The organism is Sulfitobacter aestuariivivens (assembly GCF_014763045.1).
Taxonomy (GTDB): domain Bacteria; phylum Pseudomonadota; class Alphaproteobacteria; order Rhodobacterales; family Rhodobacteraceae; genus Sulfitobacter; species Sulfitobacter aestuariivivens.
Genome location: NZ_JACTAG010000002.1, coordinates 1,353,988 through 1,411,658 on the forward strand (window position 1 = coordinate 1,353,988; position 57,671 = coordinate 1,411,658).

General features: G+C 61.8%; 52 protein-coding genes and 1 riboswitch (2 of these 53 only partly in view). Of the genes, 34 read left to right on the forward strand and 18 right to left on the reverse strand.

Annotation, left to right across the window (positions count from 1 at the left end; all coding sequences use genetic code 11):
* Positions 1-572 carry the 5' portion of a hypothetical protein gene (locus H9Q16_RS20880; protein ID WP_343067870.1) on the reverse strand. It extends 16 nt beyond the left edge of the window, so the window shows 572 of its 588 coding nt (coding positions 1-572); its start codon is at positions 570-572; its stop codon lies beyond the left edge, outside the window.
* 4 nt (positions 573-576) lie between these two features.
* Here H9Q16_RS20880 and H9Q16_RS16440 point away from each other — a divergent pair, with 4 nt between their 5' ends.
* Both H9Q16_RS16440 and fliP read left to right on the forward strand, forming a co-directional pair.
* A complete protein-coding gene (locus H9Q16_RS16440; RefSeq protein WP_343067871.1) occupies positions 577-810 on the forward strand; it encodes a FliM/FliN family flagellar motor switch protein in 234 nt (77 codons plus the stop codon).
* A gap of 14 nt (positions 811-824) precedes the next feature.
* Positions 825-1,553: a flagellar type III secretion system pore protein FliP gene (gene fliP, locus H9Q16_RS16445; RefSeq protein WP_191076836.1), complete on the forward strand. Its 729-nt coding sequence runs from the start codon at positions 825-827 to the stop codon at positions 1,551-1,553.
* Positions 1,554-1,633: 80 nt separating this feature from the next.
* Here fliP and H9Q16_RS16450 read toward each other — a convergent pair whose 3' ends face one another.
* From H9Q16_RS16450 to H9Q16_RS16470, 5 genes are all read right to left on the reverse strand, one after another.
* Positions 1,634-2,737 (reverse strand): flagellar basal body P-ring protein FlgI, encoded by a 1,104-nt coding sequence (locus H9Q16_RS16450; protein WP_191076495.1) that lies wholly within the window; start codon positions 2,735-2,737, stop codon positions 1,634-1,636.
* A complete protein-coding gene (locus tag H9Q16_RS16455) occupies positions 2,734-3,738 on the reverse strand; it encodes a flagellin (protein WP_191076496.1) in 1,005 nt (334 codons plus the stop codon). Before H9Q16_RS16455 ends, H9Q16_RS16450 begins: the two co-directional genes overlap by 4 nt.
* A 15-nt stretch (positions 3,739-3,753) precedes the next feature.
* Positions 3,754-5,199: a flagellar hook-associated protein FlgK gene (gene flgK / locus H9Q16_RS16460; RefSeq protein WP_191076497.1), complete on the reverse strand. Its 1,446-nt coding sequence runs from the start codon at positions 5,197-5,199 to the stop codon at positions 3,754-3,756.
* A 45-nt stretch (positions 5,200-5,244) separates the two neighbouring features.
* Entirely contained in the window at positions 5,245-6,555 is a 1,311-nt protein-coding gene (locus H9Q16_RS16465) for a flagellar hook protein FlgE (protein WP_191076498.1), read from the reverse strand.
* 114 nt (positions 6,556-6,669) lie between these two features.
* The gene (locus H9Q16_RS16470; RefSeq protein ID WP_191076499.1) at positions 6,670-7,521 is read right to left on the reverse strand and encodes an OmpA/MotB family protein; all 852 of its coding nucleotides are present in this window, start codon (positions 7,519-7,521) and stop codon (positions 6,670-6,672) included.
* 139 nt (positions 7,522-7,660) lie between these two features.
* On the opposite strand from H9Q16_RS16470, the gene H9Q16_RS16475 reads away from it, so the two are divergent.
* On the forward strand, positions 7,661-8,881 hold the full coding sequence (locus H9Q16_RS16475; RefSeq protein WP_191076500.1) for an MFS transporter: 1,221 nt from the start codon (positions 7,661-7,663) through the stop codon (positions 8,879-8,881).
* A 19-nt stretch (positions 8,882-8,900) separates the two neighbouring features.
* Here H9Q16_RS16475 and trhO read toward each other — a convergent pair whose 3' ends face one another.
* Positions 8,901-9,797 (reverse strand): oxygen-dependent tRNA uridine(34) hydroxylase TrhO, encoded by an 897-nt coding sequence (gene trhO / locus H9Q16_RS16480; RefSeq protein WP_191076501.1) that lies wholly within the window; start codon positions 9,795-9,797, stop codon positions 8,901-8,903.
* 136 nt (positions 9,798-9,933) lie between these two features.
* Here trhO and pncA point away from each other — a divergent pair, with 136 nt between their 5' ends.
* From pncA to H9Q16_RS16500, 4 genes are all read left to right on the forward strand, one after another.
* Positions 9,934-10,527: a bifunctional nicotinamidase/pyrazinamidase gene (gene pncA / locus H9Q16_RS16485; protein WP_191076502.1), complete on the forward strand. Its 594-nt coding sequence runs from the start codon at positions 9,934-9,936 to the stop codon at positions 10,525-10,527.
* A gap of 5 nt (positions 10,528-10,532) precedes the next feature.
* Positions 10,533-11,258, forward strand: a complete 726-nt coding sequence (locus H9Q16_RS16490; RefSeq protein WP_191076503.1) for a hypothetical protein — start codon at positions 10,533-10,535, stop codon at positions 11,256-11,258.
* A 44-nt stretch (positions 11,259-11,302) separates the two neighbouring features.
* Positions 11,303-12,592 carry a nicotinate phosphoribosyltransferase gene (gene pncB / locus H9Q16_RS16495; RefSeq protein WP_191076504.1) on the forward strand — a complete coding sequence of 430 codons (1,290 nt, stop codon included), beginning with the start codon at positions 11,303-11,305 and terminating at the stop codon, positions 12,590-12,592.
* An 85-nt stretch (positions 12,593-12,677) separates the two neighbouring features.
* Positions 12,678-13,439 carry a Stf0 family sulfotransferase gene (locus H9Q16_RS16500; protein ID WP_191076505.1) on the forward strand — a complete coding sequence of 254 codons (762 nt, stop codon included), beginning with the start codon at positions 12,678-12,680 and terminating at the stop codon, positions 13,437-13,439.
* On the opposite strand, the gene H9Q16_RS16505 is transcribed toward H9Q16_RS16500, so the two are convergent.
* Complete coding sequence (locus tag H9Q16_RS16505; RefSeq protein WP_191076506.1) at positions 13,436-14,350, reverse strand: DMT family transporter; 915 nt, start codon at positions 14,348-14,350, stop codon at positions 13,436-13,438. The genes H9Q16_RS16500 and H9Q16_RS16505 overlap by 4 nt on opposite strands.
* A gap of 154 nt (positions 14,351-14,504) precedes the next feature.
* Positions 14,505-14,717: riboswitch (cobalamin riboswitch) on the forward strand.
* A gap of 33 nt (positions 14,718-14,750) precedes the next feature.
* Here H9Q16_RS16505 and H9Q16_RS16510 point away from each other — a divergent pair.
* The 10 genes from H9Q16_RS16510 to cobJ all read left to right on the forward strand — a co-directional run bounded on the left by H9Q16_RS16510 (position 14,751) and on the right by cobJ (position 24,174).
* Positions 14,751-14,921, forward strand: coding sequence for a CbtB domain-containing protein (locus H9Q16_RS16510; RefSeq protein WP_191076507.1), 171 nt, complete (start codon positions 14,751-14,753; stop codon positions 14,919-14,921).
* A gap of 189 nt (positions 14,922-15,110) precedes the next feature.
* Entirely contained in the window at positions 15,111-15,803 is a 693-nt protein-coding gene (locus H9Q16_RS16515) for a CbtA family protein (protein WP_191076508.1), read from the forward strand.
* Positions 15,800-16,288 (forward strand): hypothetical protein, encoded by a 489-nt coding sequence (locus H9Q16_RS16520; protein ID WP_191076509.1) that lies wholly within the window; start codon positions 15,800-15,802, stop codon positions 16,286-16,288. Before H9Q16_RS16515 ends, H9Q16_RS16520 begins: the two co-directional genes overlap by 4 nt.
* Positions 16,289-16,675, forward strand: coding sequence for a DUF1636 family protein (locus H9Q16_RS16525; RefSeq protein WP_191076510.1), 387 nt, complete (start codon positions 16,289-16,291; stop codon positions 16,673-16,675).
* Positions 16,672-17,706, forward strand: a complete 1,035-nt coding sequence (gene cobW, locus H9Q16_RS16530) for a cobalamin biosynthesis protein CobW (RefSeq protein WP_191076511.1) — start codon at positions 16,672-16,674, stop codon at positions 17,704-17,706. Before H9Q16_RS16525 ends, cobW begins: the two co-directional genes overlap by 4 nt.
* 3 nt (positions 17,707-17,709) lie before the next feature.
* Positions 17,710-20,955 (forward strand): cobaltochelatase subunit CobN, encoded by a 3,246-nt coding sequence (cobN, locus tag H9Q16_RS16535; RefSeq protein WP_191076512.1) that lies wholly within the window; start codon positions 17,710-17,712, stop codon positions 20,953-20,955.
* Positions 20,952-22,079 carry a precorrin-3B synthase gene (cobG, locus tag H9Q16_RS16540; protein WP_191076513.1) on the forward strand — a complete coding sequence of 376 codons (1,128 nt, stop codon included), beginning with the start codon at positions 20,952-20,954 and terminating at the stop codon, positions 22,077-22,079. Before cobN ends, cobG begins: the two co-directional genes overlap by 4 nt.
* Positions 22,079-22,708: a precorrin-8X methylmutase gene (locus H9Q16_RS16545; RefSeq protein WP_191076514.1), complete on the forward strand. Its 630-nt coding sequence runs from the start codon at positions 22,079-22,081 to the stop codon at positions 22,706-22,708. The genes cobG and H9Q16_RS16545 overlap by 1 nt, the downstream gene beginning before the upstream one ends.
* Positions 22,709-22,711: 3 nt before the next feature.
* Positions 22,712-23,443, forward strand: coding sequence for a precorrin-2 C(20)-methyltransferase (locus H9Q16_RS16550; RefSeq protein WP_191076515.1), 732 nt, complete (start codon positions 22,712-22,714; stop codon positions 23,441-23,443).
* A complete protein-coding gene (gene cobJ, locus H9Q16_RS16555) occupies positions 23,440-24,174 on the forward strand; it encodes a precorrin-3B C(17)-methyltransferase (RefSeq protein ID WP_191076516.1) in 735 nt (244 codons plus the stop codon). The genes H9Q16_RS16550 and cobJ overlap by 4 nt, the downstream gene beginning before the upstream one ends.
* Here the strand turns inward: cobJ and H9Q16_RS16560 are convergent.
* Entirely contained in the window at positions 24,150-24,896 is a 747-nt protein-coding gene (locus H9Q16_RS16560; protein ID WP_191076517.1) for a cobalt-precorrin-6A reductase, read from the reverse strand. The genes cobJ and H9Q16_RS16560 overlap by 25 nt on opposite strands.
* A 1-nt stretch (position 24,897) precedes the next feature.
* Here H9Q16_RS16560 and cbiE point away from each other — a divergent pair, with 1 nt between their 5' ends.
* From cbiE to cobF, 7 genes are read left to right on the forward strand one after another with little or no spacing between them, the layout of a single operon-like run.
* On the forward strand, positions 24,898-26,079 hold the full coding sequence (cbiE, locus tag H9Q16_RS16565; protein ID WP_191076518.1) for a precorrin-6y C5,15-methyltransferase (decarboxylating) subunit CbiE: 1,182 nt from the start codon (positions 24,898-24,900) through the stop codon (positions 26,077-26,079).
* Positions 26,076-26,444 carry a cobalamin biosynthesis protein gene (locus tag H9Q16_RS16570; protein ID WP_191076519.1) on the forward strand — a complete coding sequence of 123 codons (369 nt, stop codon included), beginning with the start codon at positions 26,076-26,078 and terminating at the stop codon, positions 26,442-26,444. Before cbiE ends, H9Q16_RS16570 begins: the two co-directional genes overlap by 4 nt.
* A 3-nt stretch (positions 26,445-26,447) precedes the next feature.
* The gene (cobM, locus tag H9Q16_RS16575; protein WP_191076520.1) at positions 26,448-27,233 is read left to right on the forward strand and encodes a precorrin-4 C(11)-methyltransferase; all 786 of its coding nucleotides are present in this window, start codon (positions 26,448-26,450) and stop codon (positions 27,231-27,233) included.
* Positions 27,230-28,555 (forward strand): cobyrinic acid a,c-diamide synthase CobB, encoded by a 1,326-nt coding sequence (locus H9Q16_RS16580; protein ID WP_191076521.1) that lies wholly within the window; start codon positions 27,230-27,232, stop codon positions 28,553-28,555. Before cobM ends, H9Q16_RS16580 begins: the two co-directional genes overlap by 4 nt.
* Positions 28,552-29,277: a uroporphyrinogen-III C-methyltransferase gene (gene cobA, locus H9Q16_RS16585; RefSeq protein WP_191076522.1), complete on the forward strand. Its 726-nt coding sequence runs from the start codon at positions 28,552-28,554 to the stop codon at positions 29,275-29,277. Before H9Q16_RS16580 ends, cobA begins: the two co-directional genes overlap by 4 nt.
* Complete coding sequence (locus tag H9Q16_RS16590; protein WP_191076523.1) at positions 29,274-29,576, forward strand: DUF1636 domain-containing protein; 303 nt, start codon at positions 29,274-29,276, stop codon at positions 29,574-29,576. The genes cobA and H9Q16_RS16590 overlap by 4 nt, the downstream gene beginning before the upstream one ends.
* Positions 29,573-30,322, forward strand: coding sequence for a precorrin-6A synthase (deacetylating) (gene cobF / locus H9Q16_RS16595; RefSeq protein ID WP_191076837.1), 750 nt, complete (start codon positions 29,573-29,575; stop codon positions 30,320-30,322). Before H9Q16_RS16590 ends, cobF begins: the two co-directional genes overlap by 4 nt.
* Before the next feature lie 66 nt (positions 30,323-30,388).
* On the opposite strand, the gene arfB is transcribed toward cobF, so the two are convergent.
* Entirely contained in the window at positions 30,389-30,811 is a 423-nt protein-coding gene (gene arfB, locus H9Q16_RS16600) for an alternative ribosome rescue aminoacyl-tRNA hydrolase ArfB (protein WP_191076524.1), read from the reverse strand.
* A 255-nt stretch (positions 30,812-31,066) separates the two neighbouring features.
* Here arfB and H9Q16_RS16605 point away from each other — a divergent pair, with 255 nt between their 5' ends.
* Positions 31,067-33,571, forward strand: coding sequence for an Ig-like domain-containing protein (locus H9Q16_RS16605; protein WP_191076525.1), 2,505 nt, complete (start codon positions 31,067-31,069; stop codon positions 33,569-33,571).
* 513 nt (positions 33,572-34,084) lie between these two features.
* A complete protein-coding gene (locus H9Q16_RS16610) occupies positions 34,085-34,912 on the forward strand; it encodes a class I SAM-dependent methyltransferase (protein ID WP_191076526.1) in 828 nt (275 codons plus the stop codon).
* 2 nt (positions 34,913-34,914) lie between these two features.
* On the opposite strand, the gene H9Q16_RS16615 is transcribed toward H9Q16_RS16610, so the two are convergent.
* The 4 genes from H9Q16_RS16615 to H9Q16_RS16630 all read right to left on the reverse strand — a co-directional run bounded on the left by H9Q16_RS16615 (position 34,915) and on the right by H9Q16_RS16630 (position 38,806).
* On the reverse strand, positions 34,915-35,535 hold the full coding sequence (locus H9Q16_RS16615; RefSeq protein ID WP_191076527.1) for a queuosine precursor transporter: 621 nt from the start codon (positions 35,533-35,535) through the stop codon (positions 34,915-34,917).
* A 90-nt stretch (positions 35,536-35,625) separates the two neighbouring features.
* Entirely contained in the window at positions 35,626-36,519 is an 894-nt protein-coding gene (locus H9Q16_RS16620; RefSeq protein ID WP_343067874.1) for an esterase-like activity of phytase family protein, read from the reverse strand.
* Positions 36,495-37,436, reverse strand: coding sequence for a penicillin-insensitive murein endopeptidase (gene mepA, locus H9Q16_RS16625; RefSeq protein ID WP_191076529.1), 942 nt, complete (start codon positions 37,434-37,436; stop codon positions 36,495-36,497). Before mepA ends, H9Q16_RS16620 begins: the two co-directional genes overlap by 25 nt.
* A complete protein-coding gene (locus H9Q16_RS16630; protein ID WP_191076530.1) occupies positions 37,433-38,806 on the reverse strand; it encodes an MFS transporter in 1,374 nt (457 codons plus the stop codon). The genes mepA and H9Q16_RS16630 overlap by 4 nt, the downstream gene beginning before the upstream one ends.
* Positions 38,807-39,127: 321 nt before the next feature.
* On the opposite strand from H9Q16_RS16630, the gene H9Q16_RS16635 reads away from it, so the two are divergent.
* Positions 39,128-39,721: a hypothetical protein gene (locus H9Q16_RS16635; protein ID WP_191076531.1), complete on the forward strand. Its 594-nt coding sequence runs from the start codon at positions 39,128-39,130 to the stop codon at positions 39,719-39,721.
* Positions 39,722-39,845: 124 nt separating this feature from the next.
* Positions 39,846-40,367: a GNAT family N-acetyltransferase gene (locus H9Q16_RS16640; protein WP_191076532.1), complete on the forward strand. Its 522-nt coding sequence runs from the start codon at positions 39,846-39,848 to the stop codon at positions 40,365-40,367.
* Between the two features lie 130 nt (positions 40,368-40,497).
* On the opposite strand, the gene H9Q16_RS16645 is transcribed toward H9Q16_RS16640, so the two are convergent.
* On the reverse strand, positions 40,498-41,034 hold the full coding sequence (locus H9Q16_RS16645; RefSeq protein ID WP_191076533.1) for an acyl-CoA thioesterase: 537 nt from the start codon (positions 41,032-41,034) through the stop codon (positions 40,498-40,500).
* 126 nt (positions 41,035-41,160) lie between these two features.
* Here H9Q16_RS16645 and H9Q16_RS16650 point away from each other — a divergent pair, with 126 nt between their 5' ends.
* The 3 genes from H9Q16_RS16650 to yaaA all read left to right on the forward strand — a co-directional run bounded on the left by H9Q16_RS16650 (position 41,161) and on the right by yaaA (position 44,473).
* Complete coding sequence (locus tag H9Q16_RS16650; RefSeq protein ID WP_191076534.1) at positions 41,161-41,448, forward strand: YggT family protein; 288 nt, start codon at positions 41,161-41,163, stop codon at positions 41,446-41,448.
* 170 nt (positions 41,449-41,618) lie between these two features.
* Positions 41,619-43,664, forward strand: a complete 2,046-nt coding sequence (gene recQ, locus H9Q16_RS16655) for a DNA helicase RecQ (protein WP_191076535.1) — start codon at positions 41,619-41,621, stop codon at positions 43,662-43,664.
* 29 nt (positions 43,665-43,693) lie between these two features.
* Positions 43,694-44,473: a peroxide stress protein YaaA gene (yaaA, locus tag H9Q16_RS16660; RefSeq protein ID WP_191076536.1), complete on the forward strand. Its 780-nt coding sequence runs from the start codon at positions 43,694-43,696 to the stop codon at positions 44,471-44,473.
* On the opposite strand, the gene H9Q16_RS16665 is transcribed toward yaaA, so the two are convergent.
* Positions 44,458-46,620, reverse strand: coding sequence for a response regulator (locus tag H9Q16_RS16665; RefSeq protein ID WP_191076537.1), 2,163 nt, complete (start codon positions 46,618-46,620; stop codon positions 44,458-44,460). The genes yaaA and H9Q16_RS16665 overlap by 16 nt on opposite strands.
* A gap of 149 nt (positions 46,621-46,769) precedes the next feature.
* Between H9Q16_RS16665 and H9Q16_RS16670 the strand changes: the two genes are divergently transcribed.
* From H9Q16_RS16670 to H9Q16_RS16680, 3 genes are read left to right on the forward strand one after another with little or no spacing between them, the layout of a single operon-like run.
* Positions 46,770-52,205 carry an alpha-2-macroglobulin family protein gene (locus H9Q16_RS16670; protein WP_191076538.1) on the forward strand — a complete coding sequence of 1,812 codons (5,436 nt, stop codon included), beginning with the start codon at positions 46,770-46,772 and terminating at the stop codon, positions 52,203-52,205.
* Positions 52,202-54,229: a penicillin-binding protein 1C gene (pbpC, locus tag H9Q16_RS16675; protein ID WP_343067875.1), complete on the forward strand. Its 2,028-nt coding sequence runs from the start codon at positions 52,202-52,204 to the stop codon at positions 54,227-54,229. The genes H9Q16_RS16670 and pbpC overlap by 4 nt, the downstream gene beginning before the upstream one ends.
* 27 nt (positions 54,230-54,256) lie before the next feature.
* Positions 54,257-55,180 (forward strand): AEC family transporter, encoded by a 924-nt coding sequence (locus H9Q16_RS16680; RefSeq protein WP_191076539.1) that lies wholly within the window; start codon positions 54,257-54,259, stop codon positions 55,178-55,180.
* Positions 55,181-55,363: 183 nt separating this feature from the next.
* Here the strand turns inward: H9Q16_RS16680 and H9Q16_RS16685 are convergent, their stop codons facing one another.
* Positions 55,364-55,810: a GNAT family N-acetyltransferase gene (locus H9Q16_RS16685; RefSeq protein ID WP_191076540.1), complete on the reverse strand. Its 447-nt coding sequence runs from the start codon at positions 55,808-55,810 to the stop codon at positions 55,364-55,366.
* A protein-coding gene (locus H9Q16_RS16690) for a hypothetical protein (protein WP_191076541.1) crosses the window boundary here: on the reverse strand, positions 55,807-57,671 show its 3' portion. Its footprint extends 178 nt past the window's final position; 1,865 of the gene's 2,043 nt are visible here — the last part of the coding sequence; its start codon lies beyond the right edge, outside the window; its stop codon occupies positions 55,807-55,809. The genes H9Q16_RS16685 and H9Q16_RS16690 overlap by 4 nt, the downstream gene beginning before the upstream one ends.

Below are 57,671 nucleotides of genomic sequence, written 5' to 3' on the forward strand. Positions count from 1 at the left end.
CCGGCTATCGGGCCGGTTGGGAGGATGCCGTAAAGGCATTGGAGGGCGGAACCGATGCCGCCGCGAGGGGCATCGCGCAGACTCTGCAGGACATGGCCTTCACCCTTCGCGAAGCGACCGCGCATCTGCATGCCGCGATGCAGCCATTGATGCAGCAGATCGTGAACAAACTTCTTCCAAAGATTGCGCGGCCGGTGATCGGTGCGCAGATCATCGAACAAATCGGGCTCCTGACAGAGCAAACGGCTGAGTACGCGATCGAAATAACGGTTGCCGAAGACAGCCTCGAAGGCCTGCAAGACCTTCTTGGAGATCAAACCATCGGCCCCTTTACCTTGGCCGGGGATCCCAAGCTCCGGATCGGGCAAGCCTATCTTCGGGTGAACCAAACCGAGCGAGAGATCAATTTCGATGCCGTCCTCGCGGGTATCAGCGAAGCGTTTGATGCCTTTTACGATCAAATGAAGGAGCCGCACCCCAATGACTGACATATCAACCAGCACACAAGCATCCGAAAAAAATGCACCACCAGGTGCGGCGGCCGTTGCAGCGGATCCCAGCAACCCCTTCACGTCTGTGCCGATTGACGTATCGGTCTGCGTTGGCAAGGCGCAGCCATTGATCCGCGATCTCGTCATGCTTGGAGAAAATGCGGTGCTGACCCTCGACCGCAGGATCGATGACCCTGTTGACCTTTATGTGGGTGAGCGACTGATCGCGCGCGGATTACTGGAAGAGAAAGAAGGCGATGACACCGGTCGATTGGTTGTCCGATTGACGGAAATCGTTGATCTGCAGCATCAGCCGTGAGGTCGTTCCAGTCTTTGGCAACGATTGCGGTGCTGGCTTTTGCGGTGGCTTGCTGTCTGCCGCAGGGTGCTGCGGCACAGGATTTGAACATCCCATTGGGCGAAGACGGCTCGATTACTGCCCGCACGATACAGCTGTTTGCATTGATCACGATCCTGAGCCTCGCGCCGGGCATTGCAATCATGATAACTTGTTTCCCTTTCCTGGTGACGGTTTTTTCAATCCTGCGTCAAGCGATCGGTCTGCAGCAATCCCCCCCAAATATGCTGATCGTCAGCTTGGCTCTGTTTCTCACCTATTTCATCATGGAGCCGGTTTTTATTGCAGCATGGCAGAACGGGATCGTGCCCTTGACTGAACAGCGGCTCGATCTGGAAACGGCATTTGTGCGTACCCTTGAACCCTTCCGGGGATTCATGGCGGCGCGCATGGATCCAGAAACATTTCTTGCGATGGCGGAACTGCGCCCCGAAACCACGGCTGCAGAACCCACCCCGGACGCACCGCTCAGCGTGCTGGTTCCCAGCTTTATGCTGTCCGAAATTTCCCGTGCGTTTCAAATCGGATTTCTGATCTATCTGCCATTTCTCATCATTGATCTGGTTGTGGCAGCAATCCTGATGTCGATGGGCATGATGATGGTGCCACCCGCAGTGGTTTCGTTGCCCTTCAAGCTGGCGTTTTTCGTTGTCGCCGATGGATGGAGCCTGATCGCCGGTAGTCTGGTCCGCAGTTACTTCTGACACCTGTGAAGGAAAGGTATCGGTCGCGGTTGCTGACAACAGGGACTGCTCAGGGAGGTGTTTCTAAACCTGCCTGAACTTCAATGCACCACAAATTCGGCATGCAACGCACCTGCCGCTTTGATGCTCTTGAGGATGTCGATCATATCTCTGGGCGCCACCCCCAGCGCGTTGAGCCCCGCAATCACCTCTGACAGGGACGTGCCCGGCCGCACCTCGGCAAGGCTGATCCCGGGCTCCTCATCAATCGCTGCATTCGTGCGCGGTACGACCACGGTCTGCCCTTGCGAAAAGGGGTTGGGTTGGACAACCAGCGGCTGTTCCTGAATACGAAGGGTCAGGTTGCCCTGGCTCACCGCCACGCGGCTGATTCTGACGTCTTCCCCCATAACAATCGTGCCCGAGCGTTGATCGACAACGACCCGCGCCTTCCGCTCAGGCTGGACAACAATGTTCTCAATACGACTGAGGGCATGGGCAACCGAACGCATGCGGGTAGCCGGCACGTTCAGCTCTACCGTACCACTGTCCAGCATCAAGGCGACGCGACGCCCGAATGCCCGATTGACCGCGCGCTCGATTCGGTCGGCCGTTGTAAAGTCGGCATCGCGCAGCGCAAGGCGCAGAGTACCAATGCTTTCAAGTTCAAAGTCGATTTCGCGTTCAACGCGCGCGCCTGAAGGAATGGTTCCGGCCGTGGGCACCCCAGTTGTGACGCTGCCCGCGTCACCTTCAGCCTGCGCGCCACCGGCAATGATTGTGCCTTGTGAAACAGCGTAGATCTGGCCATCCGCAGCGTTCATGGGTGTCATGATCAGCGTTCCACCCATCAGGCTTTTGGCATCTCCAATTGCGGAAACGGTCACATCAATCTGACTGCCCGCCCGCGCGAAGGGTGGCAAGGTGGCCGTCACCAGCACAGCAGCGACGTTTTTGGGGCGAAACTGCTCGCCGGTAACATTCACACCCAGGCGCTCAAGGATGTTGGCCATGATGTCTTCAGTAAAGGGGGCATTTCGCAGGCCGTCACCAGTGCCATCCAATCCGACCACAAGGCCATAGCCGACCAGATCATTGCCCCGCACACCATCAAAATCAACGAGATCTTTGATGCGGACCGGGCTTGCGGTTGCAGGCAAGGCCATCACGGCGATTGCACAAAGCAGTAAGAAAAACGTCCTCATAAATAGTTCACCAGAGAAAGCTGCGACATGCGCACCGTGACGGAATAGAGGCTTTGAAGCTGAAATTGGGCTTCCTCCAGTTTTGTGGCTGCATCAAAGGGATCTGCTTCGAGCAGTGCGGTTTTGGCAAGGGTGAGACTGGTCAATTCGGCTTCGTTGCGCGTGACAACGGCGTCGATGTTGGCCTCGGAAAAACCGACGCGGGACTGCAAATCGATGATGCCTTTCTGACCGGTGAGCAGATCCTGCCCCGTCAAAGCGAAGAGGTTTCCTTGGGTGGTGACGTCAAATCCAAAAGCGGGACTATTCGCCAGCGCGGCCACCGCCGCATTTCGAAGCGCTTGTTTCAGTCCGCGTTCGTTTGCGCGCACATCGATACTCAGGTTTTCGCGGCTGGAAAGGGCGAACGCAGACAATGCGGCCCCACCACCAGTGTACATCGAGGTTTCGAAACCAGCGGGGTCGTCGAACCAGGCTGTAGCCAGTGCCATCACATCATCAGGGCTCGCGGCTCCGCTCACTGCGGCCGTCAGATCGGCAAGCAAAGTGGCACTATCACGCATCGGGCGTTGGTCCGTCGCATTCCCGGCAAAGAGATGACGCCCGGCAACGTCCGTATTCAGCACACCCAGCATGGCATCCAGCACCGCGTGCGCCTGTGCGGCAACATCTGTTGTAGAGGTCGCAGCGGCACTGCCGCCGGCAGTCAGAAGCGTGTCAGACAAATTTGAGGACAGGTCGGCAAAATGTTCCAACGCCAGTTGCATCGCTGATGTAAATTGCGTCGCTTCGGACGTGGCAATCTTGAAACCGCTGAGCAGGGTTGTCTTGCGCTCAACGTCTGTCAGGAAACTGTAGTTTCCGGCGACAGTACCGCGCAGGTCAGAAACCTGGCCTGTGGCAAGCTGATCTGTGTAGTATTGGATCGTTTGCTTCAAGCCCGCGTTTCGTGTGCGCAGGAAGTAAGCTTGAGCCAGATCGCCGGACGTCGCCGTGTTCATTTCAATTCCCTTCCTTCAAAGCTGATTGAGCCGTTGCATCAATTCGTTCAACACTTCGATCATGCGGGCATTCGCGGCATAGGTCTGTTCAACCTCAAGCAGCCGCAACAGTTCATCGTCGGTGTCCACCCCATCCGACAATTGCTGCTGGGTCAGTTCAGAAAACCGTGCGGAGGTGTAGCTGAGCTGCTGCTCTGCACCGATCCGGTCCACACCGATCGCCGAAATCATGTTCGAGACCAGGGCAGATCCGGTCTGTGCTGTGCCACTGAAAGAGCCGCTTGCCGGATTTTTGGTCGCGCTCAGCGCGGCGGCGAGGTTCTGCAAAAGGGTCGCATCACCTACGGGTCCCTGTGCCGCTGCGTTGATCCCGTCGCGCAGCCGCCATGGCGCGCCTGCTTGTGCAGGATCGACCAGCGCATTTATCGCCAGCCGCTGCGACAAGCCGACTTCATTCAGCGGATCGAATGCGGACCCGCTGTCTGTAAACAGCCCTGCGTCACCGACGGCAAGAGAGGGGTCGACAGCCGGGTTCTGGAAGCGTTCCACCAGATCGCGGGCCAGTGCATCAACGTCGATCTGCGCGGCGGGTGCCAGTTCATCACGTATCTCGAACTGCGCGCTCAGTAAGCCGCCGCGCAATGCGCCGTCGCCACTGCCGGTCCGTACCGGTTGATCGTTGATCGTAAGACCGGACAAACTGCCGGTGTCGACGGACATATAAGGCGTCACCGAGTTTGACGGTGTAAAATCGATGACAGATGCGCGTCCATCCAGCAAGGCCGCCCCGGAGGTGGAGTAAAGCGCAATCTGCCCGTTCTCTCGCTGGATCTCCCGCACGGGGACAATGGCGCCGATCCGGTCCACCAGCTGTTGGCGCTGGTCGAGCAGCGCCGATGTATCAACCCCGCGTGCCCGCGCGCCCGTTATGTCGGCGTTGAGGGTGCGGATCTGCTGCAGCGTTGTGTTGAGGTCGGACACCTGTGTCGCGATGGCGCGATCTGCCTGGCTGCGCGCTTGTTGGATGCCGTTTGATGTATCCTGCAATGTTGTTGCAAGATCATTGGCTGCCCTCACTGCTGCCACCAGTCTGTCCGGCGCATCAGGTCGGCTGGCGGCGGTGATCAATGCGGCCTGGAAACCTGCCAGCCGCGCGGACACGGAATTGGGATCGTCGGGTGTGCCGTAAAGCCCTTCGAGCCGCGCGAAGAAACCGGCTGACAAGCTGGCGCTGTTGTTCGCTGCCTCCGCCAATCTGCGATCCGAGGCCAATCCAGCGTCAACAATGCGCACCACGCCAACCGCCGTGACCCCGCCCAGCATCCCGCTGCTCAGCGCCAGATCGCGCCTGCCGTATCCTGGCGTCAGAGCGTTTGCGATGTTGGACGAGATGACCTCTGCGCCACGCCCGGCGGCGCGCAGGCCCAGAACGGCGTTAGACATTGCCGACGAGATGCTCATGTATCAGGGTCCTTTCTGGTGCAGCGCCTCAATGGCTGGCCCGGGTCAGCGTTTGATATTTGTCGTCTCCTGCAACATCTCATCAACGGTCTGGATCACCTTCGCGTTGGACGAATAGGCCCTTTGCGTGCGGATCATCGTTGTGAGTTCCCCTGCCACGTCGGTTGTGGATTCCTCAAGCGCGTAGCCCACCACATCGCCTGTCGGCCCGTCACCCGCATCCCACATAAAGAAGGTGCCGCTGCCCACTGCGGGCTGATAGGTTTGTTCGTCCAAGGCCACCATGCCATTTGGATTTGGCAAATCGACGAGGGGCACCTGGTAGATCGTGCGCGTAATGCCGGTATCGAAATTTGCGCGGACATACCCGTTTGCGTCGACCTCGACAGAGATCATGTTACCGACGGTCGATCCGTCTTTGGTGATACTGACGGGCGCGAAACTGTCTGAAAGCTGGGTCAACCCGTTGTTGTCACCGATCATGCCAATGTCGATTTCGATCGGGCCGCCTGCAACATTGATAACCAGCCCACCCGTAGCAGGATCATAAGCGCCACCAGGCGCGCCAGCCGTTTGGGTCACTGAGGCAAGCGTACCACCCGCCGTGCGGCTATCGGTGAACGTCAGGGTGTATTCGCCAATCACTGTGCCAGGATTGACCGAATCCTCAAGCGTCATTGTCCATTCGTTAGAAGATCCAGCCGCCGGGACAGTCGGGGTAAAGCTGACATTGACGCTTTCCGAGATGCCCAGATTGTCGAAGTATTCGACCGACAGGGGCTGCGTATCGCCGGCCCCCCCGGCACTGGTTTCAATCGCAGGCAGATTGACGCCAAGGCTGATGCGCGTGGTGGGTTCGCTTGAAAACTGGTTCACATTGATCTGAACGGGTCGCAGTCCATCCGCTGTATCGCGTGGAAACGTCGGAATGCTGCCGTCTGCATTCGCAGGCCAGCCCAAAAGGACCAGACCCGAGGGCGACCGCAGATAACCTTCGGAATCGGTCCGGAAGGATCCGGTTGTCGCCAGCAGCATGGTGGGGTTGTTTGGATCGACGGCGATATCGGCCCCTTGCGCGACGGGAATAAAACCGCGTCCACGCACGGCAATGTCGGTGGCGTTCGACGTGGATATGAGCGACCCGCGCTGGTCAATCAGTCGCTGCGTTGTGGCCCGCACACCGCCCGCGGAATATGTCCCGCCGTTGGACGAGATCACCAGCGAATGGAAATCCGTCACGACCCGTTTGTACCCGATCGTTGAGGAGTTCGCGATGTTATCCGAGATTGTCGCAAGACGGGTCGCGTTGGTCTGCAACCCCGCAATCCCTGCATTGAGTGAAGATGAGATGGTCATTGCGACACGCCTTTCTGCTGAACCTGCACACGTTCCCTCAGCCTTAGCCCGGCGGGGTTTAACGGGGCGCTAACAGATAAAATCAGCGACATTCTTTGGGGCCCCGGGGCGCCCTCAATTGCGCGGAACATCCCGCAGCAGAACGATTTCGATACGATTGTTGCGCTGCGCCATCGGATCCGGCAACGCAGGTCTTCGGTCGGCATGCCCGGTCACGCGGTGCACCCTGCGCGCGTCTACGCCCTTGTTTTGCAACAATTCCCGCACGACAGAGGCCTGCGCGAGCGAAAGATCCCAAACGCCTTCACGCGCGATAACGATAGGTTCGGCGCGCACATGCCCGCCGATTGCAATTGGGTTCACAACCGTCCGTGCGGTAGCCGCAATAAGCGCGGTAAGATCCCTCAGCAGTTGTGTCGGCTTGTCTGTGCGCGCATCGAAAAGGGGTATGCCATCAAGCTCGAACAGTTCGATCACCAGTCCTTCATCGGTGATCCGGGTCACGATATGGCGCAGCGCATTTTCCATCACCGCAGATTCGCCACCCCTGCCGCGCAGCATCTCTTCGAGGGATGTGAGCACTTCGTCAGTCATTTGCTCTGCCGACCCCTCGCTGTCCAGCCCGGTTTCGCCCCTTGCGTTGCGCTCAACCGGGGCATGGGCGTTGGTGGCGCCGGTACCGTTTTTCGGCAGCACCTGTTCAGAAAAGATGCTTTCGCCGCCAAACGCACCATTGCCGCCCCCTGACACCCGGTTGATCGGAATGGTGGGCGTGAAGTAATCCGCAATGCCCTTGCGTTGCTGTTCGGTCGTGGCATTCAGCAGCCACATCAACATGAAAAAGGCCATCATCGCAGTGACGAAATCGGCGTAGGCGACCTTCCAGGCACCGCCATGATGCCCGCCGCCCTTGATGATCTTCTTGCGCTTGATGATGATCGGTGCCGCATTCCCCTGCGCCTGCATGTCCAACACCCCTGTTCTACCGATCTCAGGTCTAGGCGAGGGCAACTTTCGGCGCGCTTAACAGATCGAATTATCTCTATTTTCCCGGCTCCCCCTTGCACCCGGCCGCGCAAGGGACGCAGATGGGGCAGGGGGCGTGATGCACAGTTTAGAGACCGACAGCACCTACTCATGGATCAGGCTTGGCCTGACCTTGCTGGTGGCATGCATTGCCAACGCGGGCATGTGGATGATCATCACGATCATGCCTGCGGTCGAGGCAGAGTTTGGCACCACCCGTGCCGAGGCCGCGATACCTTATACGCTGATGATGATCGGCTTTGCGCTGGGCAACTTTCTGATCGGCAAGGCGGTAGATCGCTTTGGGGTTACCCTGTCCCTGATCCTGGCCGCGCTGGGGATCATGGCGGGCATGGGCATTGCGATCCTGTCAAACTCCATTTTCATGCTGTCGGTCGGGCAACTGCTGGTAGGTCTTGGATCGGCTGTGGGATTTGGACCGCTGATCGCCGATATCTCTCATTGGTTCGTCAAACGGCGGGGCATTGCCGTGGCGCTGGTGGCCAGCGGCAATTACCTTAGCGGGGCAATCTGGCCCATGTCATTGGCCGGTGTGCTCGAAGACAGCGGCTGGCGCACCGTCTATCTGGTGATGATCCTGGCGACCGGTCTGGGCGTGATCCCCCTTGCCCTGACCCTGCGCAGACAGGTCTCTCACGCGGCCAAGGATGCCGCACAGGTGGCGTCATCGCTCAATGCGCGGTCCGTGGGTCTTAGCCCGCGCGCGCTGCAATACCTGCTGGGCCTCGCGGGGATCGGCTGTTGCGTGGCGATGTCCATGCCACAGGTTCATATCGTTGCGCTTTGTGTGGATCTTGGGTTCGGCCCGGCGGTGGGAGCCGAAATGTTGTCGCTGATGCTGATGGGCGGGGTGGCAAGCCGGATCGTGTCGGGGCTGGTTGCGGACAAGCTTGGCGGGGTGATGACACTGCTGATCGGATCGGTGCTGCAATGTATCGCGCTCTTTCTCTATCTGCCCGCAGGCGGTATCGTATCGCTCTATCTGGTGTCGCTGGTGTTCGGGCTTAGTCAGGGGGGGATTGTGCCCAGCTATGCCCTGATCGTGCGCGAATACATGCCCGCGCATGAGGCCGGTGCCCGCGTGGGGTTTGTGCTGATGGCCACAATATTTGGCATGGCACTGGGCGGATGGCTGTCGGGCGTGATCTATGACCTTAGCGGGTCGTACCAGTTGGCCTTTATCAACGGCATTGTGTGGAATGGTCTGAACATCGCCATCATGCTTTGGCTGCTTACGCGGTCGCGGCCAAGGGCCCCCCGGGGGATCGCAACCGCCTGACCGCCGTTATGGCCGGGCGCTAGGGCAGGCCACTGCCGCGTTGTTCTGCCAGCTTCATCTGCTTTTGCCGTTCCCGAAAACGTTCCTTGTCCGCCTCGGACGTCTTGTCGAAACACTGATGACAGCTGACGCCCTGCTCAAACTCCGGACGCCCGCGATCCTCAGGCAGAATCGGCTGGCGACAGCCATGACACAGCAGATGCGGCCCCTCTTTCAGCCCATGCCCCACGCTGACCCGCGCATCAAAGACGAAACAATCGCCCTGCCAGGTACTTTGATGCTGCGGCACCTCTTCGAGGTATTTCAAAATGCCGCCCTTGAGGTGGTAGACATCCTCAATCCCCTCCCCCAACAGGTAGTTGGTGGATTTCTCACAGCGAATGCCCCCCGTGCAGAACATCGCAATCTTCTTGTTGTGAAAGCGGTGCTTGTTGGCCTCCCACCAGGCCGGGAATTCTCCAAAGCTTTTGGTGCGGGGGTCAATGGCTCCATCGAACGTACCGATTGCCACTTCATAATCATTGCGGGTGTCGATAACGGCCACATCATCGCGCCCGATAAGGTCATTCCAGTCTTGCGCGGAAACATAGTGGCCTGTGCCCGAAGCCGGATCCACTTGGGGCTGGCCCATGGTCACGATCTCGCGCTTCAAGCGCACTTTCATGCGCGGAAAGGGCGGATTGGACGACGTCGATTCCTTCCACTCCAACGCACTGCACCCCGGCAGCGACCTCAGGTGAGCAAGAACCGCGTCGACGCCGGCGCGGGATCCGGCGATGGTGCCGTTCAGGCCTTCACCGGCCAACAGCAACGTTCCTTTGACACCCTGCGCCCGGCACACCGCCTCAAGCGGCGGTTTCAGCGCAGCGGGATCAGGAAAACGGGTAAAGTGATATAGGGCGGCGATCGTGTACATGGTCGGTCACATAGGCCCGGTGGGGGCGGTTGCGCAAGGGGATCGGCGCTTCGTGCATTGTGGTTGATGCGGGATTTGAGTTTATTGGAAAGATGAAGACGGGGCGTTAGGTCCCGTCGCAAGGAAAGGTCGCCCGATGCGCGCGTTGATCGTGATTGATGTCCAGAATGATTTCTGCCCCGGCGGGGCGCTGGCGGTGAGCCAAGGCGATGAGATCGTGCAGGGGATCAACGCCCTGATGGGCGATTTCGAGGCCGTGATCCTGACGCAAGACTGGCATCCCGCGGGGCATTCGTCGTTTGCCTCGGCACATGGTGGCAAAAACCCCTATGACCTGATCGACATGCCCTATGGCCCGCAGGTGTTGTGGCCCGATCATTGCATCCAGGGCAGTATGGGTGCCAAGTTTCACATGGAGCTGCAGCAGGACCGGGCCGACCTGATCATCCGCAAGGGATACAACCCCGCCATCGACAGCTATTCGGCGTTCTTTGAAAACGACCATACCACGCCGACGGGGCTGGAAGGCTATCTGCGTACCCGTGGGATCAAGGATCTGGTGATGGTCGGTCTCGCCCTTGATTTCTGCGTCAATTATTCCGCCGTGGATGCCGCGAAGCTGGGGTTCGGCGTCGAGGTGCGCACGGATCTGACCCGCGCCATTGATCTGGACGGATCGCTGGGGGCCGCCCGATCGGCCATGCAGGGTGCTGGCGTGACACTGGCCTGATCCGCGTGTTCGGCAACAGGGCCGCAGGGCCGCTCAAGGTGTATATCCACGTGCCCAAGACGGCAGGCAGTACCGTGAATGCGCATCTGTCCGGCTGGGGCGCGGGGCTGGATCACGTGGAACACTACCGGGACCGCCAGACCACCCTGCACCGCAAACTGCCGCGCCAGGCATGGGTCAGCGGCCATCTTGCGCTCAACAAAATGCAGGCGCTTTTGGGCGATGCAGGCGGGCGCGAGGTTCAGTACTTTGGCCTGATCCGCACACCGCTGGCGCAGGTCATGTCGCATTACAACTGGCTGATCGAAATCGCGACCCGGGGCGGGCGCTTCTTCCGCGCGCACCCCGAGGGCATCCGCACCTATGCACAGCGGCTCAAGGACAGCGACAACACCGACCCCCGGGTCGTTCTGAACAACATTGAGGCCCGTCGCGGCATGTTCCTGAACCTACAGTCGCGATTTCTGCTGGGCGATGACCTGATATTTTCCAAAGACACGGGCATATCGCGCCTCAGCCAGTATGCAGCGCTCAGGTCTGACCCCGACACATTGATCGCGGACATGACCGGCCAGCGCCCCACCAGATCGAAAACCACAAACGCCAGCACCTATCATTTTGACAAGGCGGTGTTCGAGGCACCGCTGCTGCAGGACTTTCTGCGCAAGCACAATGCGCATGACCTGAACCTTCATGCGCGGATCACTGCGCGCGGGGTGCTGGACTCTTAATCCGTCCTGCCTCAAGCTGAAACGCCCAAATACGGAGCCTGCCCGTGGATATCGCCACCCGCGTCTACAATCACAAGTGGAAGATCGACCCCATCGTGCGGTCGCTGATCGACACGGATTTCTACAAGCTGCTGATGTGCCAGTCGGTGTTTCGCAACAAGCCCGACACACAGGTCACATTCAGCCTGATCAATCGCTCGAAACATATCCCGCTGGCGGATCTGATCGACGAAGGTGAATTGCGCGAGCAGCTCGACCACATCCGCTCTCTCAGCCTCAGCCGGGGGGAATCGACCTGGTTGCGGGGCAATACGTTTTACGGCAAGCGCCAGATGTTCCGCTCCGATTTCATGGAGTGGTTCGAGAAACTGCGCCTGCCGCCCTATCACCTGGAACGCAAAGGCGACCAGTATGAGCTGACGTTCGAAGGATCCTGGCCCGAGGTGATGCTTTGGGAAATTCCGGCGCTGGCGGTGCTGATGGAATTGCGGGGCCGCGCCGTGCTGAACCAGATGGGCCGGTTCGAGTTACAGGTGCTCTATGCGCGCGCCATGACCCGTGTCTGGGAAAAGATCGAGGCCCTGCGCGAAATCCCCGACCTGTCGATCGCCGATTTCGGCACCCGGCGGCGGCATTCCTATCTCTGGCAGGACTGGTGCGTGCAGGCGATGCACGAAGGGCTGGGCAGCGCCTTTACCGGCACCTCGAATTGCCGCATCGCCATGATGCGCGAACTCGAAGCGATAGGCACCAACGCCCACGAATTGCCGATGGTCTATGCCGCGCTGGCCAAAGATGACGCGGCTCTCGCCCAGGCGCCATATGACGTGCTGCACGACTGGCACGAGGAACACGAAGGCAATCTGCGCATCATCCTGCCCGACACCTACGGCACCGAAGGGTTCCTGCAAAACGCCCCGGACTGGCTGGCGGGCTGGACCGGCATCCGCGTCGACAGCGGCGACCCCGCGACCGCCGCCCAGATCGCCATCGACTGGTGGAAAGAACGCGGTGAAGACCCGTCCGAAAAGCGCATCATCTTCAGCGACGGACTGGATGTGGCAAAGATCAAAGAACTGCACACAAAGTTTGCGGGCAAAACGTCCATATCCTTTGGCTGGGGCACGCTGCTGACCAATGATTTCCGCGGGCTGGTCCCGGGCGATGCGCTGGCCCCCTTCAGCCTTGTCTGCAAGGCCGTCAGCGCAAACGGGCAACCGACCGTGAAACTGTCGGACAACCCCAACAAGGCCATGGGACCAGCCGACCAGATTGAGCGCTACAAGCGCGTGTTCGGTGTCGGCGCGCAGGAAGAGGTCGAGGTGGTGGTTTGATCGAAGCCATGCACATTGTTGTAGATGGCCCGTACCCACGTCAGACAAATTGCATTGCTCCTCCGCGCTGGCGTTGGCGCAAATCATGACACCCGTTGATGCATATGTGATTTGCACGTCGCCGCGCAGCGGAAGCACGCTTTTGTGCGGTCTCTTGCGAAACTCCGGGATCGCCGGTTTGCCAGAGTCGCATTTTCACGAACCTTCCATGAACAAATGGCTCGACTATTATGACCTGCGGGACAAGTCCTTTTGCAATCCGCGCGACCAGATTGCGGCGGTCTTCCGCGCGGCCCAGGAGCGCGGGAAAGGGGGTGGAAAAGTATTTGGTCTACGCCTTCAGCGGCACAGCTTCGAATATTTCACCGAACAACTCAGACAGCTTCATCCATCATGCAAGAATGACGTCGCGCGTCTCAATGCTGCTTTCGGCAAAACGCGCTTCATACACCTGACGCGCGAAAATAAGCTCGAACAAGCGGTTTCTTTTGTTAAAGCACAGCAGTCAGGGCTTTGGCACATGGCCCCCGATGGACGCGAGATCGAGCGGCTTTCTGAGCCGAAGCAACTGACCTACGATCCTGCCGCCATATCCAATCAACTGATGCAATTCGAAGAAATGGATGCGGCCTGGACCGCATGGTTCGGACAGCAGGATATCGAACCTTTGCGGGTAACTTACGACGCTCTGTCTGCCGCGCCGCAAAAGATGCTTCGTACGGTTCTTGACGCCCTCTGCCTGCAGTCCGGGAAATGCGAAAAGATCACGGCCCACGTCGGTAAGATGGCTGATGAGATCAGCCAGGAATGGGTCAAGCGCTTTGAACGAGAAGAAATGTGCCGCTAGCGCCCAGCGGGAAGCGGGCCCGCATCTCGTGACGCTTGCCGCAACCGCCGTTCCCGCCAGATAATCAGCAACCCGCCCACAACAATTAGCAGCGCGCCGGGGAACAGATCACCCCATGGCGTCTCTCCGTAAAAGGCCCATCCCAACACAAAGGCGATCGGGATGCCGAAATAGCTGAAAGGGGCCAGATTGCTTGGCTCCGTCATCCGGACCGATGTGATCAACAGCAAAACCGCACTGCCACCGAAAAACCCCATGCCAAGAATCCACCATAGATCCGTGGCCTGAGCCAAGGGGCTGAAACCGGTGGTGAACATGGCCAACAGGAAGGCGCCAACCGCGGCCACGCTCGAGGAATAGAGATTGATCAGCGCGGTCGGGGCCCCTTCGTCCATCATGCGCGCTGTTACAGCGGTCAGCGCATAACAGGCAGAGGCCGCAAGCGGCAAAAGTGCGGCCGATGAAAAGCTGTCGCGCCCGGGCCCCATAACCATGATCACGCCGACAAATCCCACCACCACCGCCATCCAGCGCACCGCGCCGACTTTCTCCCCCAGCAAAGGCACGGAAAGCGCTACCATGAAAAGCGCATTTGCGTAGGTGATGGTCGACGCTGTCGCGAAGTCCAGCAATCCAAGGGACAGGTAGAAAAAGAACTGCGCGAAGGTCAATACAAAGCCCCGAAAAATCGCAAGGGGCCACTGCCGCAGCTTGACCCTGCGCCCGGTGCGGTGCCACTCGGCCGACCACCACAATACAATCCCCGCAGGGATCAATCCAAAGACATTCCGCCACGCCGACAGCTCTGCAGCACCATAATCGCTGCTCAGGCGTTTGATGATCAGCCCCATCGCGTCGAACAGAATGAGCGCCATCAGCGACAGCAAAATGGCCAGGGTCGTGCGATTCATGTCGGCCAGGGCTCCGGAAAGATGCGGGAGGATTCGCGCGTTTGCCTGCCCGCCAATACCGCGTTTATGGGCAAGATGCCGCGCCAGCGCCACAAAGAAGCGTTTCCCGGCGTCAACGCGTCGCAAATCTACCTTGCGCGGGCAGCTTTGAAATGCGACCTTGGCCGCGCTTGGTGTTCCGTTAATCACCCCTCGGGGTGTGGGACCGAAAAGGGAATTCGGTGAAGTTATCTGATGCCGAAGCCGCCCCCGCGACTGTAAGCGGAGAGCTTTGCGCCCCTCATGCCACTTGGCCTTCATGGTCAGGGAAGGCGGGCCAAGGCCCTGACCCGCGAGCCAGGAGACCTGCCAGGCGCAGAGAAACGAACAAGCCGTCGGGTGTGACGGTAAGGAGTGACAGATGAACACACAGACCAATACGCTGAAGCTGAGCGTTGCGCGCTTTATCCCCGCCGTCTTTGCAGCCGTGCTGGGTGTGACCGTGATTTCGATCACCGGGCACGTACAGGCCGCCGCACTGCATGATGCCGCACATGATGTGCGCCATGCGACAGGCTTTCCCTGCCACTAAGCTTTTGAGACTGCCGATCTGACGCATGCGGTCGCGTGCGTTTGGGATGGCGCAGCACGGCTGGCCGGGTCCGAACAGCGTTCGGAGTCTTTCCCTGCATAGAACACGGATATCGTGCCGCTGCACCGCAGGGGCGCGGTTTTGGTTTTAGGGGGGTCGGCGGCCAGGCCATAGCATTTGGAAACAAACATGATGTCTCGTGTCATCATCAGCGCGTTATTTGCAGGGGCCCTTGCCGGCCTGATTGCAGGTGTTCTGCAGCTTGTCTTTGTGCAACCCGTATTGCTTCACGCAGAGCTGTATGAAAGCGGCGAGCTGGTGCACTTTGGTGCGCAAGCCGTCAGCGCCCATCCTGAATTGCCGGGCTTTGAGCCGGTACGCGACGGGCTGAGCCTGATCTTCACCATGCTGACCTACACCGGCTATGCCCTGCTGATGATCGCGGCGATCAGCATCGCCGAAGAACGCGGCGCTCATGTGGATGGGCGCACGGGGCTTCTTTGGGGCATCGCCGGATTTGTCGCCTTTCACCTGGCACCGGGCTTTACGCTGGCGCCCGAAGTCCCGGGTGTCGCAGCGGCAGACGTCACAGCACGCCAGATCTGGTGGTTTGCCACTGCCGGGTCCGCCGCAGTTGCCATGTGGCTTATCGGTTTTGGGCAGGGCTGGACTGCCTGGGGTGTTGCCACAATTTTGCTTCTGGCCCCGCACATCATCGGCGCGCCTGAACCTGACACCTTTACCGGCCCCGTGCCGACGGAAATCGGTGCGCTCTTTGCCGCCCGCGCGCTTGGCGTCGGACTGGCGGCCTGGGTCCTGCTGGGGTGCTTTGCGGGGTATTTCTGGCGGTCCGAAGGCGCAAGAGAGGCGCGCACCACATGAGAACGCTGGCGCTCTTCGCGATCGGTCTCGCATTTGGGTTGGGCATCGGCTTTGTCACAGCGGCTGGTATGGGCGTGACATTTGACGGCCATGATCACAGCAATGCCGCCCATCATGGCGCAGCACCGGACGGCGATCATGTCAAGATGCACGACACCCCGATCGAGGTCGACGCGGCAACCGCACCGACGCTGGCCATCGACCTGATCCGCGATCCCAAGGCGGGCTACAACCTGCACGTCATGGTCGAAAACTTCGAATTCTCGCCCCGGCAGGCCAGCCGTGACCACGCGCCGGGACAGGGCCACGCGCACGTCTACGTGAATGGCGTCAAGCAGGGACGTCTCTATGGCCCGTGGGTTCACCTTGATGGCCTGCCCAAGGGCACGGTCGCGGTGGAGGTCACGCTCAATTCAAACAACCACCAGCCACTGGCGGTAAACGGCGAACCCATCAGGGCCGCCACGATGCTGGAGATCGAATAGATGACCGCGACCCTTTACGTCTGCATGACCTGCAAAGCGGGCGAAGTGCTGGAAGAGGGCGCGCCAGTCCCCGGTGCGCAACTTCACAAGGCATTGACGGATCAGCCTGCGCCCAAAGGTGTCGAGATCGTGCCTGTCAAATGCCTGTCTGCTTGTTCGCAAGGCGCGTCCGTGGCCCTGACGGCACCCGGCAAGTGGGGCTATGTCTATGGCCGCATGACCAAGGACGATGCCGCTGACATCCTCGCGGGTGCTGCCGCCTATGCCGCCACCGACGACGGCCTTGTCACATGGCGCGAACGCCCGGTTGTCTTTCGCAAGCAAAGCCTCGGCCGCATCCCGCCCTTCAACTTTCCCGCCTACGTTCCCCCGGAGTCTGAGACATGAATGACCTCTCGAAAATCCCTGTCACCGTGATCACCGGCTTTCTGGGCTCGGGCAAGACCACGCTGATCCGCCACCTGATGACCCATAACGAGGGCAAGCGTCTGGCGGTTCTGGTCAACGAATTCGGCACTGTCGGTGTGGACGGTGACATCCTCAAATCCTGCGCGGATGAGGATTGCCCGGCAGAGAACATCATGGAACTGGCCAACGGTTGCATTTGCTGCACCGTGGCCGATGACTTCATCCCGACCATCGAGGCGCTGATGGCGATGCCCACCCGCCCGGATCATATCCTCATCGAAACCTCCGGCCTCGCCCTGCCGAAACCCCTACTTAAAGCTTTTGACTGGCCGGCCATCCGCTCCAAGATCACCGTGGACGGTGTGATTGCGTTGGCCGACGCCGAAGCCGTGGCCGCAGGCACCTTTGCCGCAGACGTCGACGCGGTCGATGCGCAACGCAAGGCGGACGAATCGCTCGATCACGAAACACCGCTGTCGGAAGTGTTCGAAGACCAGATCAGCTGCGCCGACATCGTAGTGATGTCCAAGGCTGATCTTGCGGGGGAAGCGGGGCTCGCCAGTGCGCGTACCGTGATCGAAGCCGAAAGCCCGCGCCAGATCCCGATCCTGTCCATGAGCGAAGGCGTTATTGATCCCAAGGTCATTCTGGGCCTTGGCGCCGCCGCCGAAGACGATCTGGCCGCGCGCCCCTCGCACCATGACGGGCATGACGACCACGAACACGACGACTTTGAAACCATCGTCGTCCCGATGCCCGAAGTCGATGATGTAGATGCCCTTGTCGCGGCCATCGAAAAACTGGCCACCGAACAGCATATCCTGCGCGTCAAAGGCTATGTTGCTGTGACCGGCAAACCGATGCGCCTGCTGGTGCAGGCTGTGGGCGCGCGCGTCCGGCATCAGTTTGACCGCCCCTGGGGCGATCAGGCCCGCCAGGGGCATCTCGTGGTCATCGCCGAACACGACCACATCGACACCGCCAAAATCCGCGACGTCCTGGGCGCCTGAGCCATGCACGTCGTCTTCCGCGAAAGCCACGGGCTGGAGGATCTCGACACCCCCTATGATCCGGGGCAAGACCCCGCCGATCTGGTGGTGCTGTCCTTTTCCGATAGCGACCTTGGCGCGTTCGCGGCAGGCTGGCATCGCGGTGGCGGACCAGAGGGCAACCTGCCCACCTTACGGCTGTGCAATCTCGTGGCCCTGCGCCACCCGGCGTCAACGGACAATTATATCGAACAGACACTGACAGGGGCCAAAGGCATCCTGATCCGGCTTATCGGCGGCGAAAACTATTGGCCCTACGGCATCATGCAGGTTCAGGACTTTGCCCGTCGCAACGATATCGCGCTGGCGGTTTTGCCCGCCGATGGGCGCGAAGACCCCGCGCTCGACGCCCATTCCACACTGCCGGTTTCCACACTACGCCGCCTCAGCCACCTGTGCGATGCAGGCGGCGCGGTGGCCGCCCAGGCCGCCCTTGCCCAACTGGCCCTTGCGGCCGGGTTTTATGCTGGCCCGGTGCCGGGTGCCAAAACCATCCCCGACTGCGGCTTTTACGAGCCCGGCAAGGGTGTTGTCCCGTTCGCGGATGCGCAAGGCGACGTGGTCGCGATCACCTTTTACCGCAGCTACCTGATGGCCGCCGATCTGGCCCCCATCGACGCGCTGATCGACGCACTGCGCGACAAGGGTTTTGCCCCCGTTGCCCTATTCGCGCCCTCGCTCAAATCCCCCGCCGCGCGCGATTTCCTGGACAAGACACTGGCCCAGCTCAATCCCTTAGCCATCGTCAATGCCACCGCGTTTTCCGGACGCGGCAAAGACGGCACATCGCCGCTCGATACCCCCGACTGCCCTGTGTTTCAGGTCGCGCTGTCCACCGCCCGCCGCAAGGAATGGGACACCTCGGAACGCGGCCTTTCGCCTGCGGATCTGGCGATGCACGTCGTCCTGCCAGAGGTCGATGGCCGACTATTTACCGGCGTCGTCAGCTTCAAAGCGCCCGAGAAAAAAGACCCTCACCTGCAGTTCTCGCGCTTTTCCCACCGGGCTGACGCTGACAGGATCACTGCCGTGGTGAACCGCATCGCTGGCTGGCACCGCCTTGCCACAACGCCCGTGGCGCAGCGCAAGCTGGCAATCGTGCTGTCAACGTATCCGGGGCGTGACGATCAGATCGCCCATGCTGTGGGCCTTGATGCGCTGGCCAGCGCTGAGGATTTGCTGCTGACGCTTGCGGATGCGGGATATGCGGTCACGCCGACCATTGGATTTGGCAAAACCCTGCCTCAGTCCACCATTAAATGGGTCCCTGCAAATGACGACATGTCGTTTTTGACATGTCTTCCTGGCACGCTCCTGCAAGATCTCGAAACCGCCTGGGGCCCGCCCGAAGACGACCCGCTATTCAAAGACGGCGCGTTCCACTTCCCGGCCATTCAATGCGGCAACGCGCTGATTGCCCTGCAACCTGAACGCGGCAGTATCCCGGATCGCGAGACTGACTATCACGACCTCGCCCGCGTCCCGCGGTATTCATATGTGGCCTTCTACCTCTGGCTCCGCGCCCAGGGCCACCATGCGCTGGTCCACATGGGCGCACACGGTACGCTGGAATGGCTGCCGGGCAAGGCCGTTGCCCTGTCTGATGACTGCTGGCCCGAAGCGCTGACCGCCGACATGCCCGTGATCTACCCCTTCATCGTGAACGACCCCGGCGAGGCGGCCCAGGCCAAACGCCGCATCGGCGCGGTCACCCTCGGCCACCTGCCGCCACCCATGAAAGACAGCGAAACGCCGACAGCACTTTTGCACCTCGAACGCCTGCTCGATGAATACTCCACCGCCGATGGGCTTGATCCCGCACGCCGGGACCGACTGATCGACACCATTCGCACCGAAGCACAGGCCGCCGGTGTTGAACAGGATCTTGGCCTGACCGAGGACGCCTCCGCCGCCGAAGCCATCACCCGCATCGACCGCTTTGTCTGCGACATCAAGGAAAGCCAATACGGCGACGGGCTGCACATCTTTGGCACAGGGCAGGGCGAATCCCATGGCCTGTTGACCGCGCTGAATGGCAATCGCGTCCCCTCCGGCCCTTCCGGCTCGCCCTACCGGGGCCGCTCTGACGTTTTGCCAACGGGCCGCAATCTCTATTCCGTCGACCCCCGCGCGGTCCCGTCCAAAGCCGCGCACGCCCAGGGCGTGAAACTGGCCGAAGAACTCATCCGCCGTCATCTGCAGGATCAGGGCGACTATCCCAAGGGTCTTGTTGTCGACCTCTGGGGCTCCGCCACCATGCGCACCGCTGGCGAAGAAATGGCCATGGCCCTGCACCTTGCGGGCCTCGCGCCCAAATGGGACGACGGCAGCGAACGCGTCAGCGGCTTTGATATCCTGCCCCTGACGCTCCTGAATCGTCCGCGCATTGACGTTACCCTGCGCGTCTCGGGCCTCTTTCGCGATATCTTTCCGGGCCTCTCGCAACTTTTCGAAGCGGGCGCCACTGCGCTTGCAGACCGCGAAGAGGCACCCGACATGAACCCTTACATCGCCCGCGCGCCCCGTGTCTTTGGCCCCAAGCCCGGCCTCTACGGGATGAACATGGAAAGCCACCTGAACGACTATTCCGACACCGCGCGCGCCGCCGCCGGAGAGGCCTGGCTGAAAGGTTCCGAATGGGCGATCAACGCCAAGGGCGAAGCACATCAGAACCGCGCCGGGCTTGAGGCACGTCTGCACAAGGCGGACGGATTTGCGCACGTTCAGGACCTTGCCGAAAGCGATGTCCTGCTGGCCTCTGACTATGCCAGCCACGAAGGTGGATTTGCCGCGGCGATGGCGCACATCGGCGCTGACAAACCCGCCATGTACCACGTCGACAGCACCCGGCTTGGCGCACCCAAAGCCCGCTCCGTTCCCGAGGAAATCGCCCGCGTCGTGCGCGCCCGTGCGGCCAACCCGGATTGGGCCACCGGCATGATGCGCCACGGCTTCCGGGGCGCGGCAGAGGTTGCGGCCACCCTCGACAACCTTGCCGCTTTCGCTCATCTGACCCGCGACGTGCCGGGGCACCTTTTCGACCTATATTATGACGCGACCCTGGGACGAGAGGACTTGGTGGCGTTCATGGAAATCGAAAACCCGCTGGCACTGGAAGAAATGCGCAGCCGCTTTGCCGCCCTGCGCGACGCGGGCCTCTGGGTCACGCGCCGCAATTCGATCTCGGCCCAGATGGACGCCGCCGAATGACCGCGCCTGTGGTCAAAGGGCGCTGCCCCGGCGCGCTGAACCCGATGATGTCGGGCGATGGTCTGGTGGTCCGTATCCGTCCCTTCAACGGCCGCCTGCGCCGGGCGCAGGCCGATGGGATCGCCACGCTCGCAACCGCCCACGGAAACGGCATGCTCGACATTTCCTCGCGCGGCAACATCCAGCTGCGCGGGGTGACAGACCAAAGTCACCCCCCCTTGATCCAAGGCCTGCGCCACATGGCACTTGTCGATGCCAGCGCCGACATCGAAGCACGCCGCAACGTGCTGGTCACTCCTTTCTGGATCACCGGCGACGAGACAGAGGTCTTTGCGGCAGACCTGACAGAGGCGCTGACCGCGGGCGATGCCCCGGCCCTTCCCCACAAGTTCGGCTTCGCGGTGGACACCGGCAAGGAACCTGTCCTGCAGACGGCCTCTGCCGATATCCGGCTTGAACGTGATGTGGCTGGCGGGCTGATCCTTGTGGCGGATGGCGCGGGCTCAGGCAAACCCGTGACCAGCGAAAGTATCATCACCGAAGCCATGGCACTGGCGGACTGGTTTTTGGAAAACCGTCAGGACCAGAACCGTATGGCGGCTTTGGTCAAGACCGGTCTGCCCCTGCCACCGGGCTTTATCGTGCCTCGCCAAACCCAAACCTACGTGCCTGCACCGGGCTATACCCCGCTGGGCGCGATGGTGGGTCTGGCGCTGGGCCAACTGCGCGTCGAAACTCTGTCCAGCCTCGCAAAACACGGCGGGTTGCGCATGACCCCCTGGCGCTTGCTGCTGGTGGAAAACGCCCGCGAATTACCGGATGTCGAAGGTCTGATCTGGTCCGCCGACGACCCCCTGCTGCGCGTCATCGCCTGCACCGGGGCACCGCGCTGTCCTCAAGGCCACGCAGATGCCCGCGGAATCGCCCGGCACCTCGCCCCGCACATCCCGCAGGGCCAGTTCTGCCACGTCTCCGGCTGCGCCAAAGGCTGCGCGCACCCCAAAACGGCCGATATCACCGTCACCGGCACGCCCGACGGCCTTTCCCTGATCCGCAACGGCCGGGCCGAAGACACGCCGCAGGCCACGGGCCTTTCCCCCCAGGACATTATCAAGGCGATCTGATGCCCCACACCTACATCACCGACGGCGCTGAGATTTACCGCCAGTCCTTTGCCACCATCCGGTCAGAGGCCGCGCTGGCTCCCTTCACGCCGGAAGAGGAAATCGTCGCCGTTCGCATGATCCATGCCGCCGGTATGGTGGGGCTTGAGACCCACATCCGCTTTTCCGAAGGCATGGCCATCACCGCCCGCGCCGCGCTGGAAAACGGCGCGCCAATCCTCTGCGACGCCTACATGGTCAGCGAAGGCATCACCCGTAAACGCCTGCCACGCGAAAACGAAGTGATCTGCACCCTGCGCGATCCCAAGGTGCCGGATATGGCCAAAGACATGGCCAACACCCGCTCTGCCGCAGCGCTCGAGCTTTGGCGTCCGAACCTCGCAGGCGCAGTGGTGGCCATCGGCAACGCCCCCACCGCGCTCTTTCACCTTCTGAATATGCTGGAAGACCCCGACTGCCCGCGCCCCGCCGCCATCATCGGCTGCCCGGTGGGCTTTATCGGTGCGGCTGAAAGCAAGGATGCGTTGATGCATGACCTGCCTGTTCCCTCCATGATCGTGCAGGGACGGCTCGGCGGCTCCGCGATCACTGTGGCCGCCGTCAACGCCCTTGCCAGCAGGGTGGAATAGGCCATGGGCAAAGTCATCTGCGCGGGCCTTGGTCCCGGCGATCCGGAATTGATGAGCGTCAAGTCAGACCGCGTGATCCGCGGTGCCACCCATCTGGCGTTCTTCCGCAAGAAAGGCCGCGCGGGGCAGGCGCGGTCTATCGTCAAAGACATGCTGCGCGATGATGTCACCGAATACCCGATGGAATATCCCGTCACCACTGAACTGCGCTTTGACAGCGATGAATACCGCCAACTGATGGTGGATTTCTACGCCGAATGGGCCGACAGGCTGGCGAACCTGGCCCAGACCCAAGATGTCGTCGTCCTCTGCGAAGGCGACCCATTTTTTTATGGCTCGTTCATGCACCTGCATACCCGGCTGCAAGGCCGCGCAGAGGTCGAGGTGATCCCCGCCATCCCCGGCATGGTCGGCTGCTGGAACGCCATCAATGATCCCTTCACATGGGGCGATGATGTCATGTCCGTCCTGATGGGGACGCTGCCCGAAGAAGACCTGATCAGCCACATGAAACGCGCCGACGCGCTGGTCGTGATGAAAACCGGGCGCAACCTGCCCCGCGTGCGCCGCGCGCTCGAGGCCACCGGGCGCCTCAAGGACGCATGGCTGGTTGAGAAAGGCACAATGCCCGGCCAGCGCGTGGCCAAACTGGCGGATGTGGATGATGCCGATTGCCCGTACTTCGCCATCGTGCTGGTCCATGGCCAGGGCCGCAGACCCGAGGCGGCAGAGTGACCGGCTGGGTCGCCATCGCGGGCCTTGGTCCGGGGCGTGAAGACCTCGTGACCCCCGAAGTCACCGCCGCCGTGGCCGAGGCCACCGATATCATCGGATATATCCCCTACGTCGCCCGCATCGCCCCGCGCGATGGGCTCACCCTGCACCCCTCTGACAACCGCGTCGAATTGGACCGCGCCCTGCACGCCCTGCAACTGGCGGCGAATGGTGCGCGCGTGGTGGTGGTTTCCTCAGGCGATCCGGGCGTTTTTGCCATGGCTTCCGCCGTGTTCGAGGCAGTGGAACAACACCCCGAATACACGGAAACCGATATCCGCGTCCTGCCCGGCATCACCGCGATGCTGGCCGCCGCCGCCGCCGCAGGTGCGCCACTGGGCCATGATTTCTGCGCCATCAACCTCAGCGACAACCTCAAACCCTGGTCGCTCATTGAGAACCGTCTGCGCATGGCTGCGCGGGGCGATTTCGCGATGGCTTTCTACAACCCCCGCTCAAAATCCCGCCCCGAAGGGTTTGAGAAAACCTTGAACATCCTGCGCGAAGAATGCGGCACCGACCGCCTGATCACCTTCGCCCGCGCCGTCAGCACCCCGGATCAGGCGCTCAACACTGTCACCCTGGGCGAGGCCACACCCGATATGGCCGACATGCGCACTGTTGTCATTGTCGGCAACGCTGCAACCCGCCGTGTGGGCAAATACGTCTACACCCCGCGCTCTGCCTCATGACCCAGCCAATCCATCACATCTGCCACCTCGGCCATCGTCCGCACCGGGGGCAGGGCGGGCCGGTCCGCCAGGATCACAGGCAGACCCAAAGCACGTGCCGCATGCAACTTGGCCTCCGCGCCGCGCCCGCCCGCATTCTTGGCAACGATATGGGTGATCGCGTGATCGCGCATCAACGCCGTATCCACAGCGACATCAAAGGGCCCCCGGCTCAGCACCACGGTCGCATCCGGCAAAGGCAGCGTTCCTTCCGGCGCATCCACCAGCCGCAACAGATAGTGATGCTGCGGCTTGCTGGCAAAAAGCCCGATCTGTTGTTTACCAATCGCGAGAAACACCCGGGCGGGGGTGTCAGGCAAGGCATCCGGCACATCCTCAAGGCGCGCCACATGCGTCCAATCGTCGCCCGCCCGCGCGCTCCAGCCGGGCCGTTCCAACCGCACCAGCGAAACGCCCGCCTGCGTGCAGGCCTCAGCCGCATTCCAACTCATCCCTGCGGCAAAGGGATGCGTGGCGTCAATGACATGCGTGACACTCTCGCCCTGCAGATAGGCCACCAATCCATCAACACCGCCAAACCCACCGATCCGCGTGGGCAATGGCTGTGCCACGGGCGCGGTGGTCCGTCCTGCATAGGAGAAAATCGCGGCGGCGCCTGCATCAGCAAGGGCGCGCGCCATGGCGCTGGCCTCGGTCGTACCACCCAGAAGAAGGACGCGCATTGTGGGTGATCCCTGGCTCACGATCATCGGAATGGCCGACGATACCGCAGAGGCACTGCCGCCCGCAAGCAGTGCGGCGCTCGCCGACGCTGAGGTGATCATCGGCGGCGCGCGGCATCTGGAACTGGTCGACGCAGGCGCGCGCGGCACACCTTGGCCGATTCCGTTTTCCATCGATCCCGTGCTGGCCGCAGAGGGCCGTAAAACCGTCGTGCTGGCGTCGGGTGATCCCTTCTGGTTTGGCGCAGGCGGCAGCCTTGTGGACCATCTGGACCCCGGCACATGGCGCGTGATCCCCGCACCGTCGACCTTTGCACTGGTCGCGGGCCGCCTTGGCTGGCGCATGGAAGATATCACTTGCCACGGGTTGCACGCCGCACCCTACGCCCGTCTGCGCGCCGCTCTCGCCCCGAACGCGCGCATGATCTGCCTTGTCCGCGACGGCGCGGCCCCGGCAGAACTGGCATCATGGCTCACCATGCACAACGCGGGCGACGCGAGGCTCTACATCTGCGAACGCATGGGTGGCGTGGCAGAACGCATTCGCGAAACCACCGCCGCCACTTTTGATCTGACCGACATCAACACTCCTGTTGCCGTCGCGATCGCCCTGCCGCCAAACACCGGTCTCTCGCGCGCCTCGGGCCTGCCGGATGATACCTTTGCCAACGACGGTCAGATCACAAAGCGCCCTGTCCGGGCGCTGACCCTTTCGGCTCTTGCCCCGCGTCCGGGTGAACTGCTTTGGGACATTGGCGCAGGTTCAGGGTCCATCAGCGTGGAATGGTGCCTTGCAGGCGGCACCGCCGTGGCCTTTGAACAGCACGCAGCCCGCGTGGCCAACATCGCACAAAACATCGAAAGCTTCGGCATCGACCACCGCATGCGCGTCCAGCACGGCACAGCCGCCAACCTGATCCCTGACGCGCCAACGCCCGACGCCGTCTTTGTCGGCGGCGGCGGCACGGCGGCCCTCTTTGCCCATCTCTTCGGCCTCCTTCCCAAAGGCGTCCGCCTCGTCGCCAATGGCGTCACGCTGGAAACCGAAGCTCTGCTGACCACCCTCCACGCCAAACACGGGGGCGATCTGATGCGGATAGAGATTGCGCAAGCCACCCCGCTGGGCGCAATGCGCGGCTGGAATCCCACCCGTGCTATCGTGCAATGGAGCATGCAGATATGAGAACCATCGGCATCGGTTTCCGCGCCGCCGCACAGCAAAGCAGCCTGCAAGATGCGCTGGCGCAGGTCCTGATGGCCACCGACAATCAATCCTTCGACGCCGTCGTCACCGAAGCCGCCAAGGCCCGCGATCCCATTTTTCGCACCTTCGCCACCGAGATTGGCGTGCCGGGGCTTGGCGTCACGCAATCGGATCTCACCCGGATGATCACCCCGACCCAATCGCAGCGCATCAGGGACAGGTTCGGCACCGGATCACTGGCCGAAGCCGCCGCCCTCGCCGCGGCTGGACCAAACGCGCAACTGGTTGTAAGCCGTGTTGTCTCCACCGATGGCATGGCCACGGCGGCGCTGGCAGAGGGATAGGCGATGACAGTTCATTTCATAGGCGCAGGGCCGGGCGCGGCCGACCTGATCACGATCCGGGGCCGCGATCTGATCGCGTCCTGCCCCGTGTGCCTTTATGCCGGATCACTCGTGCCCGAGGCGCTGCTGTCCCATTGCCCGGACGACGCGCGCATCGTGAACACCGCCCGCATGTCGCTCGATGAAATCATCGCCGAGATCGAAACAGCTCACGTGGCAGGCCATGACATCGCGCGCCTGCATTCCGGCGACCTCTCCGTCTGGTCCGCCATGGGCGAGCAACTCCGCCGCCTGCGCGCCCTCGATATCCCCTATGACGTCACCCCCGGCGTGCCGTCCTTTGCCGCCGCCGCGGCCGCACTGAACGCGGAACTGACGCTTCCCGGTGTCGTGCAATCTGTGATCCTGACCCGCACCTCTGGGCGCGCGACGGCCATGCCCGATACCGAAACCCTCGAAAACTTCGCCCGCACCGGTGCCACGCTTGCGATCCATCTTTCCGTGCACGTGCTTGAAAAAGTGATCACGGAACTCACTCCACACTATGGCCCCGACTGCCCCGTCGCGGTGGTCTGGCGCGCAAGCTGGCCCGATCAGCGCATCGTCAAGGCGACCCTTTCAACCCTTCAAACCGCCATCGGCGCTGAGATGGAACGGACCGCGCTCATCCTTGTCGGGCACGCGCTGGGCGCTGAAGACTTCGGCGAAAGCCGTCTCTACGCAGAGGACTACGACCGCCGCTTTCGCCCCACAGGCCAGAACCCCCGCTTTCCGGAGACCGCCGAATGATCCCCCCCGGCCTCATGATCTCGGCCCCCGCGTCCGGCACGGGCAAGACCACGCTTATGCTGGGCCTGCTGGCCGCGTTTCGTGCGCAGGGCGTCACCGTGCAGCCTTTCAAAAGCGGCCCGGACTATATTGATCCCGCCTTCCATACGGCAGCGTCTGGTCGCGCGTCTTTCAACCTCGACAGCTGGTCGATGGACCGCGCCCGCATCGACGGTCTGGTAGGCAATGCCGATGGCGCAGACCTGATCCTCGGCGAAGGCTCAATGGGCCTTTTTGACGGCGTGGCCATCTCCGGCGCCTGCGGCAATGGCGCCTCGGCAGACATCGCCGCTCTGATGGGCTGGCCGGTTGTGCTGGTACTCGACGCCTCCGGTGCTGCCCAATCCGTCGCCGCGACGGCGCTCGGCTTCAAGCAAATGCGCGCCGACGTGCCACTGGCGGGCGTGGTCCTCAACCGCGTCGCGTCCCCCCGTCACGAGGCGCTGATCCGCGTCGGGATGGAGGCGGTGGGCGTGACCGTTCTCGGCGTTCTGCCGCGCCGCAAGGAAATTGAACTCCCCGAACGTCACCTCGGCCTCGTTCAGGCGGGTGAACAGAAAAACATGCCGCAGCTTCTGGCCGAGGCCGCCGCCTTTGTCACTGAACACGTGGATCTTGCCGCCCTGCGCGCCGCCGCCCAAGGCACCAACGCGGGTGCAACCGCTCCGGCCCGCGTCACCCCGCCGGGTCAACGCATCGCGCTGGCCCAAGACGACGCCTTTGCCTTTGTCTACCCGCACCAACTGGCAGGCTGGAAAGCCGCAGGTGCCGAAATCCTGCCCTTCTCGCCGCTGGCCGACGAAACACCCGACGCCAGCGCCGATGTCTGCTGGCTCCCCGGTGGCTACCCGGAACTGCACGCAGGCAAACTCGCCGCGGCAGAAACCTTCCGCACCGGCCTGCAGACCTTTGCCCAAACCCGCCCCGTCCACGGCGAATGCGGCGGCTACATGGCCATGGGCGCAGGGCTGGTGGACAAGGATGGCACCCGCCACCAGATGGCTGGCCTCCTGGGGCTTGAGACCTCCTTCGCCAAACGCAAATTCCACCTTGGCTACCGCAAGGCCGACCTCAACGCGGCCATCCCCGGCCACAGCGCAGGGGCGGCCCTGCGCGGCCACGAATTCCACTATGCAACAATTCTCGCAGAACCCGATGCCCCTCTGGCACGTATCACCGACAGCAACGACATTGAGGTCCCGGAAACCGGCTCCATCCGCCATTTCGACGGCGGCGGCGTGGCAACCGGCACCTTCTTCCACCTCATAGCCGAAGCGACATGACCGGCTTTGTCTCCTTCGTCTCCTCCGGCCCCGGTGATCCCGACCTGCTGACCGTCGCCGCCGTGGATCGCCTGCAGAAAGCCGAAGTCGTCCTCTTCGATGACCTCTCCGCAGGACCGATCCTCGAACACGCCCAGGCGGATGCAGACCTCATCGGCGTTGGCAAACGGGCAGGCCGCGCGTCACCAAAACAAGACCACGTCAGCCGCGTTCTGGTGGACCACGCCAAGGCAGGTCTGCGCGTCGTGCGCCTGAAATCCGGCGACAGCGGCATGTTCGGCCGGCTCGAAGAAGAACTCACCGCCCTGCGCGCCGAACACATCCCGTTCGAGATCATCCCCGGCGTCACCTCCGCCTCTGCCGCTGCCGCGACGGCGGGCATTCCGCTGACCCGTCGCCTCACCGCGCGCCGGGTCCAGTTCATCACCGGCGCAGACGTCACCGGTGACCTGCCACCAGACGTCAACATGGCTGCGCTGGCGGATCCGCTGGCGACCACGGTCGTCTATATGGGCAAACGCACCTTTCCCGGGCTGGCCATGCGCCTGATCGAACACGGACTGCCCGCCGACACCCCCGCCATGCTGGCCGAAGCCGTCTCGACCCCCGCAGAGAAAGTGACCCGCTTTACCATCCAGACCCTCGCCGCCCATCTGGCAGATACCACCAGCAGCACGCCCGCACTGATCTTTTACGGTGCACTTGCGGATGATCAGCCATGATCCTCTACGTCTGCACCACCTGCACATCCGACGGCAGCTTTGTCGAAACCGTCCGCAAGGGCCTGCCGGAACTGGATGTGAAAGCCGTCGATTGCATGTCTGGCTGCACCCGCGCCCAGACAGTCGCTTTCCGCGCACCGGGCAAGGTGGCCTACCTCTTTGGCGACATCACCGCCGCAGACCTGCCCAATCTGCGCACCTTCGCAGACCTCTACGTAACCTCCCCCGACGGTACTTTCGCAGATGCCCGTGTGCTGGACGACCTGCGCACCAAGGCACTGGCGCGGATCCCGGCCTGATGCATCTAACGCTGATCGGCATAGGCACCGGCAACCCCGAACACCTGACGCTGCAGGCCATCCGCGCAATCAACGCTCAGGATCTGATCCTGATCCCCCGCAAAGGCGCGGGCAAGGCCGACCTTGCCGACCTCCGCCGCCAGATCTGTGCCGATGTCCTGACCAACCCAAAGACCCAACTGGCCGAATTCGACCTGCCCATCCGCGATCCCGGCACCCCGGATTACCGCCAGCGCGTCAACGACTGGCACGACGCCATCGCTCTGCGCTGGCAGGGCACGCTCAACGCCCACCCCCAGGCCACCAGGGCCGCCCTGCTGGTCTGGGGTGATCCGTCGCTTTACGACAGCACCCTGCGCATCGCCGCCCGCCTTGATCCGCAGCCCACACTTGAGGTGATCCCCGGTATCACATCGCTCCAAGCCCTAACCGCCGCCCACCAGATCTCCATAAACGAGATCGGCGCGCCCTATCTTGTCACCACGGGCCGACGCCTGCGCGACGCAGGCTGGCCCACTGGTGTGGACACGCTCGCAATCATGCTGGACGGTGACTGCGCCTTCCAGACGCTCGACCCACACGACATCCACATCTGGTGGGGCGGCTATGTGGGCATGAAAGAACAAATCACCCACGCCGGCCCGCTCGAAACCGCGGGTCCCGAAATCATCGAAATGCGGACCAAGGCCCGTGCTGACCATGGCTGGATCATGGACATCTATATCCTGCGCCGCACGTCGTGCTGACGCACCACGGTCCGTTTTCATCTTTCCAATAAACTCAATTCCAACGGTCGACCCGCGCGCATCCGTTCAGGACGAAGGATCAACCTTCCCGCGCAGCGCCTTCACTTCGCCCCGCACTTTCTTGGCCTTCAACCGCCGCTTCTTGGACCCCAACGTTGGCCGGGTGGCAATCCGGCGCTTGGGCGGGGTCAGCGCCTTCGTGATCAACTCTGCCAGCCGCTGCCGCGCGATCTCGCGGTTGCGCGCCTGACTGCGGGTCTCATCACATTGGATCACCAAAGCGCCCTCATTGGTCCACCGCCGCCCGGCCAACCGCCTGAGCCGCGTCTTGACCGCAGGCTTCAGCGACGGCGACGTTGCCGCCTCAAACCGCAACTCGACCGCCGTCGCCACCTTGTTGACGTTCTGCCCGCCCGGCCCGCTCGAGCGGACGAACGTCTCAGTCAATTCCCAATCCTGAATGGCGATGTCATCATTGATGCGTAACATGGGCTAAGATTTACACCGGATGACCGCCAAGGGAAGGGGAAGGCGCACGTTCTGTTTCCATCTCCTGAACAATGATGGCGTTTCGAAAGCCTTTGGTTCGCTTGATCGGTCCGGTCTCACGCAAAGGAAAGAATTCCCTTAATACGAGAAAAAAGTTCTTGACGTTACGGCAAGCCTTCGACCAAGTTTACTACCATAAATAGAAAATTTTTGCCGACCAGCCTTGTTCGTGATCAGTTGTAGATAAGATATTTCATGTGCGGATTTCGCGCATTCACGCAAACTCCGGCAGGCATGGTCAATGAAAAGCAATCAGCGGTGACGCTGCTCAACCGCGCCCTTCAGGAGGATCCGAAAATGGACTGCGTCCGTAGCATCACATTCGTCATTCCCGGCACCGACGGTCTACCCGGTGTGCAGGTCACTGCCGTGGAAATCGACGGCGCCATCGAATTCACTCTCGAGGTTCTGCCGACCTTGGACGGCGCGACCGCCGATCTGCGCGGTCTGTTCTTCAATCTCGGTGACGAAGCCAGCCTGCTGGGGCTGACACCGACCGGTGACGATGTGACCAACCACGCCACAGGCAACGTGATCGACCTCGGACGCGGGAACAACATGCAAGGTTCCGCACAGCCCTACGACTTCGGTGTCGCTTTCGGCGGACCGGGCATCGGCAAGGACAAGGGCGACATCCAGACAACCACCTTCACGCTGACGAACGACGCGGGTGACCTGACGCTCGATGACATCGCGCAGGTCGAATTCGGCACCCGGATTACCAGCGTTGGCGAACTGGGGGGCGAACGCGACGGCTCTGGCAAGCTGACCACCATCGCCCCTGCTGCACCCGATGCGCAGGACGACAGCTACAGCATCTTCGAGGACGGACAGTCAGGTCTCGACGATCCCGCCTCCGTGCCTGAAGGCGTGGTGTTCGAGGTGCTGGACAATGATACCGACGCCGATGGCGACACACTCTCTGTGACGCATGTCTTCGGTGCGATGCACGGCACGGTCACGATCATCGACGGCGATGATCCCGATGACCTGCCAGGCGATGCGGTACTCTACACGCCCTATGCCGACTACGCCGGCATGGACAGCTTCACCTATTGCATCGACGACGGGAACGGCGGCACCGACTTTGCCACCGTAAACGTGATGATCGAAGCCGTAGCGGACATTCCCGAAGTCTCCATCGAGGCCTTCGCAACCGACGAGGTCAACGTCATCCGCCTCGTGGTCACGGCAGAGCAGACCGACGACGACGATTCGGAGTTCATCGATCAGCTTCTCAGCAGCGGCCTGCCGCCCGGCGTCACACTGACGCCCTCGGGCACGATTAATCCCGCAGGTCAGCCGGGCTCGCTGACGCAGGAATACATCCTGACCTTGCCTCCCGATCAGAACACCGACTTCGGCCTGACCTTCACCGCGGTTGCCGAAGAGATGTCAAACGGCGACACGGAAACCGGATCGGCCACGATCGATATCGTCTATGAATACAACAGCACCACAACCGGCGTGCAGTTCGAAGCCGAAGACCAGAGCATCTGGAGCTCGGGTGATGAATTCGTCTTTATCGATGACCGTTTCATCGGCATCGACACCGGCAACTTTGACGTAGGTCTTGACGATGGGCCGTTCGTCGCCGGGATCAGCGGGAATGTGCAGCTTGGCTTCCAGTCGACGCTGCAGTTCGAGGGTGGCAGCATCGACGCCACCGCAGATTACGATGTCACGGTCGAAACCAGCTACAACCAGACAGTCGATGAACTGCTGATCGAAACCGGTGCCTTCCTGACCGATACATTCTTTACCACCGAAGGACCGATGGGCAGCTACGTGCTGGACTTCATCTATGACGTGATGCTCAGCGCCTACGCGGGCGTGAACATCGATCTTGGCGGCATCAACCTTGATCCTGCGGGCGTCATCCCCGGCGACCAGACGATCGACTTCGGCAGTATCAACGAGACGATCAATGTCGGACCCGTAGGGGTGGGGCCGGGCAGTATCAACATCCTCGATCTGACCAGCAACGATCTGGGCGGCACCTTCACGTTGCCAGCCCCGGCCGACTCGCTTTCGGTTGATTTCGCCTGGCCCAACCTGACAACGACCAGTGATCCTGCGATCCTCAACCCGGCGGAATCGAGCGGGGCCAGCAACAACTTCCTGCAACTCAACCTTGATCTGGACGAACTTGCGACCACGCTGGCAGGCTTGCCGGTGAACCCGTTCAACCCCTCGCTCGAGGCCGGGCCGTTCTTCGCAGACTTCGACTTGCTGAACGTCTTCGTCAACGCAGGCCTGAACTTTTTGCAGGATTTCTCGATGGCGATGGGCGATCTGGTGGGCATCCTCAGCTTCGAGGACGGTTCCAGCACCGCCTTCACCATGGGGGACTCCCTGCAGCTGAGCAACGCATCACTGATTGACCAGAACGGTGATAACGACGGGGATGTCGAGTTTGTCTTCAACATGATCCCCGAAGCCGAGCTGAGCAACCTGACTGAACTGGGATTCAACGTCGGTGGCGGGGTGGACATTCTGTCGGTCGACGTGGGCTATGATCTGACCATCAACAACCCGTTCTCCGCAGTCGTGGGACCAGACGAATTCGGCTTCAGCGACAGCTTCGGTTTCGGCCCGTTGGCTGGGTTCGAACTCAGCTTCCCGGTCGCAGAGGTCGAGGTCTTCAACGACACCTTCGATCTGGCCTTCGGCGACGAACAGATCCTTGCGGTTGCCTGACGAAAAGGGCCGCCCCGTATGCCGGAGCGGCCCATTCGAAATGGTTTCAGGAGGGGGTCGGTTAGACGACTGTCAAACGCGCGCCCACTCAGGCTTCAAGCTGCCAAGGTTTGCCTCAGCAGATGACCTCCCAAGCTGTTCCGACACCTCGCTCCAATACCTTCTCTGACACTGGATCACCTCCTTTACATTTGTTGAACTCACCCGAATCGTCGCACGGAATGCGCAAATCGCAAAGCGTTTTTTGCACTGGATTGCGACAAGAAAATGCGCCCGCCGCACAAACAGGCAGTCTCACCCTGTCGCGCCACCGGCACCACCGCCGGATCAGCACGCCGAATGCCACGCCAGGCGACCTGATCCGCCTCGAAACGCCCGTCCGTGTGTTCCAGCCCCAACCGCTTGTCGCCCCCTGCCTTTGCCCGTATGTAGGCCGCGCAGTGACCCCTTGGCGGTCCAATATTCCACAGTGGCTGACGCAGGCAGCTTTCATATCATGCAGGAGGACGCCCGGTGACACTGGCACAAAGAGTTCAACAGGGTCTTGAGGGCCGCGACACATCCGCTGACCTGACCCCGGCCGAGGTGCAGGACGTCTTCAAGCAGGTCTGGAAGCCGGGTTACGGCTCTGTCGCGATGACCGAAGTCTTCTTTATCGACGCGCTTATCAACACCTTCCAGCCCCAAAGTTTTCTCGAGGTCGGCACCGCGTCGGGCCTCTCCACCGGGTTGATCGCCCGCAGCATGGAGGCCAACGGCGGCGGGCAACTGACCTCGCTCGATTATGACGATACCTTCTTTGGCGATACCACCAAACCCAATGGTTTCCTCTTTCCGGACATCTACAAGGGCGCGTCGGTTCGGACAGAGCTGCTTAAATTCAAGACATCGCCCGACCTGCTGGCGCTGAACCGCACCTTCGACATGGCCTTTGTGGATGCCAACCACCAGCACCCCTGGCCCACCATCGACATGATGTGTATCTGGCCCTACCTGACGGGTCCAAAAATCATGGTGCACCACGATCTGAACCTGTTTCTCAAGCAGGAACAGGCCATCGGCATCGGGCCCAAATATGTCTACGACCAGTTCGGCGATGCGCGGCGCATGAAATCAACCAAGGACAGCGGCAACATCTTTGCGCTTGATCTGGACATGCCACAGGCCGCCTTTGAGCGCATCCTGATGGATCTCTTCAAACTGCCATGGTCTCTGCGCACCGCGATCCAGCCCGAATACCTCGGCCCGATCCGCAAGGTGATCGAGACACATTATTCGCAGAACCTGCTTGCGCATTTTGACAAGGTTGTCGGCTACGCCAACGTGGCAACCGTCACGTAGGATCAGGCGGCGCGGGCCATCCGCGCCGTGATCATCCGAAACGGGATCAGCGCTGCCAGCGCCAGCGTCAGCTTGACCATCCAGTCAGCCACTGCCAGCGACACCCAAAGCGGCGCCTCCGGCCCGCTGCCCAAAAGCGGCAGCACCTCACTTGCCCATGATACATCCGTCGCCGGATGCACAAAGCTCAGCGCGCCGGAAAACGCGATCGAGAAAAACAGCGCCGTATCCAGCGTGCTGCCCACCAGCGTACTTACCAGCGGCGCGCGCCACCATGCGCCGCCGCGCAGCGCCGCAAACGTGGAAACGTCGATCATCTGCGCCACCAGAAACGCGATGCCGGACCCAACAGCGATCCGCACCGTCACCAGCGGGCCAAATTCGCCCATGATCTGCGTGCCGATCAAAGAGCAGATCAGACCCACCACAAAACCGACCAGAACCACACGCCGGGCCGCGGCCACGCCATAGATGCGGTTCATCACATCCGTCACCAGAAAGGCCAGCGGATAGGTGAACGCCCCCCAGGTCAGCCACTGACCAAAGAGAAACTGAACAAGAATATTCGAGGCCACAACAATGGCGGCCATGGCAAGAATGCCGGGAAGGTAGGTGCGTGACATGTTTGAACCGTTTTTTGCAAGGGTGCGGCGACTTGGTCTGCGACCACCGCAGACCCGCGCGCTTTAGGCCTTTGCCGCGCGGCGTGCAAGTCATTCCGTCAGGGTAAACTCAACGATCTGCGTGCGCTGTATGCGGTAGAAGTTATCATCCGAGATCAGCGTCAGGTGCCTGTGCCCCTGCGCGTCCTCCCAGATACTGAGCCCCTCAAGGTTGTCAAACCGCCCCGGCCCGGTGGTTAACAACGTTGCTTCGCCCAGCGCCGGGGCCGCCAGATTAAACCGTCTGATCCGGCTGCGAAACCCCAGCGGGGTCAGCGCGCGTTCAAGAAGATAGAACCGGCCCGCACTGTCGAAATCCGCCCCTACTGGCAAGAACGGACCCCGTCGCGGGATACGCGCCGCAATGTCCCACTGCCCTGCGCGCCGCGCATAAAGGGGAAAGGGCCGCGTTTCCTCTCCCGACCGCTCGGGCAAGGCAAAAAGCGCGCCATCGGGATCAATCGCCAACGCCTCCAACCCCGAATTGATCTGCAATGCGTCAAAGTCTGCGTGCCCACCCAGTACCCGTGTTTGGCCCGTTTCAGGGTCCAGCTGCGCGACCCGGTGGGTCAGCTCAAAAGAGATGTAGGCCTGCCCCTCCGCGCCCACCGCCAACCCTTCGGCATCGGTGAACCGGGGGCCCAATTGTCCGCCCTTCGCGTATTTCAGGGGGGTCTGCGTGACAAGCTGCAGCCCTTCCAGCCGTCCGTCGTCGCGGATCATCCGGGTTGTCACCAATCGGCCCCGGTCGCTGATCACGGTCATGCTGCGGCCCTGCGCATCGACTTCGATCCCGGAAAAGCCACCGAACCATGGCTCCTTCCGTTCCCAGATCACATTCGCGGTCAACTCAAGAACCGGCTCTGCCCGTGCGACATGGCCTGCGCAGATCACCAGCGCCGAAAGAAAAAGAAGGTGTCTCAGCCGTCCAGCACCGCTTTGCACTGTGCAGGCAGATCGCCCAGCACCAAATCACGCCGTGGCTTGGGGGGCGGCGCATTGGGATCGCGTGGCTTGGGCGGCGGTGGGTTCAGAATGTTGGCAACCCACTGGCGTGCATCGGCACATCCATCCCCTGCCGGTGGCGGGGTCTGCGCCTTGCAACCGCGCGCGCCTGCAGGGCAGGCGATACGGATATGAAAGTGATAGTGGTGCCCATACCAGGGCCGCACCTTGCGCAGCCAACTGCGGTCGCCCTTGGCGTCCTCGCACATTTGCACCTTGGCCCCGGGAAAGATGAAAATCCGCTCGGTACGTGGATCCTTTGCCGCCGCTTTGACGATCTCATGATGCGCCCGCGTCCAGCTTGAGTTGACATACGCCCCCTTGGCCCGCCGCGTCGAGATCGACGAGATGTTCTCGCGCTGCGTCGGGCTCAGGGTCAGCGACTTGGGCGGCAGCATCCAGATATCAGCATCCAGCCCGATCTGGTGACTGCGGTGCCCGGTCAGCATCGGCCCGCCGCGCGGCTGGCTCATGTCCCCCACATAAAGCCCCTCCCACCCCGGTTGCGCTGCGGCAACCCGGCTCAGCTTCTTGACCATGTCAACCATCTCGGGATGTGCCCAGTTGCGGTTGCGTGACAGTCGCATGGCCTGCCATGTCGGCCCGGTTTCGGCCAGCTGCTGCGCCCCGGCAAGGCATCCCTTGGCATAAGATCCATAGGCCGCGGGCGGTTGGCTGGACGCAAAACTCTTGGCCCCGAAAAGCCGCTTTGCAATCGTCCCGCTGCGGGCATCCCCCGAAGACGCGATGGTCGGCAATACCACCGGTTCCCCGCTGATATCACGCCCCCCACCGCCCCCGCAGGAGCCAAGGACAAGCGCAAGAATTGTAAAAGTCAGAAAGCGGGAAAGGATCATTTGGCGAAATCTCCATCTCGTTTGACCCAAGCTAACAGAACCAAGCCAACGATGAACAGCCCTACAACGGGGGTAATGCCCAATCTTTGGCTGCCGGTCACATCACTTGCCACAGCTATCAGCGCAGGTGCCAGAAATGACGTCGCCTTGCCGGACAGCGCATAAAGCCCGAAGGCTTCGGTCATGCGTTCCGGATTGCCCTGCCGCGTCAGCATGTTGCGCGATGACGCCTGCAACGCACCGCCCGCGGCACCAATCAATGCCCCGGCAACATAGAACAGGATATCGGGCAGCGTTGACCCCTCGGCAACGCCGATGCCCAGAACAGACGTTGGCGTCAGCGTGATGATCATGCAGGCCGTCAGGATCAGAATGATGCAACAGGTCACAATCACCGGCATCGGGCCAATCGCGCGGTCCACCCGGCCCCCGACCCAGCAAAAGAACGCGCCTGAAATGGCGGCCAGTATGCCAAAGATACCAATGTCTATGATCGACCAGTTCAACACGCCCAAAGCGTATATGCCGCCAAAGGTGTACATCCCATTAAGCGCATCGCGGTAAAACATCGACGATCCCAGATAGGCCAGCAACGACGGATGGCGCGGCAGACGCCTAAGCGTATCGCCCAGATCCCGCAGCCCCTTGCCAATGCGGTACCGCGTGGCATTCGGATTTGGCGTGTCGCGGATGTACATGAAGAACGGGATCATAAAGACCGCATACCAAACCGCGGTCAGCGGCCCGACGATCCGCGTGTCCGACCCATCCGCCTTTTCCAGCCCAAAAAGCGGGCTCAGCCCCACCATGGTCTTGCCACTGTCCGTCGCCTGAAACAGCCCGATCATCACGACCAGTGCGATCACGCCGCCGGTATACCCGAACCCCCATCCAGACCCCGAAATCCTGCCACGCTCGGCCGGATCATCAGTCAACTCCGGCAGGTACGAGTTGGTGAAAATCGTCGCGAATTCCATCCCGATGAGGCCCACACCAAAGAAAAACAACGCCCACAAAACAGAGAAATCCTGCGGCGCCGTCCACCACAACGCCCCCGCGCCCACGACATAAAGCACGGAAAACACCCAGATCCACGGCATCCGCCTGCCGGAACTGTCCGCGACAGCCCCCAGCACCGGGGCCAGCAAGGCGATGAAGATGCCCGTCACCGTCAGCCCATACCCCCAATAGGCCTGCGCCTTGGCTTTGGCCAATTCCACGTCCATCCCGCCGTCAACCAACGCCGTGGTGGCGGTCTGGGCAAAATAGGGCCCGAAAATGAAGGTCAGCATCAGCGTATTGTAAGGCTGGCTGGCCCAGTCAAAAAAGTACCAGCCCCAAATGCGCTTGCGCGGTGTGATTGTGCCCATAAGCCCATGCTCCCCCGTTCCCGAAAGGTAGAGCAGGCGACGCCCAGCCGCGCAAGCCTTCCTTTCCCGCAAGAGGGCATTCTGCCTGCCACCCCTGCCAAACACGGCCCGCGACCCTATGATTTTCGATTGACGCCGCAACCCAGCACCACAAAGATGCGGAACCGGGTGCTCGTGGCGATCAAACCGCGCGGCACCCCACGACATGTGAAAGCCATAGTTTTGATATCGCGCTCTTTTCCCAAAACTCTTGCCCTTCTCACGGGTCTGGCCGCGCTCTTGTTTGGGTGTGCGTCACCACAGGCGGAATGGTATCAGAAAATGACGATCAGACTTGTCTCGGACACCCGCACGCTGGTCATATCGGAAACAAGACACATCAGGCTGGAATACACGGATCCCGACTCTGCCACCGCCGCGTTGGGACATGGAAGCAAGGCCCATATCAGGGGTGAAGCCATCCACACCTGGCTTCCGGATGGCCGGGTATTCATCGCCCTTCTGCAAGGCGTTTCCCGAAAGGGTGATGAAGGATACAACGCCCTCTTTGTCTCCGGTGCAAAGGTAAAGGGTGCGGCTTATGACAAACGTGTGGATCATTGGCGAAAAGTCCCGGTCGGAAGCAGGTTCGATCTGCCCGTCCGGAACTGGCCGTTCATGATCACCGCCAGAATATCCAAAGGCCGAACGCTCACGGATGTGGTTCAGATTGACCCGAATGATCCGAAGTTGCCCGGCACCGACCTGCGCGTCGGGGACGTGGTCCTTGAAAAGACAAAAGGACCGGTTTCTGAATTTACCTTGCCCGCGCAGCTTTCCTGCCTTCGTACCGGTCAGGCATGCAGCGATTTCAGAATGGGCCCTGACCTGACCGATCCTTCGATTTTCAACCCGTTCATCGCCAAGGGTTTCTAAACAGGCTGTCTGCTTTGGCGAAGATCTCTTGCACCGACACGTCCCGGTTCACCTTTCGGTCCCGCGCACCCCTTCGCTATAACGGGCCTGACGCGAACGAAATCTGCTAACCAAAAGGCGGCACATGCAAAATCTCTCGAACGCTCCCACGCTGACCACCAGCCGATTGATCCTCCGGGGCCCTGAACGCGACGATCTGCCCCCGTTCACCCGTTTCATGACCAGCGCCCCCTCCATGCAAGCGCAGGGAGAGACGGTCACCGCCCAACAGGCCTGGTTCGGGTTCCTGACCGGCGTGGGCCACTGGCATTGGCACGGCTTCGGCTTCTTTACGGTCGTACTGCGGCAGACAGGGGACCCCGTCGGCCGTGTCGGCCTGATCAAACATTCGGACTGGCCGGACGTGGAACTGGCATGGCATCTTTTCGAGGGCGCAGAGGGACAGGGCATTGCAACCGAAGCCGCGATCATGGTCAGGACATGGGCCCGCGAGGATCTGGGGATAAAGAGGCTTTTCAGCTATATTGACTGCGGGAACACGCGCTCACAGGCTGTTGCCAGAAGGCTGGGTGCTGTCACGGACGGCACCCGCGCCAGCCATGAACCCGAGGCAGAAGTCTGGGTGCACCCGTCGGAGGATGAATGAGCCAGGCCAGAGCGGCGGTGAACGAACATCAAGCAGCACCCGCCAATACCTGGTCACGCGCGCATGGGTCACACATTGCGGGCAAAAGATACGTCTTCTGCCAAAGCGCACAGATGGCAGACCGTCCACCTTACATAGGCGGCCAGGGGCGCTTGTCTTCGGCGTCAGTCCACGTCTTGACCCACTCGGGCATCGCAGGCGACGTTGACCCTTCTTTGCCCAGGGCCTTGAGCACCCGGTCCGGTCTGACAAGCCCGTCCTTGTCGGTGACCGCCGCGCGATACATCACATGGCTGGCGCACTCGCCGTTCCGTTTCCACATCGACTGTTCAATATAGGTGAATTTGTCGTCCCAGCAGACCATGCGACTGCGCATCTCGAACCGCTCAAACCCGTGGATGCGACGACGAAACCGCGTGCAGCTGCCCGCCATCGTCAGTCCCCAGCGTTCGCGCCGGATCGCGTCTATCAGACCGACGCGCTGTGCCAGCGCCGTGCGCCCGATGTCATACAGCGACAGCGCGCGGCCATTGTTCAACTCCATCCAGAAGTCCAGATCATGCGGCCAACAGATGTGCTGGCTGACGTGCAAGTCATCGAAGTTTTCCAGACGGGGCTGGCGGCTGGCCAGCCAAAGATCCTTGGCAATGCGAACGAACGGAAACATAAGGCGGCTCCTTTGCGCTTTGACATGGTCACGTTGACGCGCACGTCAACCATGAACCTCGCGGCACCCTTGCGGTTTTTCGCGCTGACGCTTAACTGATCAACACCGCTGGAAAAGGGTCTGCCGATGACGTCGCTGTTTCAAATCCTGATGTTAATTCTGGATATCGCCTTCTACATCGTGCTCGCGCATGTGATCCTGTCGTGGCTAATCAACTTTCAGGTCCTGAACCTGCGCCAGCCTGTTGTGGCCTCAATCTGGGACGGCCTGACACGCCTGCTAGAGCCGATCTATGCCCGCATCCGGCAGTTCCTGCCCCCCATGGGCGGGCTTGATTTGGCCCCGCTGGTCGTCTTTCTGGGGATCATGATCATCCGCATTGTGCTGATCAACAACGCCGCCGCCTTCTACTGATTTCGCACCGACGCACTACCGACAGGTTACCGACGCAATACCGACGTGGCGTTCGGTGGGGTAACGCCTGATTAGGGTGTGTGCTGCGTGTGGCGCGATATCTCTCTTGTTCACTGATTGTTAGTGTGGGAGTCTGCAAAAAAAGAGCAGACATTTTCACGAGCTTTCCCATGCAGGCTGCCGCCCCGCTGCTAAAAGACGTCTTTGGATTCGATGCCTTCCGCCCCGGTCAGGAAGAGATCGTGGAGGCCGTTGTCGCGGGACAGAACGTGCTGGCGATCATGCCGACGGGTGGCGGTAAATCCTTGTGTTTTCAATTGCCTGCGCTGATGCGCGAGGGCGTCACTGTGGTGATATCGCCGCTCATCGCACTCATGCGCGATCAGGTCCGCGCCATGCAAGAGGCGGGCGTGGGCGCAGGCGCGCTGACCTCCGGAAACACGGATGAAGAGACCGACGCCGTCTGGGAGGGGCTGGAGGCCGGCACGCTCAAACTTCTCTACATGGCCCCCGAACGCCTTGCTGCGGGCGCTGTCACCGGCATGCTCAAACGTGTCGGTGTTTCCCTCATCGCCGTGGACGAGGCCCACTGCGTCAGCCAATGGGGCCATGATTTTCGCCCTGATTACCTAAGGATAGGCGAACTGCGCCGCGCGCTGGATGTCCCGCTGGCCGCCTTCACCGCCACAGCAGACACCGAGACACGCGCCGAGATCATCCAGAAACTGTTCGACGGTGCGGCCCCACAAAGTTTCCTGCACGGGTTTGACCGCCCCAACATCCACCTTGCCTTCTCCGCCAAGAACAAACCCCGCGACCAGATTCTGAACTTTGCCGCTGCCCGCAAGGGGCAGTCTGGCATCGTCTATTGCGGCACGCGGGCCAAGACCGAAGGTATCGCGCGCGCCCTCAATGACGCAGGCCAGAAGGCGATCCACTATCACGGCGGGATGGAGGCCGAAGACCGCCGCATCGCCGAACGCCGCTTTCAACAAGAAGACGGATTGATCGTCGTCGCCACCGTCGCCTTTGGCATGGGCGTCGACAAGCCCGATATCCGATGGGTCGCCCACGCCGATCTGCCCAAAAGCATCGAGGCCTATTATCAGGAAATCGGCCGCGCGGGACGGGATGGCGCACCCGCAGAAACCCTGACACTCTTTGGCGCAGATGACATCCGCCTGCGCCGCGCACAGATCGACGAAGGGCTCGCCCCGCCGGAACGCCGCGCGACAGATCACGCGCGGCTCAACGCGCTGCTGGGCTTGGCCGAAGCGCTGACGTGCCGTCGCAAGACCCTGCTGGGGTACTTCGATGAATTGGAGGTGACCTGCGGGCGCTGTGATCTGTGCGATACTCCGGCAGATGTATTCGACGGGACGACTGCGGTGCGCAAGGCCCTGTCGGCGATGCTGCGCACGGACGAATGGTTCGGAGCGGGCCACTTGATCGATATCCTGCTGGGTATCGAGACGGACAAAGTGCGCGCACGCGGTCATACCGGTTTGTCGACCTATGGCGTGGGCACCGAATATGACCGCAACCAATGGCAGGCCGTTTTCCGGCAGATGATGGGCCACGACCTCATTCGTCCCGACCCCACAAGACACGGCGCGCTGCGGATGACAGATGCCGCGCTGCCGATCCTCAAAGGGGAGGCACAGATCAGCCTGCGTCGCGACAGCATCAAAGCAGCTTCAGCAACACGGCGCCCTGCGGTCAAGCAGATGGTCAGCGAAGAAGACGCGCCCCTTTTGTCCGCCCTCAAGGCCAAGCGCCGCGCACTGGCAGAGGCTGCCAAGGTGCCCGCCTATATCATCTTTACTGACCGCACGCTGATCGAAATGGCCGAAACCCGTCCCCGCGATCTGGATGCCATGGCAGGTGTCGGCGGGGTGGGGGCCAAGAAACTGGCAACCTACGGCGATACCTTTCTGGAAGTCATCAATGGCGCGGCGCAAGACATGCACCCGACGCGTCGCAAGCTGGCAGGCCGTGATGCGGGGCAGGTCTATGACCAATTGCTGCAGATACAGGCGGATCTGACGCGCGGTGCGGCGGGAACGGACAAGCCGCTCAGCTGTTCGGCCTCGCAACTGGCCAAGGTGGCCCAGCTGCGTGAGGCAGACGAAAACATGTTGCAGCGTCTTTTGGGCGAACGACGCAGTGACCGATTTGGCGCCGCCTTTCTGGACGTCCTGCGGGACGCGGGCTAAGTCTTTGCCGAACACCCGGAGGGACTGAGATGCTTGTCACGATTTCACCTGCCAAACGACTTGACTGGAGCCCGCGCGACATGGTCGCGACACAGCCGGAATTTCAGGAAGATGCGGTGCGGCTGGCCAAAACCGCGCGGAACCTGACATTGGGCAAGCTGAAAGGCCTGATGGACCTGTCCGATGATCTTGCGCGCCTCAATCGCGACCGGTTTCAGGCCTTTGCCGCCGCGCCGCAGGCCGAGGCAACCCGCCCTGCGGCGCTGGCCTTTGCCGGTGACACCTATCAGGGGCTGGAGGCCGCAAGTCTCGACGCCGACGAACTGGCATGGGCGCAGGATCACCTGCGTATCCTGTCGGGTCTCTACGGCGTCCTGCGCCCGCTTGATGCCATTCAGGCATACCGGCTCGAGATGGGCAGCCGCATGAAAACGCGGCGGGGCAAGAACCTTTACGACTACTGGCGCGACGGCCCCGCCAAGGCGTTGAACGCGCAGGCAGAGGCCTTAGGCAGCGATACGCTGATCAACTGCGCCAGCCAGGAATACTTTGGCGCCGTTTCCCCCAAGGCGCTCCGGCTGAGGATCATCACGCCGCAGTTTCTCGAAGACAAAGGCGACGGCAAGGGCCCCAAAATGGTCAGCTTTTTCGCTAAAAAGGCGCGCGGGGCCATGGCGCGCTTCATCATTCAGAACCGGTTGTCCACGCCCGACGGCATCCTTGATTTCGACACCGGCGGATATGCTTTCGACGAAAAGGCCTCCACCCCCGACAGCCCGGTGTTCGTTCGGCCTTATCCGTCGCCGTAATCTGTATCCGACAGCGGCTTCATATGCGGAAGATGCGCCGCTGTGATCTGTTCGATGATATCGGGTTTTCGCAACGGTTTGGTCAGATAATGATCCAGCCCGGCGGCCAGAACACCTGCGTCGTCACCGGCCATCGCATGCGCCGTCAAGGCAACGATAGGGACATGGCGATCTGACCCTTTCTCAAGCGCGCGGATTTTTTGCGTGGCTTCCCTGCCATCCATCTTTGGCATGGAGATGTCCATGAAGATCAGGTCCGGCGTGCAAGACTGATACAGCGCAACTGCTTCTTCGCCGTTGTTGGCAAAGGTCAGATCAATCTCAAGATCCTTTACCATCTTGCGAAACACCAGCTGGTTGGTCTTGTTGTCCTCAGCGGCCAGCACCCTCAACGCCCTCGGCGCAATTGATGTTTCCGGCTGAGGCCCAAGAAGGGTCATGATCTTTTCGATCATTTTTTTCCGCGGCGGCGGAAACTGCAGCACCTGACACAAGGCGCTTTCTGCAGCCGTCTTTTCGACCTGCGTAGGGTTTTGCGCAAGCAGCAAAACAGGCAGATCGGCGGCCTTTTCTTGGACCGCCTGCACAAATGCGAGCCCGTCCATCGCTGACATCCCGTAATCTGCAACTACCAGCGACACATCCGCCGCAATGCAAGCAAGCGCTGTGGCTCCGTCTGGACAGGGATGCGCGTCCAGCCCCAGTTTGCCCAATTGCCTGTTCAGAATATCGCGTGTCGCGGCAACGTCGGACACCACCAGAACCCGCCCGACATCCCCAAACGACGGCACCCCCCCACCAGCATCATCCTGCGCAATATCCAGCGTGATCTTGAACCCAAAACAGGATCCAGCGCCCTCCTGCGATGTGACCCAGATCTCGCCATCCATCATTTCCACCAGTCGTTGCGAAATGGCGAGGCCCAGCCCGGTGCCGTCGAACTGCCGGTTGCGTTCGTTTTCGACCTGATTGAATTCGCCGAAGATGTGGTTGACCATATCGGCGGGAATGCCGATCCCGGTGTCCTCTATCGCGATATGCAGAGTGACTGAGGTGCCGCCATGGCACGGCACACCCACCACCCGAACCAGCACGTGCCCCTGAGACGTGAACTTGACGGCGTTGCCCAAAAGGTTGGTCATCACCTGCCGCAGCCGCCCCGGATCGCCGATCAGTCGCGTCGGCAGGAAGAGGTCATAATCCAGCAGTAACGAAAGCCCTTTCTTGCGGGCGCTGGGCTGCAACAGCATCAGAATTTCCTGAATTGCCTGTTCCAGATCAAAGGCTTCGGGCTGCAATTCAAGCTTCTTGGCTTCGATCTTGGAATAATCCAGCACGTCGTTGATGATCACCAAAAGCGCTTCGCCGGAATTGCGGATCGTGTCGACATAGAGGCGCTGTTCGTCGGACAGATCCGTATCGATCAGCACATCGGCCATGCCAACAACGCCGTTCATGGGCGTTCTGATCTCGTGGCTCATGTTGGCCAGAAAGGCGGACTTGGCCTTGTTGGCGCTTTCGGCAATCTGGCGCGCCTCTTTCAACTGTTCCTCGTAGACAACGTTCGCCGTGATATCGAGGCCAAGCGAAACAACATCACCTCCCGGACCGCGTTGATCGACCAGCTTGATATGGTTGCCGTTCCACAATTGAATGACGATCGGTTCTGGCTGAGGATCCTGCCAGCGCCGGGTCATCATCTGCCGCCACTGCGCCGGGGTCAGATCACCGGTGCGCACGATGCCTTCTTCGGTCATCACCTGCAGGATGGTGACATAGTCCACGCCCGGCCTGATTTCTTCTACCTTGTCGAAGATGGCGAGGTAGGCCCGGTTGGCCATGATCATCTTGTTCTGCGCGTCAAAGAACGCGAAACCGTCGCTGATCGTCTCGATCGTGTGCCACATGCGGCGTTCGGTGATCGCGATCTTCTGGTTGGCCGCACTCAGATCCGACTTAACGCGCTTGTTTTCCCCGCGGATGGTTTCGACCTGCGCACGGGTCTCGACGATCTCTTCGGTCAGTTCGCGCGCGTGCGCATCAAGTTTTCGGTTGGCTGCAAATAATTCCGACTTCTTGAGCTCCAGCAGCCGTTCTGCCGCAAGGCGGCTGCGCCGCTCGCTGGTCAGTTTTTCGGCAAGGCTCATCCGCCGCTCCGCTTGCTGGTCTCTGGGTGCGCGGCCACTGTCCTGGATCAAGGTGAATAAGTGTTTAAGTCCCTGGGGTAAGGTATCCGGTACCTTGTCTGGAATCGGATCGCGTGGCACGCTGATCACATTTGAAATCGGAGATTGTCATGCCCTTCAATCGCGTGTTGCGCAATGTTCTGGCCGTCTTTGTGATCATGGTGGGGCCGGCTTTGGCCCAGACCGGGGTGCCAGAGCACCGATATCTTTTCTCGCGCGATGTAGATTTTTACGGTGCGGACCTGACCAATCTCTTTGACACTACGCAGGCCGCGTGCGAACGGGCCTGTTCGGCACAACCTGACTGCGTGGCTTTCACCTTCAATACGCTGAAAGGGGCCTGTTTCCCCAAATCCGCAATTAGCAATCGCGAACCGTTCGAGGGCGCGCTGTCTGCGCGAAAAGTGCAGACCGACGCGGCCATTCTCGGCAACGCACCTGCGCGACTAAAAGACCTCGATTTCCTGCGCACCCGCGATCTGGAGACCGCCGCCGCCCTTGTTGGCAGCAACGCACGGCGGTTCTCATTTGGGGACGAAACGTCCGAAGACATGATTTCTGCCATGCTGCGGGCAGAAGAAACCGGCAATACCCGCGTCGCGCTGACCTGGGCAGGAAAGGCCGTGGCCGCGACCGACCGGGGCGATTTGTGGGTGCGGTTCGCGCATCTGTCGCTCAAACGGGGTGGGCAGACGGAAAACAGCGACTGGCGGCGTCACAACCGCGAGGCGCTGATGGCGGCGACCAATGCCTATCTGCGGGCGGATGCAAACGCGGTGCGCGCCGACGCCCTGACCGTGATGGCGCGCGCGCTTGAGGCCAACCGGCGGGGCCGCGACATGATCCCGGCCCTGCGTCTGGCGCAAACGCTCAGCCCGCGAAACGATCTGCAAACCGCGCTGGATGATGCGATTGGCAAATACGGGTTTCGCGTCGTCGATCACCGCATCGACAACGATGCCGCCGCCCCGCGTATCTGTGGTGAGTTCTCTGAAAAGTTGGTCCAGGTCGGCGTCGATTATGAACCCTTCGTGCGTATCGAAGGGCGCGGTCTGGCAGTGCAGGCCAGCGAAAGCCAACTGTGCATCGATGGCGTGGAACACGGTCAGCGATACGAGATCACCTTTCGCAAGGGCCTTCCCGCCGCCAGCGGTGAGACGCTGCACAAGGACGTGCAGCTGACGCTTTATGTACGCGACCGCGCGCCGCTGGTGCGCTTTGGGGGCCGCGCGTATGTGCTGCCGCGCACCGCGCAGGCCGCAGTGCCGATCGAAACAGTCAACGTCGACACCGTTGATCTGAAGCTGCGCAAGGTCAGTGACCGAAATCTCGTGCGCGCGATCCGCGAAAGCTATTTCGGACGCCCGCTTAGCAAGTACGAGGACGACGAATTCGCACGCACTCTGGCGCAGGAGATCTGGCAAGGGCAGGGCACAACACAGAACACGCTCAACGTCGACATGACGACGCGCCTGCCGTTGGGCGATGTGCTGGCAGAACACCCACCCGGCATCTACGCGCTAAGCGCCTCTGTTCCGGGGCAGGATCCCTATGATTTCCCGGCCGCGACGCAATGGTTCGTGCTGTCCGATCTGGGTCTGTCCACATGGCAGGGGGTGGATGGCCTGCAGGTCGCTGTACGTAGCCTATCAGATGCGGCCGCCCGCGAAGGGATCACGCTGACCCTGATCAGCCGTGCCAACGCGGTGCTGGGCAGCGCGACCACGGATGCCCAAGGATTTGCCAGCTTTGCCGCAGGGCTCAGCCGCGGGTCCGGTGCCGCGCAGCCCGCCTTGCTGATGGCCGAAGCCGGCGAGACCGATATCGCCTTTCTGCCTCTGACGGACCCCGCATTCGATCTGTCCGATCGCGGCGTCGAAGGGCATCCGCCCGCACCGCCGATCGATACTTTCCTGACCACTGATCGCGGTGCCTACCGCGTCGGGGAGACCATCTATGCCACCGCGCTCACGCGGGACGCCCGCGCGCAGGCCCTTGCAGAACTGCCGGTCACAGCCGTGCTCAAACGCCCGGACGGTGTTGAGTACAGCCGTCACCTCAGCCAGAAGCCGCAGGCCGGCGGTCACGTCTTTGCACTGCCTCTGGGGGGCGACGTGCCGCGCGGGGCATGGCGCGTTGACATCTATTCGGACGTGGAGGCGCCTGCACTGGCCAGCCAGACCGTCCTTGTCGAAGATTTCCTGCCAGAGCGGATAGATTTCGAAATTTCCCTGCCGGATGCCCCGCTGCGGCTTGTCGATGCCCCCCCTGTGACAGTCGCCGTCAATTACCTGTTTGGTGCGCCCGGCGCGGATCTGGCTGTGGAGGGCGACGTCCGCTTGCGGGCAACGCGCAGCCTTGAGGGCTGGGCCGGCTATCAGTTTGGTCGGCATGACACCGCATTTCGCACCCAAAGCCGCGCGGTCGGTGATGCGACCACAGACGCGGACGGGATCGCCACTTTCCCGTTGCCCCTGCCGATCCTTGACGAACCGCCGACCTTGCCGCTCGAAGCGGAAGTGATCCTGCGCGTTGCCGAAGGGTCGGGCCGCCCGGTCGAACGGCGCCTGAAAAAGGCGCTGGCACCGGATGCGCCGCTCATCGGCATCAAGAAGGCCTTTGACGACGTCCTGCCCGAAGCAGCAGAAGCCCGCTTTGAGGTCATCGCCCTTGCCCCGGATGGCACAGCCATGGAAATGCCCGTCCGCTGGACCGTGAACCGGGTAGAGCGCCGATATCAGTGGTACCAACTTTACGGCAACTGGGAATGGGAACCGACAACCCGCCGCGTGCGTGTGGACACCGGCGAAGCGACGCTGGGTGCCAACCCGCTTACCCTCACAACCCCGACGGAATGGGGTCAATACGAACTTGTGGTAGAGCGGATAGGACCCCTATACGCGGCAAGCTCGGTCAGCTTTTCGTCAGGTTGGTATGGCGGCGATGGCGCGACGGATACACCGGACCGGCTTGAGGTCTCTTTGAACGCAACCGAATTCAGCATCGGCGACACCGCACGGTTGCGCCTCGTTGCCGAGGGGGACGGTGTGGCGCTCATCAGCGTTCTGTCTAATCAGGTGATCGACAGGCAGGTTGTTTCTGTCAGTGCGGGCGAGAACGTGATCCCTCTGGACGTGACGGCGGCTTGGGGCAGCGGGGCCTATGTGACGGCTTCGGTCCTGCGCGGCATGGACGCGGACGCAGGCAAGAACCCGGCGCGGGCTCTGGGGCTGGTCCATGCAACCGTCCGGCCGGAAGACAAGGCACTGTCCGTCAGCTTTGATGTGGCCGATGTCGTCGACGGTCAGGCGGGCACGATGCGCGCTGCCGTGCAGGTCGATGGCGTCAAGGAAGGCGAGACGGCCTATGTAACGCTGGCGGCTGTTGACGTCGGCATCCTGAACCTGACCGGGTTCGAGCCGCCGGATGTCACCGATCACTACTTTGGCCAGCGCCGTCTTGGTGTGGAATTGCGCGATGTCTATGGGCGGCTGATCGATGGCATGAATGGCGCGCTGGGCAGCGTGCGTTCTGGCGGTGATGCTGCGGCTTCTGCACAGGTGCAATCGCCGCCGCCAACCGAAGAATTGATGGCCTTCTTTGCGGGCCCGATCAAGGTCGGCGCGGATGGCCGTGCAGAAGTCGACATCATCAAGCCCGCGTTCAACGGCACGGTAAAACTGATGGCCGTCGCCTGGTCGCCCACCGCCGTGGGCGATGCCGCACAGGATGTCATCGCGCGGGACCCTGTCGTGCTCAGCGCATCATTGCCACGCTTCCTGTCGCCGGGGGATCAAGGCCGTCTCTTGCTTGAGTTCGTGCATGCCGAAGGGGCTGCCGGTAACATGCCCCTGCAGATATTCGCGGATGCGGGTGTGGGCCTGGCGGATGCGCCTGCCACCGTGCGCCTGGCCGATCAGGGCTCTGCGCGCCTCAGCATCCCACTGACCGGGCGCGAGATCGGGGATCATCTGATCACGGTCGTGATGCAAACACCGGGTGGCAAGGAATTGCGCAAATCCCTGCTGATGCCAGTGCGCGACAACGATCCGGAGGTTGCGACCACCCGGCAGTTTGCACTTGGAACCGGCGAAAGCTTTACCTTTGACAGCAACGTCTTCGCAGGCCTGCGTCCGGGCACGGCCACGGCAACCCTGACCGCCGGTCCGCTCGCGCGGTTTGATGTTCCGGGTCTGTTGCGCCAGCTTGACCGCTATCCCTACGGCTGCACCGAACAATTGACCTCTGGCGCGATGCCGCTGCTTTATCTCAGCGCCATGGCGCAGTCCGCCGGGTTGGGAGAGCCTGAACGGATCGGCAACAAGATCGACAGCGCCATCGGGCGCATCCTGACGCGCCAGACCAGCAGCGGGGCCTTCGGCATGTGGCGGGCTGCATCGGGTGAGTTTTGGCTGGATGCCTACGTGACCGATTTCCTCAGCCGTGCGCGCGCCGAAGGGCACGTCATCCCGGATCTGGCGTTCAGCCTTGCCATGGACAATCTGCGCAATCGCATCAATTACACGCCTGACTTTGATAACGGTGGCGAAGACGTGGCCTATGCACTGCTGGTGCTTGCCCGCGAAGGGGCCGCCGCCATGGGGGATCTGCGGTACTACGCGGACACCAAGGCGAATGACTTCGGCACCCCGCTCGCGGCTGCGCAACTGGGTGCTGCGCTGGCGTCGTACGGCGACCAGATCCGCGCGGACAAGATGTTCCGTCAGGCTGGCGTAATGCTGCTGCGGGACCGTGATGCCCGTCGCTGGCGCACCGATTTCGGCACCAGCTTGCGCGACACCGCCGCCGTCCTGAAACTGAGCGCCGAGGCGGGCAGTGCCGCAATAGACCCCGCGACGCTGATATCATGGGTCGGGCGACACGATCAGCGGCTGTCGACCCAAGAGGCTGCGCAGGTCCTGATGGCGGCGCATGCTCTGGCGGCCCCGGATGCCGTACCGGGCCTCCTTGTCGATGGCCAACCTGCAAGCGGCCCGGTTGTCACACGGCTGAGTGACCGGGCGCCGACCGTTTCGGTCATCGAAAATGTCAGCTCTTTGCCGATGGATGTGACAATGACCACCTTCGGTGTGCCAGACGTGGCGCCTGCTGCGGGGGGCTATGGCTACAAGATCACCCGAAGATACTTCACCATGGACGGGTATGACCGGTCTGGTCCGGTTGCTGCGGGCGAACGCAGGGTCGTGGTCTTGCGGATCGAACCCTTCGAGGACACGGGCGCGCGGCTGATCATCGACGATCCGCTCCCGGCAGGGTTCGAAATCGACAACCCCAACCTGCTCGAAGGGGGGGAAACCGCCGCCCTCGACTGGCTTGCCGCCCGCGAAGCTGAAAACGCAGAGTTCCGTAGCGACAGGTTCGTTGCCGCGGTGACCCATCGCGACGCGGAACCGTTCCAACTGGCCTATATCGTCCGCGCCGTGACACCCGGCACCTATCACCACCCGGCAGCGACTGTCGAAGACATGTATCGCCCCGAATACCGCGCCAATACCGATACCGCCGCGCTGACGATCACGCCGTGATCCGGCGGTTCGGACTCATTGCGCTGGCGGTCGTGCTGACATTGGCGGGCGGACTGCGAGATGGGGTCGACCAGTGGATTGCGGCAACCGACCTGCCGCCGGTGCTGGCAGAAACATCGGTCGAGATGAGGGACCGCAACGGTGCGCTGATGCGGGTCTTCCCGATCGAGGACGGGCGCATGCGCCTGGCGCTTTCCCTTGACCAGGTGGATCCCGACTTTGTCGCCATGCTGGTCGCTTACGAAGACAAGCGGTTCTACCGCCACAACGGCGTTGATCCCGTCGCCCTGATGCGGGCAGCTGGACAGGCGTTATGGCATGGCAAGGTGATCTCCGGCGGATCGACCCTGACCATGCAGGTGGCGCGACTGCTTGAGAATTCCGGCACCGGGCGCTGGCACGGCAAATGGCGCCAAATGCGCGTGGCACTGGCGCTTGAACAGCGGCTCACCAAGCAGCAGATCCTTGAACTTTATCTTGCACATGCGCCCTACGGCGGGGCTGTAGAAGGGCTGCGCGCGGCCGCACTGGCGTGGTTTGGCAAAGAACCGGCACGGCTGACCCCGGCAGAGGCCGCGCTGCTTGTCGCCCTTCCCCAAGCGCCGGAGGCGCGCAGGCCCGATCGGCATCCGGCCCGTGCGACCGCTGCCCGCCAGCGGGTTCTTGCGCGGGTCAATGCTGCCGATATAGGCAGCCTGTCACCGGTGCCAGATCGCATGAGCCCCTTCGTGCGCTTGGCCCCGCATCTGGCAGACCGTTTGCGCGCCAACGATCCCCTGTCGCGGCGCTTTGACGTGACCTTGGACGCGACCTTGCAGCGCCAGATCAACGCGCTGGCCCAACGTGCGGTACGCGGGCAGGCGCGGGGCGTGTCTGCGGCCATCATGGTGGCCGATCACCGCACCGGAGAAGTACTGGCCGCAACCGGTTCCCCCCTCTATTCGGCACAGGACGGCGCGCTTGGATTTGTGGACATGACCCGCGCGGTGCGCTCGCCCGGGTCGACACTGAAACCCTTTGTCTACGGGCTTGCCTTCGATCAGGGGCTGGTGCACCCCGATACGCTTATCAACGATGCGCCCGTCGCCTTCGGTCGCTATGCGCCGCAGAATTTCGACGGCATCTTTCGCGGAGAGTTGACAGTGCGCGAAGCACTGCAATTGTCGCTGAACATCCCCCCGATCCTCCTGACGCACGAGCTGGGACCAGCACGCCTGATGGCCGCATTGCGCGCCGGCGGTGCATCGCCGCAGGTACCAGGGGGTAAACCGGGGCTGGCCGTGGCGCTGGGCGGTGTCGGGCTGACCCTCACCGAATTGGTGCAACTCTACGGGGGCCTGGCACGCGAGGGGGCGGCGCGTCCGCTGGTCTGGGAGGCAGGGCAGGCAACACCCGCGCCGCCGCGCATGATGTCACCCGCCGCTGCATGGCAGGTGGGTCATATCCTTGCCAGTATTCTCCCGCCGCAAGGGGCAGGCGTGCTGACCGGTGACATCGCCTACAAGACCGGCACCTCGTATGGCCACCGCGATGCCTGGGCTATCGGTTTTGACGGAATGCATGTGGTTGGTGTCTGGCTCGGGCGGCCTGACGGCACACCGATACCGGGCGCCTTTGGCGGAGACATGGCAGCCCCCGTGATGTTCGAGGCGTTCGGACGGCTTGCACCGCGCCCGACACCGTTGGGCCCGCCACCGCCGGAAACCCTGATCCTCAGCTCCGCGTCCTTACCAGTGCCATTGCAGCGCTTCCGATCTCGGGATGCTGTCTTTGCCAAGGCGCAGGACGCCCCGGTCGTTCATTTCCCCCCGAACGGCGCTGTCCTGCAGCGCACGAGCGACGGTGTGCCGCTGAAGCTGCGCGCAGGCATCCTGCCCCTGACCGTGCTTGTGGATGGCGCGCCCCTGATGCAAGGGCTGCGTCAGCGCGAAGCTATCCTGCCTTTGATGGAGCCGGGATTTACGCGTATCTCTGTCATCGACGCCAAAGGGCGCGCGTCAGAGGTAGAGATCAGGCTGGACTGACGCGGGCCAAGCTGGCAGGTCAGTCGTATGTCGCTTGTCCTTGCTGTTCTTCCTTTGCTGCTGATCATCGCCACCGGATACGTGCTGGCGCGCAGTGGCGCACTGCCTGCTGCGGATTGGAAAGGGATCGAAACCCTGAGCTTTCGGGTTCTGATCCCGGCGGTCCTGATCCTTGCCATTATCCGCACGGATCTGTCCTGGGCCACGTTCGGAACGTTCATGATCACGCTGATGCTGACCTGGGCCCTGGTCAGCCTTCTGGCCCTGATGTTGCGCCTTTTTCCGCACGCGCGGCTGGAGAACCCTGCCTTTACGACGCTTTTTCAAACAGGCCTGCGATGGAATGCCTTTGTCGCGCTTGCGGCAGCAGAGCAGTTTACGGGCGATGCCGGCCTCAGTGTGCTCGCTGTTGCCATTGCGCTTTTGATCCCCACGATCAACATCTCCTGCATCGTGGTTCTGTCCGCGTTCGGGCCGGGACAGGTATCGCTGGGCGGCGTGAGCATGATGGTTCTGAAGAACCCGCTGGTACAAGCCTGCCTCGTCGGATTGGGGCTCTACTTCAGCGATCTGGCGCTGCCGGATCCGATCCTGCAGGCCCTTGATATGATCGGGCGCGGCGCACTGGCCGTGGGTCTGCTCGCTGTGGGGGCGGGCATCAGTCTGCGCCGCCTGGCACGTTGGGACTGGCAGGTTGGCGTTGCCTTGCTTTTACGCCCGATCCTCGGGCCGGCCATCTTTGCGGGCTTTGCGTTTTTCTTTGGTCTCTCACCGCTTCAGGCCTTCACTGGTGTGCTGGTGTTTGCGGCCCCAGCGGCCACCAATGGCTATATCGTTGCCAAGCAGATGGGCGGGAACGCGGAACTCTATGCGGACGTATTGACCTGGCAGACACTTTTGTCACTGGCGGTGATGCCCCTTTGGGCCTGGGTTTTCCTGAGCCCCGCCTGATCCGATTGAGCGCGCGATGCGCGCACGACATGGTTTGTTCGCGCGCGCGCAGCTGGCGTATCCGCGAACCTCATTTGACCGTCTGATGTGCGGGTGGGGGAGCCTCCGGCGGGGAAGAGTTAAGGCCAGAGAAAGGGGGGGTGCGCCGTTTTTTCTATGGCCATAATATTCCCCCCTGGAGGGTTAAAATTCATGTCTCAGGACCAACGCGTGTTTGTCGCCCGCGTCAAAGCCCAGTTTTTGGTAGAACTTCAGCGCATCATTCCGTCGACCGGTCAGGAGCATGATCTTGTAGGCACCCGCCGTCCAGGCCGTGTCGATCGCGGATTGCATCACGGCGCGACCAAATCCCTGACGCGTAAATCCGGGTAAAGTGGCCACGTTCTCAATAAGCGCGTAGGCGCGCGCGCCATTGGTCATATTGGGCAGAATATGGAGTGTCGCCATGCTGACGATCCGGTCGTCTTTCAGCGCGCCGATCACGCGCGTTCCCTCATGGCTGAGCAGCGCCTTGAATGCGGATAGGCTGGCCCGGGTATCGGTCGGCGTCTCACCGGTGGACAAGACTGCATATAACGCACGGGCCGCGTCGTGATCATCAACGGACAATGTCAGGCAGCGGTGGGTCACCGGCGGCCTTCGCGAAGCCACGCAGCGGTTATAAAGAAGGCGGATAAGATCAATACCAACCAGGGTGGCAGGATCGCGGTCTGGCGTACATCGCGGGTCTCATAGGCACCGCGTGGGGTCAGGCCCAGCCAGCCCCGGCCAGCGGCAGGGCGTCCGGCACGCACGTTGCGCAGGCGCGGTACGCCGTCTTCTGCGCGCACCGTGCCACCCCGCAGGGCGAGGGTTAGCGGAGCCAGCGCGGTGGCATCCGCAATCGTATCCACAAATTCACGTGGGGCGGCAGGGCCAAGCCCGATCACGCTGGTCTGCTCGGCGTTTTCGAGCCGGTAGAGGCCAATCTCGGGTCCCTGATAGCTGCCTTCAAAGACACCGGGCCCCGTTTCTTCCAGCGTGACGGTCGCCGTGCTGCCATCCGGGGTGGTGACTGTCGCGGGCGGCACCGTGTCGCTGAGCGTGCGGCGGATGATCCGCATCGACTGGCCCTGCGCCGTCGCGGTCAGCGCTTCTTCTTCCAGTTCGGGCTCTTTCATCATCCAGTGCGCCAGACGGCGCAGCAATTCAAGTTGCGGGCCGCCGCCTTCGTAACCCCGGCTCCATAGCCAGGCGTGATCCGAGGCCAGCAGCGCAACACGCCCCTCGCCCACACGGTTCAGTATCAGCAGCGGGCGTTCGTCTACGCCGGTCATCACCACGTTACCTTGGGGGTCCGCGACATCTATCTGGCGCAGCCAACGGCCCCAGTCTCCGTTGGTCGGCAGATCTGTGGTGACAGGATGGCGTTTGCCCAGATCACTGACCTGCGGCAGATAGAGCCGGTCGATCACCCGTGCGGTAGGCGTGCCTGGCAGCACCAGCCCAAGTGGCGAACGATAAAGGCTATCGGCAGACGCGAAATCGGGCCCCGCAGAGACCAGCACCGCCCCGCCTTTCTGAATGTAATTGGCGATATTTTCAAGATAAAGGCCGGGCAGGATGCCGCGCCGCTGATAGCGATCAAAGATGATCAGGTCGAAATCCTCGATCCGCTCCATGAACAATTCGCGCGTGGGGAAGGCGATCAGCGACAATTCATTTACCGGCACACCGTCCTGCTTTTCCGGTGGGCGCAGGATGGTGAAATGGACCAGATCAACCGAACTGTCCGATTTCAGAAGATTGCGCCAGGTGCGCCCGCCGGGGTGTGGCTCCCCGCTGACCAGAAGGACGCTCAGCCGATCCCGGACGCCGTTCATCTGGATCAGCGCGCTGTTGTTGCGGTCCGTCAGTTCGCCCTCTGCAAGAGGCAGCGAAAACCGGATCACGTTGCGCCCGCCGTGGGGCAGGGTCACGGGCAGGTCAATGTCCTGACCGATGGGCACGCGGAAGGTCTGCGGCGGTTCCCCGTCAATGGAAATATCAAGCGGCGCCAGTGTTTCGCCCTCCGGTGCCGCCCCCAGATCATCAATACGCAGGGTCAGTGTGACGGGTTCGCCAATGATGGCAAAGGCCGGGGCATTGCGAACGGACAACCGACGGTCCCAATCGCTTTCAAGGCCTGTCATGATCAGGTGCATCGGGGCAGGCAGATCAATGGGCAGGTCCGCGTCATGTACGCGGCCATCGCTGATGGCAAGGATCCCGGCGATGCGCGCGCGCGGCTCCTCGGCCAATGCTTCGGCAAGGGTTGTCATCAATTGGGTGCCTGCGTCTCCGGCGCCGTCTGGCACGGTGATCCGGCGAATGTCGGTATTGGGGCGCGCTGTAATCTCGGCGGCCAGCGCATCTGCAGTGGTCCTGGTTTGCGCCGCGCGGTCGCCCAGACGCTGGCTGGCGGTTTCATCTTCGACCAGCAACACGATGTCGTTCAGGGGCGCGCGATCTT

Bases quoted from the DNA above. Each gene is read 5' to 3' on its own strand.
- cobM (WP_191076520.1), top strand. From the start codon at position 26,448: ATGACAGTTCATTTCATAGGCGCAGGGCCGGGCGCGGCCGACCTGATC.
- H9Q16_RS16645 (WP_191076533.1), bottom strand. From the start codon at position 41,034: ATGTTTCCGTTCGTTCGCATTGCCAAGGATCTTTGGCTGGCCAGCCGC.
- yaaA (WP_191076536.1), top strand. From the start codon at position 43,694: ATGCTTGTCACGATTTCACCTGCCAAACGACTTGACTGGAGCCCGCGC.
- H9Q16_RS16680 (WP_191076539.1), top strand. From the start codon at position 54,257: ATGTCGCTTGTCCTTGCTGTTCTTCCTTTGCTGCTGATCATCGCCACC.
- cobG (WP_191076513.1), top strand. From the start codon at position 20,952: ATGACCGCGCCTGTGGTCAAAGGGCGCTGCCCCGGCGCGCTGAACCCG.
- cobA (WP_191076522.1), top strand. From the start codon at position 28,552: ATGACCGGCTTTGTCTCCTTCGTCTCCTCCGGCCCCGGTGATCCCGAC.
- H9Q16_RS16545 (WP_191076514.1), top strand. From the start codon at position 22,079: ATGCCCCACACCTACATCACCGACGGCGCTGAGATTTACCGCCAGTCC.
- flgK (WP_191076497.1), bottom strand. From the start codon at position 5,199: ATGAGCATCTCGTCGGCAATGTCTAACGCCGTTCTGGGCCTGCGCGCC.
- mepA (WP_191076529.1), bottom strand. From the start codon at position 37,436: ATGATCCTTTCCCGCTTTCTGACTTTTACAATTCTTGCGCTTGTCCTT.
- H9Q16_RS16615 (WP_191076527.1), bottom strand. From the start codon at position 35,535: ATGTCACGCACCTACCTTCCCGGCATTCTTGCCATGGCCGCCATTGTT.
- H9Q16_RS16630 (WP_191076530.1), bottom strand. From the start codon at position 38,806: ATGGGCACAATCACACCGCGCAAGCGCATTTGGGGCTGGTACTTTTTT.
- H9Q16_RS16580 (WP_191076521.1), top strand. From the start codon at position 27,230: ATGATCCCCCCCGGCCTCATGATCTCGGCCCCCGCGTCCGGCACGGGC.
- H9Q16_RS16515 (WP_191076508.1), top strand. From the start codon at position 15,111: ATGATGTCTCGTGTCATCATCAGCGCGTTATTTGCAGGGGCCCTTGCC.
- H9Q16_RS16590 (WP_191076523.1), top strand. From the start codon at position 29,274: ATGATCCTCTACGTCTGCACCACCTGCACATCCGACGGCAGCTTTGTC.
- H9Q16_RS16650 (WP_191076534.1), top strand. From the start codon at position 41,161: ATGACGTCGCTGTTTCAAATCCTGATGTTAATTCTGGATATCGCCTTC.
- H9Q16_RS16605 (WP_191076525.1), top strand. From the start codon at position 31,067: ATGTGCGGATTTCGCGCATTCACGCAAACTCCGGCAGGCATGGTCAAT.
- H9Q16_RS16450 (WP_191076495.1), bottom strand. From the start codon at position 2,737: ATGAGGACGTTTTTCTTACTGCTTTGTGCAATCGCCGTGATGGCCTTG.
- H9Q16_RS16465 (WP_191076498.1), bottom strand. From the start codon at position 6,555: ATGACCATCTCATCTTCACTCAATGCAGGGATTGCGGGGTTGCAGACC.
- H9Q16_RS16500 (WP_191076505.1), top strand. From the start codon at position 12,678: ATGACACCCGTTGATGCATATGTGATTTGCACGTCGCCGCGCAGCGGA.
- H9Q16_RS16475 (WP_191076500.1), top strand. From the start codon at position 7,661: ATGCACAGTTTAGAGACCGACAGCACCTACTCATGGATCAGGCTTGGC.
- H9Q16_RS16505 (WP_191076506.1), bottom strand. From the start codon at position 14,350: ATGAATCGCACGACCCTGGCCATTTTGCTGTCGCTGATGGCGCTCATT.
- H9Q16_RS16570 (WP_191076519.1), top strand. From the start codon at position 26,076: ATGAGAACCATCGGCATCGGTTTCCGCGCCGCCGCACAGCAAAGCAGC.
- H9Q16_RS16470 (WP_191076499.1), bottom strand. From the start codon at position 7,521: ATGCAGGCGCAGGGGAATGCGGCACCGATCATCATCAAGCGCAAGAAG.
- cobN (WP_191076512.1), top strand. From the start codon at position 17,710: ATGCACGTCGTCTTCCGCGAAAGCCACGGGCTGGAGGATCTCGACACC.
- H9Q16_RS16510 (WP_191076507.1), top strand. From the start codon at position 14,751: ATGAACACACAGACCAATACGCTGAAGCTGAGCGTTGCGCGCTTTATC.
- recQ (WP_191076535.1), top strand. From the start codon at position 41,619: ATGCAGGCTGCCGCCCCGCTGCTAAAAGACGTCTTTGGATTCGATGCC.
- H9Q16_RS16640 (WP_191076532.1), top strand. From the start codon at position 39,846: ATGCAAAATCTCTCGAACGCTCCCACGCTGACCACCAGCCGATTGATC.
- H9Q16_RS16635 (WP_191076531.1), top strand. From the start codon at position 39,128: ATGACGATCAGACTTGTCTCGGACACCCGCACGCTGGTCATATCGGAA.
- H9Q16_RS16455 (WP_191076496.1), bottom strand. From the start codon at position 3,738: ATGAACACGGCGACGTCCGGCGATCTGGCTCAAGCTTACTTCCTGCGC.
- H9Q16_RS16550 (WP_191076515.1), top strand. From the start codon at position 22,712: ATGGGCAAAGTCATCTGCGCGGGCCTTGGTCCCGGCGATCCGGAATTG.
- trhO (WP_191076501.1), bottom strand. From the start codon at position 9,797: ATGTACACGATCGCCGCCCTATATCACTTTACCCGTTTTCCTGATCCC.
- pncA (WP_191076502.1), top strand. From the start codon at position 9,934: ATGCGCGCGTTGATCGTGATTGATGTCCAGAATGATTTCTGCCCCGGC.
- H9Q16_RS16670 (WP_191076538.1), top strand. From the start codon at position 46,770: ATGCCCTTCAATCGCGTGTTGCGCAATGTTCTGGCCGTCTTTGTGATC.
- H9Q16_RS16525 (WP_191076510.1), top strand. From the start codon at position 16,289: ATGACCGCGACCCTTTACGTCTGCATGACCTGCAAAGCGGGCGAAGTG.
- H9Q16_RS16520 (WP_191076509.1), top strand. From the start codon at position 15,800: ATGAGAACGCTGGCGCTCTTCGCGATCGGTCTCGCATTTGGGTTGGGC.
- H9Q16_RS16560 (WP_191076517.1), bottom strand. From the start codon at position 24,896: ATGCGCGTCCTTCTTCTGGGTGGTACGACCGAGGCCAGCGCCATGGCG.
- H9Q16_RS16665 (WP_191076537.1), bottom strand. From the start codon at position 46,620: ATGAGCCTTGCCGAAAAACTGACCAGCGAGCGGCGCAGCCGCCTTGCG.
- cobW (WP_191076511.1), top strand. From the start codon at position 16,672: ATGAATGACCTCTCGAAAATCCCTGTCACCGTGATCACCGGCTTTCTG.
- arfB (WP_191076524.1), bottom strand. From the start codon at position 30,811: ATGTTACGCATCAATGATGACATCGCCATTCAGGATTGGGAATTGACT.